At 65.1% G+C, this 55,875-nt stretch carries 57 protein-coding genes and 1 tRNA gene (2 of these 58 cut by a window edge); 40 read left to right on the top strand and 18 right to left on the bottom strand.

Features of this window, described 5'->3' with window-relative positions; translation table 11 throughout:
• The 4 genes from F7D01_RS04085 to folP all read left to right on the top strand — a co-directional run.
• Positions 1–667 carry the 3' portion of an oxidoreductase gene (locus tag F7D01_RS04085; RefSeq protein ID WP_215228958.1) on the top strand. The gene continues 251 nt to the left of window position 1, outside the view, so the window shows 667 of its 918 coding nt (coding positions 252–918); its start codon lies off the left edge, out of view; its stop codon occupies positions 665–667.
• A 203-nt stretch (positions 668–870) separates the two neighbouring features.
• Positions 871–2,013 carry a site-specific DNA-methyltransferase gene (locus F7D01_RS04080; RefSeq protein ID WP_215228957.1) on the top strand — a complete coding sequence of 381 codons (1,143 nt, stop codon included), beginning with the start codon at positions 871–873 and terminating at the stop codon, positions 2,011–2,013.
• 98 nt (positions 2,014–2,111) lie between these two features.
• Complete coding sequence (locus F7D01_RS15475) at positions 2,112–2,258, top strand: type II toxin-antitoxin system RelE/ParE family toxin (protein ID WP_215228956.1); 147 nt, start codon at positions 2,112–2,114, stop codon at positions 2,256–2,258.
• 241 nt (positions 2,259–2,499) lie between these two features.
• Positions 2,500–3,612: a dihydropteroate synthase gene (gene folP, locus F7D01_RS04070; protein ID WP_215228955.1), complete on the top strand. Its 1,113-nt coding sequence runs from the start codon at positions 2,500–2,502 to the stop codon at positions 3,610–3,612.
• On the opposite strand, the gene F7D01_RS04065 is transcribed toward folP, so the two are convergent.
• From F7D01_RS04065 to F7D01_RS04055, 3 genes are all read right to left on the bottom strand, one after another.
• Positions 3,609–4,376, bottom strand: a complete 768-nt coding sequence (locus F7D01_RS04065) for an SDR family NAD(P)-dependent oxidoreductase (protein ID WP_215228954.1) — start codon at positions 4,374–4,376, stop codon at positions 3,609–3,611. The two genes, folP and F7D01_RS04065, sit on opposite strands and share 4 nt — an antisense overlap.
• 22 nt (positions 4,377–4,398) lie before the next feature.
• Positions 4,399–4,914, bottom strand: coding sequence for a hemerythrin domain-containing protein (locus F7D01_RS04060; RefSeq protein WP_215228953.1), 516 nt, complete (start codon positions 4,912–4,914; stop codon positions 4,399–4,401).
• 79 nt (positions 4,915–4,993) lie between these two features.
• Positions 4,994–6,412: a sigma-54 dependent transcriptional regulator gene (locus F7D01_RS04055; RefSeq protein WP_215228952.1), complete on the bottom strand. Its 1,419-nt coding sequence runs from the start codon at positions 6,410–6,412 to the stop codon at positions 4,994–4,996.
• Between the two features lie 184 nt (positions 6,413–6,596).
• Between F7D01_RS04055 and F7D01_RS15140 the strand changes: the two genes are divergently transcribed.
• From F7D01_RS15140 to F7D01_RS04025, 7 genes are all read left to right on the top strand, one after another.
• Positions 6,597–6,716: an aa3-type cytochrome c oxidase subunit IV gene (locus tag F7D01_RS15140; protein WP_251567050.1), complete on the top strand. Its 120-nt coding sequence runs from the start codon at positions 6,597–6,599 to the stop codon at positions 6,714–6,716.
• Positions 6,717–6,721: 5 nt separating this feature from the next.
• Entirely contained in the window at positions 6,722–7,846 is a 1,125-nt protein-coding gene (locus F7D01_RS04050) for an NAD(P) transhydrogenase subunit alpha (RefSeq protein WP_215228951.1), read from the top strand.
• Positions 7,847–7,871: 25 nt separating this feature from the next.
• Positions 7,872–8,156 carry an NAD(P) transhydrogenase subunit alpha gene (locus F7D01_RS04045; RefSeq protein WP_215228950.1) on the top strand — a complete coding sequence of 95 codons (285 nt, stop codon included), beginning with the start codon at positions 7,872–7,874 and terminating at the stop codon, positions 8,154–8,156.
• Positions 8,156–9,664, top strand: a complete 1,509-nt coding sequence (locus F7D01_RS04040) for an NAD(P)(+) transhydrogenase (Re/Si-specific) subunit beta (RefSeq protein WP_215228949.1) — start codon at positions 8,156–8,158, stop codon at positions 9,662–9,664. Before F7D01_RS04045 ends, F7D01_RS04040 begins: the two co-directional genes overlap by 1 nt.
• The gene (locus F7D01_RS04035; protein ID WP_215228948.1) at positions 9,664–9,999 is read left to right on the top strand and encodes a hypothetical protein; all 336 of its coding nucleotides are present in this window, start codon (positions 9,664–9,666) and stop codon (positions 9,997–9,999) included. Before F7D01_RS04040 ends, F7D01_RS04035 begins: the two co-directional genes overlap by 1 nt.
• Positions 10,000–10,111: 112 nt before the next feature.
• Positions 10,112–10,807, top strand: coding sequence for an aspartate/glutamate racemase family protein (locus F7D01_RS04030; RefSeq protein WP_251567048.1), 696 nt, complete (start codon positions 10,112–10,114; stop codon positions 10,805–10,807).
• Positions 10,800–11,981, top strand: coding sequence for a deoxyguanosinetriphosphate triphosphohydrolase (locus F7D01_RS04025; protein WP_215228947.1), 1,182 nt, complete (start codon positions 10,800–10,802; stop codon positions 11,979–11,981). The genes F7D01_RS04030 and F7D01_RS04025 overlap by 8 nt, the downstream gene beginning before the upstream one ends.
• 121 nt (positions 11,982–12,102) lie before the next feature.
• On the opposite strand, the gene F7D01_RS04020 is transcribed toward F7D01_RS04025, so the two are convergent.
• Complete coding sequence (locus tag F7D01_RS04020) at positions 12,103–12,216, bottom strand: entericidin A/B family lipoprotein (RefSeq protein WP_371819706.1); 114 nt, start codon at positions 12,214–12,216, stop codon at positions 12,103–12,105.
• A gap of 82 nt (positions 12,217–12,298) precedes the next feature.
• Positions 12,299–13,198: a DMT family transporter gene (locus tag F7D01_RS04015; protein WP_215228945.1), complete on the bottom strand. Its 900-nt coding sequence runs from the start codon at positions 13,196–13,198 to the stop codon at positions 12,299–12,301.
• A 127-nt stretch (positions 13,199–13,325) separates the two neighbouring features.
• On the opposite strand from F7D01_RS04015, the gene F7D01_RS04010 reads away from it, so the two are divergent.
• Positions 13,326–13,556 (top strand): hypothetical protein, encoded by a 231-nt coding sequence (locus tag F7D01_RS04010; protein WP_215228944.1) that lies wholly within the window; start codon positions 13,326–13,328, stop codon positions 13,554–13,556.
• Positions 13,557–13,572: 16 nt separating this feature from the next.
• Here the strand turns inward: F7D01_RS04010 and F7D01_RS04005 are convergent, their stop codons facing one another.
• Complete coding sequence (locus tag F7D01_RS04005; protein ID WP_215228943.1) at positions 13,573–15,117, bottom strand: CpaF family protein; 1,545 nt, start codon at positions 15,115–15,117, stop codon at positions 13,573–13,575.
• A 199-nt stretch (positions 15,118–15,316) separates the two neighbouring features.
• Here F7D01_RS04005 and F7D01_RS04000 point away from each other — a divergent pair, with 199 nt between their 5' ends.
• The 10 genes from F7D01_RS04000 (at position 15,317) to F7D01_RS03955 (ending at position 24,747) form a co-directional block, all read left to right on the top strand.
• A complete protein-coding gene (locus tag F7D01_RS04000; protein WP_215228942.1) occupies positions 15,317–16,234 on the top strand; it encodes a DMT family transporter in 918 nt (305 codons plus the stop codon).
• Between the two features lie 50 nt (positions 16,235–16,284).
• A complete protein-coding gene (glmS, locus tag F7D01_RS03995; protein ID WP_215228941.1) occupies positions 16,285–18,108 on the top strand; it encodes a glutamine--fructose-6-phosphate transaminase (isomerizing) in 1,824 nt (607 codons plus the stop codon).
• Between the two features lie 229 nt (positions 18,109–18,337).
• Positions 18,338–18,601, top strand: a complete 264-nt coding sequence (locus F7D01_RS03990; protein WP_215228940.1) for a hypothetical protein — start codon at positions 18,338–18,340, stop codon at positions 18,599–18,601.
• Entirely contained in the window at positions 18,598–19,044 is a 447-nt protein-coding gene (locus F7D01_RS03985; protein WP_215228939.1) for an ion channel, read from the top strand. Before F7D01_RS03990 ends, F7D01_RS03985 begins: the two co-directional genes overlap by 4 nt.
• Before the next feature lie 8 nt (positions 19,045–19,052).
• Entirely contained in the window at positions 19,053–19,853 is an 801-nt protein-coding gene (locus F7D01_RS03980; protein ID WP_215228938.1) for a MipA/OmpV family protein, read from the top strand.
• Positions 19,850–20,317 carry a GbsR/MarR family transcriptional regulator gene (locus tag F7D01_RS03975; RefSeq protein ID WP_215228937.1) on the top strand — a complete coding sequence of 156 codons (468 nt, stop codon included), beginning with the start codon at positions 19,850–19,852 and terminating at the stop codon, positions 20,315–20,317. The genes F7D01_RS03980 and F7D01_RS03975 overlap by 4 nt, the downstream gene beginning before the upstream one ends.
• Complete coding sequence (locus F7D01_RS03970; RefSeq protein WP_215228936.1) at positions 20,317–21,954, top strand: mechanosensitive ion channel family protein; 1,638 nt, start codon at positions 20,317–20,319, stop codon at positions 21,952–21,954. The genes F7D01_RS03975 and F7D01_RS03970 overlap by 1 nt, the downstream gene beginning before the upstream one ends.
• Positions 21,875–22,219: a phospholipase D-like domain-containing protein gene (locus tag F7D01_RS03965; protein ID WP_215228935.1), complete on the top strand. Its 345-nt coding sequence runs from the start codon at positions 21,875–21,877 to the stop codon at positions 22,217–22,219. The genes F7D01_RS03970 and F7D01_RS03965 overlap by 80 nt, the downstream gene beginning before the upstream one ends.
• A gap of 219 nt (positions 22,220–22,438) precedes the next feature.
• Positions 22,439–22,858 carry a hypothetical protein gene (locus F7D01_RS03960; protein WP_215228934.1) on the top strand — a complete coding sequence of 140 codons (420 nt, stop codon included), beginning with the start codon at positions 22,439–22,441 and terminating at the stop codon, positions 22,856–22,858.
• Entirely contained in the window at positions 22,837–24,747 is a 1,911-nt protein-coding gene (locus F7D01_RS03955; RefSeq protein ID WP_215228933.1) for a bifunctional diguanylate cyclase/phosphodiesterase, read from the top strand. The genes F7D01_RS03960 and F7D01_RS03955 overlap by 22 nt, the downstream gene beginning before the upstream one ends.
• 21 nt (positions 24,748–24,768) lie before the next feature.
• Here the strand turns inward: F7D01_RS03955 and purQ are convergent, their stop codons facing one another.
• The 6 genes from purQ to wrbA all read right to left on the bottom strand — a co-directional run bounded on the left by purQ (position 24,769) and on the right by wrbA (position 31,718).
• Complete coding sequence (gene purQ, locus F7D01_RS03950; RefSeq protein WP_215228932.1) at positions 24,769–25,440, bottom strand: phosphoribosylformylglycinamidine synthase subunit PurQ; 672 nt, start codon at positions 25,438–25,440, stop codon at positions 24,769–24,771.
• Complete coding sequence (gene purS, locus F7D01_RS03945; RefSeq protein WP_215228931.1) at positions 25,437–25,679, bottom strand: phosphoribosylformylglycinamidine synthase subunit PurS; 243 nt, start codon at positions 25,677–25,679, stop codon at positions 25,437–25,439. The genes purQ and purS overlap by 4 nt, the downstream gene beginning before the upstream one ends.
• Positions 25,680–25,808: 129 nt before the next feature.
• Entirely contained in the window at positions 25,809–28,751 is a 2,943-nt protein-coding gene (locus tag F7D01_RS03940; RefSeq protein ID WP_215228930.1) for a pitrilysin family protein, read from the bottom strand.
• Positions 28,752–28,843: 92 nt separating this feature from the next.
• The gene (purC, locus tag F7D01_RS03935) at positions 28,844–29,653 is read right to left on the bottom strand and encodes a phosphoribosylaminoimidazolesuccinocarboxamide synthase (RefSeq protein ID WP_215228929.1); all 810 of its coding nucleotides are present in this window, start codon (positions 29,651–29,653) and stop codon (positions 28,844–28,846) included.
• A gap of 106 nt (positions 29,654–29,759) precedes the next feature.
• Entirely contained in the window at positions 29,760–31,061 is a 1,302-nt protein-coding gene (locus F7D01_RS03930) for a sodium:proton antiporter (protein ID WP_215228928.1), read from the bottom strand.
• 54 nt (positions 31,062–31,115) lie between these two features.
• Entirely contained in the window at positions 31,116–31,718 is a 603-nt protein-coding gene (gene wrbA, locus F7D01_RS03925; RefSeq protein ID WP_215228927.1) for an NAD(P)H:quinone oxidoreductase, read from the bottom strand.
• Between the two features lie 234 nt (positions 31,719–31,952).
• Here wrbA and F7D01_RS03920 point away from each other — a divergent pair, with 234 nt between their 5' ends.
• The gene (locus tag F7D01_RS03920) at positions 31,953–32,264 is read left to right on the top strand and encodes a hypothetical protein (RefSeq protein WP_215228926.1); all 312 of its coding nucleotides are present in this window, start codon (positions 31,953–31,955) and stop codon (positions 32,262–32,264) included.
• Positions 32,265–32,328: 64 nt separating this feature from the next.
• Here the strand turns inward: F7D01_RS03920 and F7D01_RS03915 are convergent.
• Positions 32,329–32,404, bottom strand: a tRNA-Phe gene (locus tag F7D01_RS03915).
• Positions 32,405–32,584: 180 nt separating this feature from the next.
• Between F7D01_RS03915 and F7D01_RS03910 the strand changes: the two genes are divergently transcribed.
• The 4 genes from F7D01_RS03910 to arsC are packed head-to-tail and all read left to right on the top strand — an operon-like array spanning position 32,585 to position 34,494.
• The gene (locus F7D01_RS03910) at positions 32,585–33,352 is read left to right on the top strand and encodes a class II aldolase/adducin family protein (RefSeq protein ID WP_215228925.1); all 768 of its coding nucleotides are present in this window, start codon (positions 32,585–32,587) and stop codon (positions 33,350–33,352) included.
• Positions 33,307–33,588, top strand: coding sequence for a PF20097 family protein (locus F7D01_RS03905; RefSeq protein ID WP_251567046.1), 282 nt, complete (start codon positions 33,307–33,309; stop codon positions 33,586–33,588). The genes F7D01_RS03910 and F7D01_RS03905 overlap by 46 nt, the downstream gene beginning before the upstream one ends.
• A 10-nt stretch (positions 33,589–33,598) precedes the next feature.
• Positions 33,599–34,153 carry a (2Fe-2S)-binding protein gene (locus F7D01_RS03900; protein WP_215228923.1) on the top strand — a complete coding sequence of 185 codons (555 nt, stop codon included), beginning with the start codon at positions 33,599–33,601 and terminating at the stop codon, positions 34,151–34,153.
• The gene (gene arsC / locus F7D01_RS03895) at positions 34,150–34,494 is read left to right on the top strand and encodes an arsenate reductase (glutaredoxin) (RefSeq protein ID WP_215228922.1); all 345 of its coding nucleotides are present in this window, start codon (positions 34,150–34,152) and stop codon (positions 34,492–34,494) included. Before F7D01_RS03900 ends, arsC begins: the two co-directional genes overlap by 4 nt.
• A gap of 12 nt (positions 34,495–34,506) precedes the next feature.
• Here arsC and F7D01_RS03890 read toward each other — a convergent pair whose 3' ends face one another.
• The gene (locus tag F7D01_RS03890; RefSeq protein ID WP_215228921.1) at positions 34,507–35,661 is read right to left on the bottom strand and encodes an acyl-CoA dehydrogenase family protein; all 1,155 of its coding nucleotides are present in this window, start codon (positions 35,659–35,661) and stop codon (positions 34,507–34,509) included.
• 140 nt (positions 35,662–35,801) lie between these two features.
• Between F7D01_RS03890 and F7D01_RS03885 the strand changes: the two genes are divergently transcribed.
• Positions 35,802–36,272 (top strand): MaoC family dehydratase, encoded by a 471-nt coding sequence (locus tag F7D01_RS03885; RefSeq protein ID WP_215228920.1) that lies wholly within the window; start codon positions 35,802–35,804, stop codon positions 36,270–36,272.
• A 13-nt stretch (positions 36,273–36,285) separates the two neighbouring features.
• Here F7D01_RS03885 and F7D01_RS03880 read toward each other — a convergent pair whose 3' ends face one another.
• Entirely contained in the window at positions 36,286–37,080 is a 795-nt protein-coding gene (locus F7D01_RS03880) for an enoyl-CoA hydratase-related protein (protein ID WP_215228919.1), read from the bottom strand.
• Positions 37,081–37,284: 204 nt separating this feature from the next.
• Between F7D01_RS03880 and F7D01_RS03875 the strand changes: the two genes are divergently transcribed.
• The 9 genes from F7D01_RS03875 to F7D01_RS03835 all read left to right on the top strand — a co-directional run bounded on the left by F7D01_RS03875 (position 37,285) and on the right by F7D01_RS03835 (position 47,574).
• Entirely contained in the window at positions 37,285–39,021 is a 1,737-nt protein-coding gene (locus tag F7D01_RS03875; protein ID WP_371819679.1) for an SLC13 family permease, read from the top strand.
• Between the two features lie 38 nt (positions 39,022–39,059).
• Positions 39,060–39,509 (top strand): Rrf2 family transcriptional regulator, encoded by a 450-nt coding sequence (locus F7D01_RS03870; protein ID WP_215228917.1) that lies wholly within the window; start codon positions 39,060–39,062, stop codon positions 39,507–39,509.
• An 83-nt stretch (positions 39,510–39,592) separates the two neighbouring features.
• Positions 39,593–40,630, top strand: a complete 1,038-nt coding sequence (locus F7D01_RS03865; protein WP_215228916.1) for a sulfate ABC transporter substrate-binding protein — start codon at positions 39,593–39,595, stop codon at positions 40,628–40,630.
• A complete protein-coding gene (gene cysT, locus F7D01_RS03860; RefSeq protein ID WP_215228915.1) occupies positions 40,630–41,544 on the top strand; it encodes a sulfate ABC transporter permease subunit CysT in 915 nt (304 codons plus the stop codon). The genes F7D01_RS03865 and cysT overlap by 1 nt, the downstream gene beginning before the upstream one ends.
• Entirely contained in the window at positions 41,544–42,383 is an 840-nt protein-coding gene (gene cysW / locus F7D01_RS03855; RefSeq protein WP_215229657.1) for a sulfate ABC transporter permease subunit CysW, read from the top strand. Before cysT ends, cysW begins: the two co-directional genes overlap by 1 nt.
• Positions 42,344–43,435 carry a sulfate/molybdate ABC transporter ATP-binding protein gene (locus tag F7D01_RS03850; protein ID WP_215228914.1) on the top strand — a complete coding sequence of 364 codons (1,092 nt, stop codon included), beginning with the start codon at positions 42,344–42,346 and terminating at the stop codon, positions 43,433–43,435. Before cysW ends, F7D01_RS03850 begins: the two co-directional genes overlap by 40 nt.
• Positions 43,436–43,466: 31 nt before the next feature.
• Positions 43,467–44,849 carry an alginate export family protein gene (locus tag F7D01_RS03845; RefSeq protein ID WP_215228913.1) on the top strand — a complete coding sequence of 461 codons (1,383 nt, stop codon included), beginning with the start codon at positions 43,467–43,469 and terminating at the stop codon, positions 44,847–44,849.
• A 102-nt stretch (positions 44,850–44,951) separates the two neighbouring features.
• Positions 44,952–45,734 (top strand): glucose 1-dehydrogenase, encoded by a 783-nt coding sequence (locus F7D01_RS03840; RefSeq protein ID WP_215228912.1) that lies wholly within the window; start codon positions 44,952–44,954, stop codon positions 45,732–45,734.
• Positions 45,735–45,741: 7 nt separating this feature from the next.
• Positions 45,742–47,574, top strand: a complete 1,833-nt coding sequence (locus F7D01_RS03835) for a glycoside hydrolase family 15 protein (RefSeq protein WP_215228911.1) — start codon at positions 45,742–45,744, stop codon at positions 47,572–47,574.
• Positions 47,575–47,625: 51 nt separating this feature from the next.
• Here the strand turns inward: F7D01_RS03835 and F7D01_RS03830 are convergent, their stop codons facing one another.
• Positions 47,626–48,639 (bottom strand): PAS domain-containing protein, encoded by a 1,014-nt coding sequence (locus tag F7D01_RS03830; RefSeq protein WP_215228910.1) that lies wholly within the window; start codon positions 48,637–48,639, stop codon positions 47,626–47,628.
• Positions 48,640–49,017: 378 nt separating this feature from the next.
• On the opposite strand from F7D01_RS03830, the gene F7D01_RS03825 reads away from it, so the two are divergent.
• On the top strand, positions 49,018–51,720 hold the full coding sequence (locus F7D01_RS03825) for a YadA family autotransporter adhesin (RefSeq protein ID WP_215228909.1): 2,703 nt from the start codon (positions 49,018–49,020) through the stop codon (positions 51,718–51,720).
• 58 nt (positions 51,721–51,778) lie between these two features.
• Here the strand turns inward: F7D01_RS03825 and F7D01_RS03820 are convergent, their stop codons facing one another.
• Together F7D01_RS03820 and F7D01_RS03815 are read right to left on the bottom strand one after the other, a co-directional pair.
• On the bottom strand, positions 51,779–52,099 hold the full coding sequence (locus F7D01_RS03820; protein WP_215228908.1) for an Hpt domain-containing protein: 321 nt from the start codon (positions 52,097–52,099) through the stop codon (positions 51,779–51,781).
• Between the two features lie 92 nt (positions 52,100–52,191).
• Positions 52,192–54,387, bottom strand: a complete 2,196-nt coding sequence (locus F7D01_RS03815) for a S8 family peptidase (protein WP_215228907.1) — start codon at positions 54,385–54,387, stop codon at positions 52,192–52,194.
• Between the two features lie 351 nt (positions 54,388–54,738).
• On the opposite strand from F7D01_RS03815, the gene F7D01_RS03810 reads away from it, so the two are divergent.
• On the top strand, positions 54,739–55,353 hold the full coding sequence (locus F7D01_RS03810) for a response regulator transcription factor (protein ID WP_215228906.1): 615 nt from the start codon (positions 54,739–54,741) through the stop codon (positions 55,351–55,353).
• Between the two features lie 507 nt (positions 55,354–55,860).
• Positions 55,861–55,875 carry the 5' end (the start) of a response regulator transcription factor gene (locus F7D01_RS03805; RefSeq protein ID WP_215228905.1) on the top strand. Its footprint extends 711 nt past the window's final position, so 15 of the gene's 726 nt are visible here — the first part of the coding sequence; it begins with the start codon at positions 55,861–55,863; the stop codon falls past the right edge of the window.

Below are 55,875 nucleotides of genomic sequence, written 5' to 3'. Positions count from 1 at the left end.
GCAGACGGTTGGCAAGGAGAGGAAACTCGATCTCCTGATCGCCAATGCCGGCGTAATGATGCCCCCGCTCGGCCACGCGACGGCGGGCACGGAACTGCAATTCGCGGTCAATCACCTCGGCCATTTCGCGCTGATCGGGCATTTGCTCGACAGACTGGCGCAGGACGGCGGGGGGCGCGTGGTGATCCAGTCGAGCATCGCGCACAAGCGCGGGCGGATCGACTTCGACAATCTCGACGCAGCCAAAGGTTACGACCGTCAGCGCTTCTATGCGCAGAGCAAGCTTGCCGACCTGCTGATGGCGTTCGAATTCGACCGGCGGCTGCGCGCGGCGAAGTCGCCGGTCGCGGCGATCGGGTGCCACCCCGGCGTGGCGCAGAGCGAGCTGATGCGCCATCTCGGCGCGGCGACGCTGCTCGGCCCGCTGATGGGCGTGGTTCTCAACAGCGCACGGCAGGGCGCGCTCCCCGCCCTGCAGGCGGCGACCGATCCGCGCGTTACCTCCGGCAGCTATCTCGGCCCCTATGGCTTCATGGAAGTGCGCGGGAACAGCTCGGGTCGTGCGTTCGCGACCGACACCGCGCAAGATCCTCTGCTGGCGGCGCGTTTGTGGGAGACCTCGATCGAGATGACCGGCGTCGATCCCGGCCTAGCCCCCGTCGACTAGGCGAAAGCGCGCTGGTGAGTCCGCACGGCCACACCGCACCATCTTGAGTCCCGCGCGCGGCCACGCACCCCATATCTTGTGGCGGACTCGCTTCGTTCCGCACGTCCCTGCAACGTTTCAAACAACCCGCGCGGCAATTGAGCGGTTGACGTGGAGTCCCGATGGACTCACCCTGTGGATAAGTTTTCACGAGGGGGATCGGAATGGGGGTCGTCGAGACCACGACGAAGCAGCGTGCGCGGGCCAAGGCCAAACCGGTCGCCGCGCCAAGGGAGCTGTTGCCGCTGGGGCAGATCCTGGGCGGCGATTGCGTGGCCGCGATGCGCGGGCTGCCCGATGCCAGCGTCGATCTGGTTTTCGCCGATCCGCCTTACAACCTCCAGCTCGGCGGCGACCTCAACCGGCCCGACGGCAGCCATGTCGACGCGGTGACGGACGAGTGGGACCGCTTCGACAGCTTTACGAGCTATGACGATTTCACCCGCGCCTGGCTGACCGAGGCGAAGCGCGTGCTGAAGCCCGACGGCGCGCTGTGGGTGATCGGCAGCTATCACAACATCTACCGCGTCGGCGCGATCCTGCAGGATCTGGGCTTCTGGATCCTCAACGACATCGTCTGGCGCAAGACCAATCCGATGCCCAATTTCCGCGGCACCCGCTTCACCAATGCGCACGAGACGCTGCTGTGGTGTTCGCAGGGCGAAAAGGCACGCTACCAGTTCAACTACCGCGCGATGAAGACGCTGAACGACGAATTGCAGATGCGCAGCGACTGGCTCTTCCCGATCTGCGCCGGGGCGGAGCGGCTGAAGGAAGGCGGGCACAAGGTCCATCCGACGCAGAAGCCCGAAGCGCTGCTGTATCGCGTGCTGCTGGCGACGACGGAGCGCGGCGACGTGGTGCTCGACCCGTTCTTCGGCACCGGCACCACCGGGGCTGTGGCGAAGCGGCTGGGCCGCGAATGGATCGGGTGCGAGCGGGAGGGCGTCTATCGCGATGCCGCGCTGAAGCGGATCGAGAAGGAACTGCCCCTGGACGAGAGCGCGCTCACTACCATGCAGGCGGGCCGGACCGCGCCCAAGGTCGCCTTCGGCGCACTGGTGGAGGCCGGCATGCTGAAGCCGGGCACGCAGCTGTTCGACAGGAAACGCCGCTGGACCGCCACCGTGCGCGCCGACGGCTCGCTCGAATGCGGCAAACAAAGCGGCTCGATCCACGGCCTCGGCAAGGATTTGCAAGGCGCGCCCAGCTGCAACGGCTGGACCTTCTGGCATTACGAGAACGGCGGCGAGATCAAGCCGATCGACGCCGCGCGACAGCTCTACCTGCTGGCGGCGGAGGAGTGAGGGCCCCGTTTATTCGCATTGCGGAATTGATGGGGGATCGGCTTCTATGCGGGCTGCGGTGTTGTTTGCACCATTAGTATGATAGCTTCTTTTGCACGATGCTCGGACACAGCGCCGAAGAGTTGGCGCTAGGGCTTCGCCCAATACGTCAACAGGCCCATGTGGTGTGCTATACGGCAAACGAGCAGGAGGTGTTCGTCGTGCGCGTTCTGCACCATCGCATGGATTTCGAGCGCCACGTCTGATGGACACACCCCGTCGCTGTCCTACTCGCCATGGCTGCATTAACCTGCCGCGGATGACCGCGCCGCCGCTTCGATATCAACTCGACGACCGATTTTCCTTCGCGAAAACGGAAGTTGACGCTGGCATGGGTCGAATAAGCTGCAAGTATCTGAAAGAAAAAGAAAACCTCCTCGACCGAAGTTTCGCAAAACACCCCTTTCGGTGTTCCATCCTCCCCTCGCGCTGCTACGGGTCTGACGCATGACCGAACGCATCTACATCCGCCCCATCGGCTTCGCGCCCGGCCCGCAGGAAGAGGAGGGCGACGCGATCCGGCTCGCCGGGGGGATGGTCTTCGCCAGCCGGTTCGCCGTGATCCTGCGCCGCGATGGCGAGACGATCGCGCGCTGGCAGGCCTCGCCCGGCACGATGGCGCGGGTGCTGGGCGAACTGCCCGACAGCGTGGGCGCGGCGGCGGAGGCGCAGTGGGCAAACCTGACCCTCGCGCATCCGCCGCTGCAACTGGGCGCGCGTACCGTGCGGCTCGACCAGCCGCAGGTGATGGGCATCCTCAACGTCACGCCCGACAGCTTCTCCGACGGGGGCGAGTTCCTCGAGCGGCCCGAGGTGGGCCGCGCGCACGCAGCAGCGATGGTGGAAGCGGGCGCGGCGATCCTCGATATCGGGGGCGAGAGCACGCGCCCCGGTGCGGACGCTGTGTGGGAGGAGGAGGAAATCCGCCGCACGCTCCCCGCAGTCGAATATTGCGCCGCGATGGGTGCCGCGGTCAGCATCGATACCCGCCGCGCGGGCACGATGGAGGCGGCGCTGCGCGCGGGGGCCGGGCTGGTCAACGACGTCTCGGCGCTACGCTACGATCCGCGCAGCCTGGAACTGGTGGCTGCGACCGGCTGCCCGGTGGCGCTGATGCATCTGCCCGGAGACGGCTCGGGCCTGCACGACAATGACGGCTACGAAAGCGTGGTGTTCGACGTGTTCGACGCGCTGGCGGCGCATCGCGACCGCGCAGTTGCGGCGGGGGTGGAGCGGGCGAACATCGTGCTCGATCCCGGCATCGGCTTCGGCAAGTCGCTGTCGGACAATCTCGCGCTGATCAACGCGCTGCCGCTGTTCCACGCGCTTGGCCAGCCGCTGCTGCTGGGTGCGAGCCGCAAGCGGTTCATCGGCGCGCTGTCGAACGAGGCCCCGGTGGAGCAGCGGCTGGGCGGAAGTATCGCCATGGCGATCGCCGGAATGAACGCGGGCGTGCAATTGCTGCGGGTCCACGACGTCGCCGAGACGGTGCAGGCGCGCAATGTCTGGCGCGGCCTGCGCGATGCGGCGCTGACCGACTTCGCCGGGATGGCGGACTAGAGCGAGTAGCCGCCGTCGCTAACCAGCACCGCGCCGGTGATTGTCGCGGCGGCATCGGACAGGAGGAAGGCGATCTGCTGCGCGATCTCGTCCGCACTGGCGTAGCGGCCCAGCGGCGTCGCCATCCTGGCCAGCGCGTCCATCGCGGCGCGGCGGTCGCCGCCGTGCTCGGCCACGAGGTCGCGGAAGAAAGGGGTGTCGTCCCAGATCGGGGTATCGACCCCGCCGGGCGCGATCGCGTTCACCCGCACGCCGCGCGGCGCGGCCTCCTTCGCGGCGACCCGGGCGAGCTGCATCACTCCGGCCTTGGACGCGCCATAGGCCGCGGTGCCGGGTTCCGCCTTCGCCCCGCTGATCGAGGCGGTAAGGACGATCGCCCCGCCGTCCCGGATCGCGCCGAGGGTCGCCTGCAGGGACAGGAAGGTGCCGTCGAGATTGGTCGACAGCACCCGCCGCCACTCGGCAAAATCGAGCTCCGCGATCGGACCGCCGGACGAAACGCCTGCGTTCAGCACTGCATGGTGGATCGGGCCGTGCGCGGCGGCGGCTTCGGCGAACGGGCCGCTCCAGAACGAGGGGTCCGCCACGTCGCCCGTCAACGGGACGAACTCGCAGGAGAGGTCGGGCCCGCGCATAGCGTGGCCGTCGCAGTCGACCAGGATCAGCCGCGCGGCGCCGCTCGCATCCAGTATGCGAGCGACCGCCGCGCCGATCCCCGAACCCGCCCCGGTGACGAGCGCGGTACGCCCGGCGAAATCGAACACTCCGTCAGCCTCCCGGCCGCGCTCAGGCGGCCTGGTTTTCCTCGATATATTCGTCCGGGTCCTTCTCCTGGCGGTGGTAGGTCCCCGAATGGTCGGCCTCGAAGGCGAGGTATTTCACGCCCAGCTTGCGTCGCTCCTCCGCAGGAACGTGGCGGCGGAAATCGGTCAGCCCCTGGCGCTCCTCCTCGGACAGGTGCGAGCTGTTGTTGCAATTGCACAGGTCGACCTTCTCCCACCATTTGTCGGAGCCGACCTTATGCTTGTCCGCCTCCTCGGCGGCCTCGGCGATGTCGTTGTGATCGCCGATCGCATCCTCGGTGGTCTCCTCGGCGCTGTCGCTGTCGAGCGCGCCGGTGCCGCATTCGAGCAGGCGGGGGTAGAAGAACTTCTCCTCCGCCGCGGCATGCGCTTCGAGATGGTTCTTGAGCCGTTCCCAGATCTTGCCGAGCGATTCGGTGTCGTCGCGCGCCTCGTCGAGCGCGGAGAACCAGCGGCGCTGGCGGTCGTGGTCGGCTAGGATGCAGTCGACGATGTCCATATGGGATGTCCCTGTTGCTGGCGTGGAATTACGCCGAGAGAACGGGGCATGGCGCGGGCGGTTCCGCGCCGGGCGGAAGTCAGGCCGCGTTGTCGATGCCGAGGTCGGAGAGCTTGCGGTAGAGCGTGGAGCGCCCGATGCCGAGCCGCCGCGCGACCTCCGTCATGCGCCCGCGATAATGCCCGATGGCGAGGCGGATGACATCGGCCTCGATCTCCTCCAGCGGGCGCAGATTGCCGTCGTCGGTGTAGAGCATGACGCCCACCGCCTCCGGCTGGGCCGCGCCGTTCTCCGCCACTTCGCCGACCATTCCGGACAGCTGCGGAAAGTCGCCCGCGGTCAGCACCTCGCCATCGCAGAACACCGCGGCGCGGAACAGTACCGCCTGCAGCTGGCGGACATTGCCGGGCCAATCGAAGGCGGCCAGCAGGTTCAGCGCGCTGTCGGCCAGGCTGAGATGGCGCAGGCCCGGCTGTTCGCCGATGCGGGCAAGGAAATGGCGCGCGAGCGCGGGGATGTCCCCCGATCGCTCGCGCAACGGCGGCAGCTCGATCCTGGTGGCCGAAATAGCCTCGAGCAGGTCGCCGTCGAAGTGTCCCGTCTTCACCATGTCGGCCAGCGGCAGATTGCTGGCGGTGAGCAGGCGGATGTCGATGCGGAAGCCGTGCGTCGCGCCGACGGGGCGCACGATGCCCGAATTCAGCGTCGCGGCAAGGCGGGTCTGGAGATCGGGGGGCAGGCGGTCGATCTCGTCCAGCACCAGAGTGCCGCCGTCGCACGATTGCAGCGCGCCGATCTGGCGGTCGAACGCCCCGGCAAAGGCACCCGGTTCGTGCCCAAACAGCGCGGATTCGACCGAATTGCCGGGTATCCCGGCCAGATTGACGAGGCGGAAGGGTGCTTTGGCGCGGGGGCTGGACGCGTGCATGGCGCGCATCAGCATTTCCTTGCCCGTCCCGCTTTCGCCGCCGATCAGGATATGGCCGTGCCCGCGTGCCGCCTTGGCCGCGCGGGCGAGCGCGGTGCGGAAGGCAGGCGCGGTCCCGATCATGGCATCGAAATCGAGGCTGACCGGCATCTTCTCGGTCAGGGGCTGCAGCTCGTCGCGCGGCATCTCCATCCGGGTGGCGCTGATCAGCGCGCGCATCAGCCGTTCGGGGGCGACCGGTTTCACCAGGTAATCCGTTGCGCCGGCGCGCATCGCCTCCACCGCCTGCAGCGGGCTGGCGCTGGCGGTCAGCATCAGGATGGGAAGGGCGGGGCGGCGCTTGTGCAGTTCGGCGATGACCGCGCAGGCCTCGTCGCCCGGAACCCATTGGTCGAGGATGATGGCGGAAAGTTGCATGCCCTCCCGCGTGCCGAGCGTGGCGATGGCGGTCTCGCAATCCTTAACCACCAGCGTGCGCCAACCCTCGCGCGCGGCGAGCGCGGTGACGAGGCGGCTTTGCGCCGGCTCGTCGTCGACCAGCATCAACAGACGTGTATCTTCCTTCGCCATCGTTCGCGCGCGCTTCTCCAGTGCCGCCCCGGCAATCGGGATGGTCGATGTCGGAAGAGCCGTAGCGCGATAGGGTAAAGGCGCGCTTAAGGGCGACGGGCCGGGCGCGCGGCAGGCTTGGCAAGCCGGGGGCATCGCGATAGGGCAGGGCGCTGAAACTTACTTGCAAGGGGATTTGCCGGTCATGGCAGCCAACGACATGAAATCCGCCAGCGCGACCTATTCGCGTTTCATATCGGTCGTGAAGGTCGCGGTGCCCGTCATCGCGATCCTCGTGCTCCTCCTCCTGATCATCATCAGCTGAAGCCGTTGCGGATCGCCGCACTCAGGGAACGCGCCCCGGGCGAAACGCGGGTGGCGCTGACGCCCGAAACGGTCCGCAAGTTCGCGGCGCTGGGTGCCGACGTCGCGGTGGAGACGGGCGCGGGCGAAACCGCCGCGATTTTCGATGCCGCGTATGAAGAGGCGGGCGCGCAGGTTGCCGATGCCGCCGCTATCGTCCGGGACGCCGATATCGTCCTGGGTATTCAGGCGCCCGATCCTGCTCTCCTGTCGGGTGCGAAGGCGGGGGCGATGGTCGCTGCGGTGTTCGATCCCTTCGCCCGGCGCGATCGGGTGGATGCCTATGCCGCCGCGGGATATCAGGCGCTGGCGATGGAATTCATGCCGCGCATTACTCGCGCGCAATCGATGGACGTCCTGTCGAGCCAGTCGAACCTGTCGGGTTACAAGGCAGTGATCGCGGCTGCCGATACCTACGGTCGCGCCTTCCCGATGATGATGACCGCCGCTGGCACGGTGCAGGCGGCACGGGTATTCGTGATGGGCGTCGGTGTCGCCGGGCTGCAGGCGATTGCAACCGCGAAGCGGCTGGGCGCGCAGGTATCCGCCACCGATGTGCGCAGCGCGACCAAGGAACAGATCAAGTCGCTGGGCGCGAAGCCGATCTTCGTCGAAGACGTCGCCGGGATCGAGGGCGAGGGTTCGGGCGGCTACGCCACCGAGATGAGCGAGGAATACCAGCAGGCGCAGGCGAAGCTGGTGTCCGAGCATATCGCGAAGCAGGATATCGTGATCACCACGGCGCTGATCCCCGGCCGCGCGGCGCCGCGCCTGATTACCGATGCGCAGATCGCCAGCATGAAACCCGGCAGCGTCATCTTCGACCTGGCGGTCGCGCAAGGCGGCAATGTCGAGGGCTCACAAGCCGACGAACTGGTGGTGAAACACGGCGTCACGCTGATGGGCTATGCCAACACGCCCACCACGCTGGCGCCCGATGCCTCGGCCCTGTTCGCGCGCAACCTCTATAACTTCCTCTCCGCCTTCTGGGACAAGGACGCAGGGGCGGTCACGCTGGACGAGGAAATCGGTGACGCGGTGCGCCTGACGCAGGGCGGCAAGGTCGTGAACGAGAGGTTGGCGGCGCAGTAACCGGACCCGGGGGAGGGGACCAAGAGTGGACTTCATTTCGATCCTGTCGATTTTCGTGCTTGCCTGCTTCGTGGGCTATTACGTCGTCTGGTCGGTCACGCCTGCCCTTCACACGCCGCTGATGGCGGTGACCAACGCGATTTCGAGCGTCATCATCGTCGGCGCGCTGATCGCCGCTGCGGCGGCGGACGTGCCGGGTGCCAAATGGCTCGGCCTGGCCGCGATCGTGCTCGCCAGCGTCAACATCTTCGGTGGCTTCGCGGTAACCGAGCGGATGCTCGCGATGTACAAGAAGAAGGAGAAGAAGTGATGGGCACTCTTCTCCTCGCAGCGCCTGTCGCCGAGCATGGGCCGGTGAATCCCTGGGTCGCCCTCGCCTATCTCGTTGCGGGCGTCTGCTTCATCCTCGCGCTGCGCGGCCTCTCGAGTCCCGCCACCAGCCGCACCGGCAACCGCTTCGGCATGGCGGGTATGCTGATCGCGGTGGTGACCACTCTGGTGACCCATTTCCCCCGGACGCATGAACAGGCTGCGCCGGACGTCGTGAACATCATGCCCGACTGGGCTTCGATGGGTGAAATCCTCGCCGCCATCGCCATCGGCGCGATCATCGGCCTCGTCACCGCGCGGCGTATCGCGATGACTGCGATGCCGCAGCTGGTCGCGGCGTTCCACAGCCTCGTCGGCCTCGCCGCGGTGCTGGTCGCGGGGGCAGCGTTCCTCAATCCCGGCGCGTTCGGCATTCTCGATGCGACTGGCAGCATTCTTGCCGTCAGCCGGGTGGAGATGATCCTCGGCGCGGCGATCGGAGCCATCACGTTCTCGGGCTCGGTCATCGCCTTCGCGAAGCTCAACGGGAATATGGGCGGCTCGCCGATCCTGCTGCCCGCGCGCCATGTCATCAACCTGGGCACGCTGGCGGCGATCGTCGTCCTGACGGCGCTCTATGCGATGCAGCCGGTCGCCCCGGCGGGCGAGGGGTGGATCTTCTGGATCGTGCTCGCACTCGCCTTCGCCGTGGGCTTCCTGCTGATCATCCCGATCGGCGGGGCGGACATGCCGGTCGTGGTATCGATGCTGAACAGCTATTCGGGCTGGGCCGCGGCGGCGATGGGCTTCACCCTGCACAACACCGCGATGATCATCACCGGCGCGCTGGTCGGCAGCTCGGGCGCGATCCTCAGCTACATCATGTGCCGCGCGATGAACCGCAGCTTCCTGTCGGTAATCGCGGGTGGCTTCGGCGCGGAAACGTCCAGCGCAGGCGACGGGGCCCCGCGCGAACAGCGCCCCTACAAGCAGGGCAGCGCCGCCGATGCCGCCTTCATGCTGGAACAGGCGGAGAAGGTCATCATCATCCCCGGCTACGGCATGGCGGTGGCGCAGGCGCAGCACGCGCTGCGCGAAATGGCCGACGTGCTGAAGGAGAAGGGGGTGGAGGTGAAATACGCCATCCATCCCGTCGCCGGGCGTATGCCGGGGCACATGAACGTGCTGCTGGCCGAGGCCAATGTGCCCTATGACGAGGTGTTCGAGCTGGAGGACATCAATTCCGAATTCGCGCAGGCCGATGTCGCCTTCGTGATCGGGGCGAACGATGTCGTGAACCCGGCGGCGAAGACCGACAAGTCGAGCCCGATCTACGGTATGCCGGTGTTCGATGTCGGCGCGGCGAAGCAGGTGTTCTTCATCAAGCGTTCGATGGGCGGGGTCGGCTATGCCGGGGTCGACAACGACGTGTTCTACATGGATCAGACGATGATGCTGCTGGCCGATGCCAAGAAGATGGTCGAGGAAATCGTGAAGGCGATGGATTGATGCGCCGCGTGGCACCGGCCCTGTGTGCCATCGCCCTGCTGACCGGCGGCTGCGCGCAGCGGATCGCGGAAAGCCGCGTGCGCAGCGCCCTGCTGGATGCCGGGCTGTCGCGGAACAACGCCGATTGCATGGCCGAGCGCATGGTCGACCGCCTGACCATCGACCAGCTCAAGAAGCTGGAAGGCATGAAGGCGCGCAGAGGCGAAAGCGACAAGCCGACCTCGCTGCGCGATTTCGTGAACCGGGTCAGGCGCGTGGGGGATGGGGAGGTCGTCACCGTGACCGCATCCTCCGCCGCGCTGTGCTATACCGGTCTAGCGAACGAGAGGCGCTGACACGCCCCGCCGGGCTGCGGAAACGCGCTCACGCAACCCTGTTCATAGGCGGTGAATCGCGGCTAGGGCAGGCGCACGCCGCACCGGATTGGCCGAACAACGAGGAAATCACTTGCGTAAGCTGGGAATGATCGGCGGGATGAGCTGGATCTCGACCGAAACCTATTATCGCCGCATCAACGAGCGGGTTCGCCGCGAGATCGAGCCGATGGCCTCCGCGCCGCTGTTGATAGAGAGTCTCGACTACCGGCAGCTTTGGGGGCTCCTCGACGAGGGCGACTGGAGCCGCGCGGGCGACATCCTGGAAGAATCGGCGAAACGGCTGGCGGATGCGGGCGCGCAAGGGCTGATCCTGTGCGCCAATTCGATGCACCGTCTCTACGACCGGCTGACTGATGCCGTTTCGATCCCCGTTCTGCACATCGCGGACGCGGTCGGCGCGAAGATGAAAGCGGACGGGGCGACGAAGAATGCGGCGCTGATCGGCACCCGTAACGTCATGACCGAAAGCTTCTATCGCCAGCGCCTGGTCGCGCAGGGCATCGATTTGCTGCCGCCCGATATGAGCTTCGCCGAACAGAGCGACCGGATCATTTACGAACAGCTGATGCAGGGGCGCGCGCCGCGCGATGCGGAACGTTATTACCGCACCGTGATCACACAGCTGGAGCAGGCGGGCGCGAAGGCGATCGTGCTCGCCTGCACCGAGCTGGCGATCGTGGTCGACGTCGATGCGAATGTCCTGCCGATTTACGATTCCGCGCGCATCCACTGCAATGCGGCGGTCGACTGGATGATGGATGGCTGATCGCGTCCCCAGCGCGGGACCGCTGGCCCACCTTGCCGCGCGACCGGAGGCGTCGCAAGGACGCGAATTCGAACAGCCGGGCGATGGAACCCGTGGGCCCCGCAGCGCATTCCAGCGGGACCGGGACCGGATCATCCATTCGATCGCCTTCCGCCGCCTGCGTTCCAAGACGCAGGTCTTCGTCGCACCCGATGGCGATCACTATCGCACCCGGCTGACACACAGCCTGGAAGTGGCGCAGATCGCGCGGGTGATCGCGCGTGCGCTGGGGCTGGACGAGGACCTGACCGAGGCGCTCAGCCTGGCGCACGATATCGGTCACCCCCCCTTCGGGCACGCGGGCGAGGATGCGCTGGACCAGGCGATTGCTGCGCATGGCGGTTTCGACCACAACGCGCAGACGCTGCGCACACTCATGCGGATCGAGAACCCCTATCCCACGCATGATGGCCTCAATCTCAGCTGGGAAGTGCTGGAAGGCCTCGCCAAGCATAACGGCCCGGTCGACGCACCGCACTGGTCGCTCGCCGAGCTCGACCGCGCCTTCCCCATGGACCTCGCGACCTGGCCTTCGCTGGAAGCGCAGGTCGCCGCGGTGGCGGACGACATTGCTTACGACAATCACGACATCGACGATGGGCTGCGCGCCGGGTTCCTGGAGCTGGACGACCTCCTGACGCTCGATTTTGTCCGCGACCAATGGCGCGAGGTGGAGCGGCGTTTCCCGAGCGCGCCCCGCGATCGCCAGTTGCGCGAGCTGGTGCGCGGCCAGATCGGCTGGATGGTCAACGATGTGATCGAGCAGGCGCGCAAGGTGGCGGGAGGGCTCGGCTCGCGCAGCGAGATCGCGAGCGCGGGCCAGGTCGCGGGGTTTTCACCTGCCATGCGGGCGGCTGAGCGTCGGCTCAAGGCCTTTATGTATGCTCGGCTCTATCATCACCCACAGCAAGTGGAGACGGCGGACAAGGCGCGGGTGGTGATCGGACATCTGTTCGATGCCTACTGCGCCACGCCCGCGCTCCTGGGTCCGGGATGGGCTGAGAAGCTTCCTGCCGACGAGCCGCAGCGCAGCCGCCACACCGCCGATTACATCGCTGGAATGACCGATCGCTTCGCGCTCGACCGATGCCGTGAGCTCGATGTCGCGATACCCGATGATCTCAGCAATGTCTGAGAGGATGAAATTGGCGAACCTGCTATAGGCTGATGCCGATGGTCCGCTTCCAGAGCGAAGATAAGAAAACGGCCGGCGCAGTTACCTGCGACCGGCCGTTTTTATAATTGCTCGCGTTGCCTCAGTTGATGGCGTCGTCGCCGGCCTGGCCGACCGATTCGACATCCCGGCCCATTCCCTTGACCGTATTGCAGGCGGTCGCGGTGAGTCCGAGGGCGGCGACACCGATCGCCATCATGATCTTGCGTGTCATGCTATGCTTCCTTTCGTTGCACGGCGGGTTACCACCCTTCCGCCATTGCCATCCAGAACGCCGGTCACCCCGCTCGGTTCCGGCGGCTGAGCCGGTGCTCGCGCCAGGCGACGACGAGCCCGGCTCCGATGATCAGCGGCGCCCCCAGCCACAGTGTGGCCGGGGGCAGGCGACCGAACACCGGCTCGCCATAGAAGACCGCCCAGACGAGCGAGGTGTAGTCGATCACGATGATCGTCGCGGCGGAACCGAAGCGCAGCGACCAGGTCAGGAACAACTGCGCCACCGCGCCCGCCAGCCCCATCGCGATGACGATACCCCAGGTCGTCGGATCGTGCGCCGCGCCGACGAACGGCAGGAACAGCGCCAGCGCCGGCGTGGTGAAGGCGACGAACCAGAACACGATCGACCACGGGCTCTCGGACCGGTTCAGATCCTGGATCAGGAAGGAGATAAGCGCGACGAATGCCCCCGCGATCAGGCCCACCGCCAGCCCCTCTACCGACACACCGCCCCCCAGGTCGGGCAGCATCACGATGCCCACGCCCAGGAATCCGAGCCCGACGGCGGTCCAGCGATAGATACCGATCCGCTCCCGGAACCAGATGAGCGCGATCAGCACCGCGAACAGAGGGGTGGTGAAGCCGAGCACGGTCGCCTCCGCCAGCGGGAGGAGCAGGACCGCGCCATACACGAACGCCATGCTGGTAACGCCCAGGAAGGCGCGGCGCGCATGAGCACCCAGGCGTTCCGTCCGCAGAGTCGCGAGGCGCCCAGTCAGCGCGATCGCACTCCCGAGCACCACCAGCGTGACCGCCTGACGCCAGAACAGCAGTTCGGGCAGAGCGACTCCGCGCGACCCGGCGAGTTTGACAAGCATCGCCATGGTCGCGAGCGACCCCGCCGCGAAGAAACGGATGACCAGCGCCAGAATGGGGCGGGGGGCGGCGACGGAACCATCCATCGCACAGGCCTTAGGGTGGGCGCGCAGTGGCGGCAACGCCCGGCCGCGGCATGCGGCGCAGATAATCTTGCGCGCGCCTTACCGGGCGTTGCGAGTGGAAGCAGCCGCGCCCATATCGCGCGGCACGATGGAATGGTTTCGCGATCTCGTCTTCGCCAGCGACGCGGAAATCATGGCGCTGTGGGGCGGCGGTTTCCTGCTGTTCGCCGTCGTGGCTCTCGTCGCGGAGCGAAGCCGCGTACGGCGTGCACGGATCGACCGGGTGGGCTGGGTGCCGTGGACCGGCCTGTTCCTGCTCTGCGCCGTTATCGGCGGCGGCTTGCTCGCCCTCTCGATGCCATCGGTGCTGAAGGGTTGACGCGGGGTGGGGGCCGCTAGAGGCACGCCTCCAGATAGGCCTGGTCGAAGCCGAACTGGCGTGCCTTTTCCAGCGTGTAGGGACGCAGCCCCGAAGCGCGGAACTCGCCGATGATCTTGCCCTCGTCGGTCTCGTCCAGATATTCGAACTTGAACAGTTCCTGCGTGACGATCACGTCGCCTTCCATCCCGATCACCTCGGTGATGTTGGTCGTGCGACGGCTGCCGTCGCGCAGGCGCTTCACCTGAACGATCAGGTCCACGCTTTCCGCGATCTGGCGGCTGATGGCCTCCTTCGGGATCTTGATGTCGCCCATCAGGATCATGTTCTCCATACGCCCCAGGCACTCGCGCGGGGAGTTCGCGTGAAGCGTACACATGGAGCCGTCGTGGCCCGTGTTCATGGCGGCGAGAAGGTCGAAACATTCCGCGCCGCGAATCTCGCCCAGGATAATCCGGTCGGGCCGCATACGCAGGGCGTTCTTGACGAGGTCGCCGATGGTGATCGCGCCTTGGCCCTCGAGGTTCGGCGGGCGTGTTTCCAGCGGCAGCCAGTGCGGCTGCTGCAGGCGCAATTCGGCCGCGTCCTCGATCGTCAGCACGCGCTCACCCGGATCGATCATCTTCGACAGCGCATTGAGCATGGTGGTCTTACCCGAACCGGTGCCGCCCGAAATGACCACGTTCATCCGGCATGCGCCGGCGATCTTCAGCGCCGTGCACATCTTGTCGTCCATCGAACCGAATTGCTTCAGCATGTCGAGCGTGATCGGCTTCTCGGAGAATTTACGAATCGAGATCGCGGTGCCGCGCAGAGATAGCGGCGGCACGATCACGTTGACGCGGCTGCCGTCCTTCAGCCGGGCATCGGCCAGCGGCGTGGTCTGGTCGACGCGGCGGCCGACCTGGTTCACGATGCGTTGGGCGATCTGGAACAGATGCTGTTCGTCGCGGAAGCGGATCGGGGCGACGATCAGCTTGCCGTTCTTTTCGATGTAGGTCTGTTCCGGTCCGTTGACCATGATGTCGGTCACGTCCGGATCGTGTAGCAGTTCCTCCAGCGGCCCGAAGCCGAGCAGCTCGTCGATCAGGACCTTTTCGAGCGCGAATTGCTCGCGCCGGTTGAGCGTGGCCTTGAGCTCGGCCAGCACCTCCATGATGATCGGTCGGAACTCGTCCGACAGCTCGTCCTTGCTCAGCGTTGCGGCCGCTTCCGGATCGACCCGCTCGAGCAGGCGTGGCAGCACCTCCTCCTTGATCTTGTGGATGCTCGCTTCGAAGCCGCCGACTTCCTGCTTCTCGTGGACCGCGTTGGCCCGGTCGGTCAGCCGAGCGAGGGCATCGGTCTGCTTCTTGGTACCGGATCCGGGGGCGGCCTCGTTGCCGAAGAATTCGCTCTTTTCTTCCTCATCCTCGGGCAGGGGCGGAAACTGCTCCCCCCCCTTTTCGCCGGACTTGGCCGGGTCGGCGCGTTCGCCGCCCTTCATGGGGCGGGCGACACCGAAGGAAGGCCGCGAACCTGTCGCTCCGCCCGGTCCCGTCTTTCGTCCAAATGCGCTCATTCGCCTATCCCAATTTCCGTAGCTCGACCGACCATCTCCCGCAAAGACGATGACGTCCGACGAGCGAAAAAGGTAAATAGGATGGAAACCTTATCTTTTTCCTAACCTCGTTTGCACAGTTAGGCCTGGTGGAAGAGGGGTTGCTTCGCGGGGCTGATACGCCCACCGGCGGCATTTGGTTCTCTACCTCGGGGGTTCGATGCAGACCGACGACCGCGCGGGGCTCGTCTTTGCGCTGGCGGGCTTCGCCTGCCTTTCTTTCGGCGACGCGATCATCAAGACCATGGCCGGGCAATGGTCCTCGCTGGCGGTGGCCGCGCTGCGCTACGCTTTCGGTGCCGTGGGCCTGAGCGCATTGTTGCTGGTTCACGAGGGACCACGCGCCTTCCGCCCGGCCAAGCCGTGGCTGCAGGCCGCGCGCGGTCTTTTCGTCGCGCTGGCGACGCTGTGCTTCTTCTCCGCGGTGTTCGTCATGCCGCTGGCCGAGGCGACAGCGATCGTCTTCGTATCCCCCATCATCACCGCGCTGCTGTCCCGCCCGTTGCTGGGGGAACGGGTGTATCCTTCCACCGTGATCGCTTCTGTAATCGCTTTCGTTGGCGTGCTGATCGTGTTGCGCCCGAATGTCGCGGCGATCGGTGTCGCAGCCTTCCTGCCATTGGGATCGGCCATCTTCATGTCGCTGCTGGTGATCGCCAATCGCGCGTCGAGCGGGCAGGGCAGCGCGCTGTCCATGCAGAGCTTCGTCGCCGGCTTCGCCGCGCCAGTGCTGATCGCCGCCGCGCTTCTCGGGCAGGCGAGCGGGGTCGAGCCTTTGCGCTTCGGCTGGCCCGAATGGGACGTGATCGCCCGTTGCGCGATCGTGGCCGTCACCGCCAGCACCGCGCACTGGCTGATCTATCTTGCCACCATGCGCGCGGGCGCGGCGACCATCGCGCCGATGACCTATGTGCAGTTGCTGGTGGCGAGCGCGCTGGGCTGGTGGTGGTTCGGCGACCGACCCGATATGGTCACCTATGCCGGCGCGCTGGTGATCATCGTGGCGGGTCTGTACCTCTGGTATGCCGGTCGGCAGCGGCAACGCGCGGCGCGCCGCGCCATGACAATTGATTCATAGGGCGCGCTCGCTAGAGGCGGAGCGTCTTTCCACTCGCGGAGTCGAGAAAAATGTGCGGAATCATAGGTATCGTCAGCCAGCGCGCCGTCGCCAATCGGTTGACCGACGGGCTGCGCCGGATGGAATATCGCGGCTATGACAGCGCAGGGTTGTGCACCCTGGACGACGAACAACTGATCCGCCGCCGGGCGCAGGGCAAGCTCGACAATCTGATTGCCGTGCTGGCGCAGGAGCCGGCCCCGGGCGATCTGGGCATTGCCCATACGCGCTGGGCGACGCACGGCGCGCCCACTGCCGCCAACGCGCATCCGCACGCGACGGGCGAGGTGGCGATCGTTCACAATGGTATCATCGAGAACTTCCGGTCGCTGCGCGAGGAATTGCAGGCGGACGGTCGCACGATGGAAAGCGAAACAGATAGCGAGGTCGTCGCCCATCTGATCTCGCGCGAGGTCGAAAGCGGGGCGGCCCCGCGCGAGGCGGTGGAAACCGTTCTGCCACGCCTGCGCGGTGCCTTCGCGCTCGCGATGCTGTTCCGCCAGCATTCCGACATGCTGATCGGCGCGCGGCTCGGCTCTCCACTGGTGGTGGGCTATGGCGAGGGGGAGATGTTCCTCGGTTCCGATGCGCTGGCGCTCGCCCCGCTGACGCAGCGCATCTCCTATCTCGAGGAAGGCGACTGGGTCGTGATTACGCGCGAGGGGGCGCAGATCTACGACCAGAACAACGAACCGGTGGAGCGTGAGATAGTCGCCTCGGGTGCCAGCGCCGCGGCGGTCGAGAAGGGCAATTACCGCCACTACATGCAGAAGGAGATTTTCGAGCAGCCGACCGTAGTGGCGCAGACCCTGTCGAGCTACGTCCGGCAAGCCGATGCCAGCGTGGCGCTGCCGCAGATCGACTTCGACCTCTCCGCCATCCGCCGCATCACCATCGTCGCGTGCGGAACGTCCTATTACGCCGGGCTGGTCGCCAAATACTGGATCGAGCAATTCGCCCGGGTGCCTGTCGACATCGATGTGGCGAGCGAGTTCCGTTATCGCGAGCCAGTGCTGGAGGAAGGCGGGCTCGCCATCTTCATCTCGCAGAGTGGGGAAACGGCGGACACGCTGGCCGCACTGCGCCATTGTCGTGCCGAAGGGCAGACGATCGCGGCGGTGGTCAACGTGCCGACCAGCACCATGGCGCGCGAGGCGGACTTGCTGCTGCCGACGCATGCGGGGCCGGAAATCGGCGTTGCGAGCACCAAGGCGTTTACGTGTCAGCTAGCGGTGCTCGCCGCGCTCGCGGCCCATCTCGCAGTGCGCAAGGGGCGGATGAACCGGGAAGAGGAGCAGGAGATCGTGCGCCATCTGCTGGAGGCACCGGCCGGCCTCAACCGCGCGCTGGATCACGATGAAGACATTGCCGAAATGGCGCCGCTGATCGCACCGGCGCGCGACGTCCTTTATCTCGGGCGCGGGTCGGATTTCCCCATGGCCCTGGAAGGGGCGCTGAAGCTGAAGGAAATCAGCTATATTCATGCGGAAGGCTATGCCAGCGGCGAGATGAAGCACGGTCCGATCGCGCTGATCGACGACAAGGTGCCGGTGATCGTCATTGCCCCGTCGGGCCCGCTGTTCGAGAAGACCGTCTCGAACATGCAGGAAGTGCGGGCGCGTGGGGGCAAGGTGGTGCTGATTTCGGACGCGGACGGCATCGCCGAAGCCGGCGAAGGCTGCCTCGCGACGATCGAGATGCCCCGTGTGCACCCGCTGATCGCGCCGCTGGTCTATGCAGTGCCCGTGCAACTGCTCGCCTATCACGTGGCAGTGGTGAAGGGCACCGACGTGGACCAGCCCCGCAACCTCGCGAAGTCAGTGACGGTAGAGTAGGGCTAGCGGCGGAAACCGTTCCGCGGATGCCGTTATTCGGCATCCTATCGGCCCTTTCGCGGATAAGAACCTGACAAGGCCGGGCTTCTTCAAAACGTTCAGTTGTCACTGAACCTACCATAGGGTAGCGACGAAACGGATGTTCCGCGTGGAGCCCCTTCCGTGCGAGCCAAGCGCGCATCCGATCGCGGTCACGCATAAGTCACGTGCTGCGCTGCCTTGGTCGTATGTGGTCCGCCCAATCTCGAACCACGCGCGCCGGTTCGCCAGACGGTCGGGCGCGTTCGGGGCGTCGCTGCTGGCGGTGCAACATTTCGCCACGAACAGCGGCATCGACTTCAACGTCACCTTCATCGGTCCGGAATTCGATACCGAATCGGAAGAGTTGTTTTCGCAGCAGTATATGAACGATCTCTACGCCTATGGCCCAAGCCGAGGCGTGGAGCGTTCCTGGTTCCCGGGTCTGATGGAAGCTGAGGGCGAAACGCGATGACGATCACCATGCAACTCGTGATCGGTGCCGTGATGGTCGGACTGACGATGGTCGTCCAGGCGGGCTTCGTGGCAGCGGCATTCGCTCTCGATGATCGGATGATCCCGTCACGGTTCCGCAAATCGCGGACGGGAACGACGCTGCTCCTTGCGAGCGCGACGATCTGGATGCTTCTCGCACTCTCGGCGGCGGCGTGGCTCTGGGCCGGTCTGTTCATGACCTTGGGGGCTTTTCAGGAGCTCGAACCGGCTCTGTATTTCGCCACGGTCTCGCTCACCACCCTCGGCTTCGGCGATGTCATCCTGTCGCCCGAGGTGCGGCTACTGTCGGCGATCGTGGCGGCCAACGGCCTCATCATGTTCGGTCTCAGCACCGCCTTCCTGCTCGATTTCGTAGGCGAACTTCGCACAGAGGGGCGGGCAACCGCGTCTCGCACCAAATAGGACTTTCCATGCCCGGACTTAAGCTCTCTCTCGTCTTTTCCGTCGCCATCGCGGCTCTGTCCGCGACGCCGGTGCTTGCTCAGAAAAACAGCGGGGATGAACCGCGACGGACCCGCATAGCACTGGGGCCGCAGATCACGCCGAGCTATCCAGGCTCGGACGATCTTTCCGTCCGGCCGTTCTTCGATATCGCGCGCGCCGCCGGCGACGACGAGTTCGAATTCGAAGCGCCGGACGAGGGCTTCGGCTTCGCGCTTCTGCGTGGCGACAGGTTCTCGGCAGGACCGTCGCTGGGGTTCGAGGGAAAGCGATCGTCCTCCGAGGTGGGCGGCGCTTTTCCGGATGTCGATATTTCGATCGAGCTGGGAGCCTTCGCCCAGTATCAGTTGAGCGACCGCATTCGCCTGCGGGCCGAAGGAAGGCAGGCCGTTACCGGACATGATGGCTTCATCGCCAATCTGGGTGCCGATTACGTCTGGCGCGAGGGCGATCGGCAGCTTTTCTCCATCGGTCCGCGGGTGACCGTGACGGACAGCAGCTACCAGAATGCCTATTTCGGAGTTCGCCCGGCAGACGCAGCGGCGTCGGGTCTGCCGGCCTACGATCCCGATGGCGGCGTTCAGGCGATCGGTGCGACCACCGGCTACATCCGCCAGCTTACGCCGCGCTGGGGTATCTACAGCTACGCCAAATACGATCGGCTCGTAGGCGATCCTGCCGATTCACCCTTGGTCGAGCGGTTCGGCTCGCGGAACCAGTTTTCCGGCGGGGTCGCGCTCACCTATACCTTCGGCCGGAACGTCCCATGACGACCCGCAAGATCACGTTGAGCGAAGCAGAAACGGATTTTATCGAACGCAGGGGCATCAGCGCCGAATCAGACGGCCAGGCGCGCATCACCGGGCGGATATGGGCGCTCCTGATGGTCGTGGCGCGCGACCTGACGTCTACCGAGATAGCAGACACCTTGATGGTGAGCCGCGGCAGCGTCAGCACGAACCTTCGCTTGCTGGAAGGTCTCAAGATCATCGAACGGCGATCGAAGCCGGGAGAACGTGAGACCTACTTCGGTATGTCCGAGCATCCTTACACCTTGCTCATCAAGCAGCTCATCGAACGGTTTGCGGGCTATCGCCGCATGATCGAGGCTGCATCCAGCAGGATGGAACGACCGGAATGCCGGGAAAACGTCGCCAGCCTTGCAAAGTTCTACGAGCTGCAGGAACGCGGCCATCGATATATGCTCGCCGAGCTCGAGAGGTTCGAAAAGTGATGGCCTGCCGCGCCGTCCTTCTCACCGTCGTCAGCTTTATGCTCGCAGTCCTTTCGCTGCCGGCTCACGCGCAGACGCTACCCGTTCCGGAGGCGACTGCCGATACCGTTGCAGTCGAACCCGATCCATTCGGCCGTGAGACGCCCCGTTCGACCGTCACGGCGCTTTTGCAGGCATTGGCCGATGGCGATTATGCGCGCGCGGCGAATTACTTCGTGGAGGGTGGAAGCAGCGCCGACGGTGATGCGCGCGAGGCAAGCGCGTCGGCGGGTGATGAGGCCAGCGCGGCGGCGCTTGCGCGAAAATTCCAAACCGCGCTCGATCGCGGCGGCTCGCTAGCGCCCTTCCTGGCGCTTTCGAACAGTGCCGATGGCCAGCTCGACGACGGATTGCCGCTCGATAGAGAACAGGTCGGCATGTTCGGAGACGGCGAAGAGCAGACAGCGATCGTGCTGGAGAGGATATCGGCGGAGAATGAACCGGCACGGTGGCTGGTTTCCTCCGAGACAACGCAGGCGGTCGATGATTTCATTCCGGACGAGCAAGCAAGCGCAGCGGACCAGACGGACGAGGTCGCGATTGCGGGTGCGCCATGGACCGACTGGCTCTTACTGATCGGCATAGCAGTGATTGCCTTCGCCATATTCCGCGGCGCGGCAGCTCTGCTCCTCCTCCTCTTGCGAAAGGTCATGTCCGATCCGCAGGCAAGCGCCGTTTACCGGTTCTTCCAAGCGGCACTGCCGCCGCTTTCGCTCTATCTCGTCGTCGCCACCTTCTATCTGCTTGCAGCGGATCTGCCGGTCTCGATCATCGCCCGGCAGACTTTCCTGCGTTACGCCGGCATTGTCGCCTGGATCGCTCTGGCGTGGTTCGCCCTGCGGCTGGTCGACGCTATAGCGCGTATTCTGACGGGTCGAATGCGCCGTGCGGAACGCCGACAGGCGGAAGCCGTCGTCACGTTCCTGCGCCGCGGCGCAAAGGTCGCGCTGCTGGCGATCGCGTTCATCGCGGTCCTCGACACGATCGGAATCGATATAACGACCGGCATCGCCGCGCTCGGCATCGGCGGCCTTGCTCTCGCCCTTGGCGCGCAGAAGACCGTCGAGAATCTGGTAGGCTCGGTCACCCTGATCGCGGACCGTCCCATGCAGGTGGGCGATGTGGCGAAGATCGGCGATGTCTTCGGCACGGTCGAAGATATCGGGATGCGCTCGACACTGGTGCGCACCAACAACCGCACGCTGGTCTCGATCCCCAACGGTAACCTGGCGTCCGATCGAATAGAGAATTTCGCTCTGCGGGATCGCTTCCTGTTCAATCAGACGCTGGGTGTCACCTACGATACGGATGCGGACCAGATGGAGCGCCTGCTCGCAGAACTGCGCGCGATACTCGAGGCGGACGAGAACATCATCGATGATGACGCCAGGGTCCGTTTCAATGGCTTCGGAGATAGCGCGCTCCACATCGAGTTCTTCGCCTACTTCCGGACGCGCTCCTACCCGGAATCGCTGGCGATGCAGGAAGCGCTTCTGTTGGCCATCATGCGCAAGCTCGATGAACGCGGCATCGGTATCGCCTTCCCCACCCGGACGGTCCACCTGCAAACCCAGCAGGGGAAATCCGCGATCGCGTGACGGACCGACCCTTCATGCCGAGGCCTTCACCGTCGCTGGCAGTACGGTATTCATCGGCTCGTTCAATTTCGACCCTCGTTCGTTCGCCTTGAACACCGAGCTGGGCATCATGATCGACAGCCCGGAGATAGCCGGGGAGATGCGGAAGGTTTTCGACGATACGATTGCCCTCGACACCTACCGGGTGGTGATTGCCGATGGTGGTCGGCTGGATCGACACGCGCGACGACGATCCGGAAATCGAATTCACAGAGCCCGGCATTAGCTGGTGGTCTCGCTTGTTCGTCCGAGCGCTGTCGTCTTTGCCGCTGGAGCGGCCCCTGTAACCACGGCATGCCGCCGCTAGCTTAGCGGGCGCGCAACCCGGGGTGGATTCGCCGCGTCCAGGCGGGTCTTAACGGGCGACTAACCACTCGCGTTTATTGCGCCACCGGTGAAGGACATCTCCTCGCCTGCGCACCGGCATCTTCGGCCCGATTCGCCGTTGAGGTTGTCGGCCCTGCTCGGCCTGAGCGATCGCGGCGGGCTGGACTGGTCGCGCCTGCGTGCCTTGCAGCATGCACATGCCGCCCGATACTGGCGCATGGGAATGCTGGGCCAGGTCATCGCGGCCGGGGCAGCCTTCGCCATTTCCCACCCCGCGCTGCCCGTGTGGGCGACGGTCGGCTGGCTTTCGCTCCTGGCGGTCGGGCTCGCGCGCTACATCGTTACCAGCCGGACCATGCGGCTGGAGCGGATCGAGCGGATCAGCCGCCACCGCGCTCTTATCCGGGCGATCGGCTCGGCACCGATCGGGTTTGCCTGGGGCGTCTTCGCGCTCGCGCTGGCGGTGTGGGGCACGCAAACCGAATTGCTGATGGCGGGCCCGCTGTGGTCGCCGTCATGGCGACCTCCGCCGCCCTGATGGCGGTCGTCCCGCTCGCGGCGGTGCTGTTCCTGGCGATAGTGGGCGGAGCGAGCGTGGCGGCCATGCTGCTGGACGGGGCTCCGGTGCCCGCCGGAGCGATCGCGGTTCTGACTGTGATACTGGGTATCAACGTATTGCTGCGGGGAGAGAATTTCCTGCGCGTGCGCGATGCGGAGGCCGACCGGGCCGAGAAGGACGAGGTCGTCTCCATGCTGCTGGGAGAGTTCGAGGAAAGCGAGGCGGACTGGCTGTGGCAAATCGACACCGCGCGCCGGGTCTGCGATCCGAGCATGCGCTTCGCAGGCGCGTTGCGGGCCAGCCCCGTCGATATCGAGGGGGAGCCTTTCCTCCGGCTGATCCTGGGCGACGACTGGCAGAACCAGGAGGCGCTGCCCGTGCACCGGCAACTCGCCGAAAAGTTCACCCGGCGCGAATCCTTTTCAAGTCTGGCGGTCCGCGTGGTGCTCGACGGGAACGTGAAGTGGTGGGAACTCTCGGGCATGCCCGCCTATGACGAGCAGGGAAATTTTGCCGGTTTCAGGGGCGTCGGATCGGATGTCACCGAACAGCACGAATCGAACGAGAAGATCGCCTATCTCGCCCGCTACGATACGCTGTCCGGTCTCCCCAACCGGATGATGCTGACCGAGGCGCTGGCCGAAGCGCTGCGGTTCGCGGAAAAGTGGCGGACGCAATGCGCTCTGATGATGATCGATCTCGATCGCTTCAAGGCGGTGAACGATTCGCTGGGCCATCTCGTCGGCGATACGTTGCTGGCGCAGGTTGCCAAGCGACTGAACGATGCGATGGACGACAACACGTTCTGCGGGCGGCTGGGTGGGGACGAGTTCGCCGTGGTCGTGCGCGACGTCTCCAATCCGCGGCTCCTCGCCGAACGCGGGGAATGGCTGATCGAACTGCTGTCGGAGCCGTATTCGGTCGACGAGCATACGCTGCATATCGGGGCCAGTATCGGCTCCGCCACCGGCCCGGCGGACGGCACGACGGTCGAGATGCTGCTGCGCAATGCCGACCTCGCCCTCTATCGGGCGAAGGATGAGAGGGGCGGCGTCTACCGGTGCTACGAACCGACACTGTTCGCCGTGGCGGAGGAACGCCGCCAACTGGAGACTGCGCTTCGCGCGGCGCTTCAGCGGGGCGAGTTCCACCTCCAGTATCAGCCGATCGTCGATGCCCGCAGCGAAACGCTGATGAGCTTCGAGGCGCTGATCCGCTGGCATCCCGAAGGCGGCAGCCCCATTCCCCCGGATCGCTTCATCCGCCTGGCGGAAGAGACGCGGCTGATCGTGCCGATCGGCCGCTGGGTGATGGAGCGTGCCTGCCGTGACGCGACCCGCTGGCCCACGCATGTTCGGCTCAGCGTGAACGTATCGGCCGAGCAATTGCTCGATCCGGATTTTTCGGGAGATGTCGTGCGCGCGCTATCCGCCAGCGGCCTGGACCCGAGCCGACTGGAGATTGAAGTAACCGAAAGCGTCTTCCTGAACGACGCCGACCGTGCCCGCCGGGCGATGGAGGAAGTGATCGCGCTGGGTTGCAAGGTAGCGCTCGACGATTTCGGCACCGGCTATTCGTCGCTGGGCTATCTGCGCAAGCTGCATTTCTCGAACATCAAGATCGATCGCAGCTTCGTGAACGGTGCCGCGCAAGGCAACATCGAAAGCCTGGCCATCATCCGTGCGGTGGTGGCCATGGCGGAATTCCTCGAAATGGCGACCACCGCCGAAGGAGTCGAGCAGGCGGAGGAGGCGGATCTGATCCGCGACCTCGGCTGCACCAAGATGCAAGGTTACCTCTTCGGGCGACCGATGAACGTCAGCGACACGGATTCCCTGTTCCGGATGCGCGATCGCGAACCCGCGTAGCTGCGCCGCTGCCCGAACGATTCAGGCGTTGACTGAGTTGGAAAGCGCCGCCTCGAACAGCGCGCGCCCATCCGTTCCCCCATGCGCCGGGTCGATCGCGCGTTCGGGATGGGGCATCATGCCCAGCACGTTGCCCGCCCCGTTCACGATTCCCGCAATGTCGCGACGCGAGCCATTGGTGGCATCCAGATAGCGGAACACCACTCGACCCTCTCCCTCCAGCCGGTCGAGCGTCTCGTCATCGGCAAAGTAATTGCCGTCGTGGTGGGCCACCGGGATGCGGATTTCGCCTCCTTCGGCATAACCTGCGGAGAACATCGTGCGGGCGTTCTCCACCCGCAGGCGGACGGTACGACAGATGAAGGTCTGGCCGGCATTGCGCATCAGCGCACCGGGCAACAATCCGGCTTCGGTCAGAACCTGGAAGCCGTTGCAGATGCCCAGCACCGGAACGCCACGGTTCGCCTGTTCGATGACCGCGCGCATAATCGGGCTGTTCGCCGCCATCGCGCCGGAGCGCAGATAGTCGCCGTAGGAAAATCCCCCCGGCAGGGCGATCAGGTCGAGCCCGTCGGGCAATTGCGCTTCGCCGTGCCAGATCCGGACCGGAGCGCGGCCCATCACCTGCTCCAGCGCGACCGCCATGTCCCGGTCACAATTGGAACCGGGGAAGGTGACGACGGCGGCTTTCATCGGCGACCCTCGTCGAAAGCGATTTCGTAGTTCTCGATCACGGTATTGGCGAGCAGCCGTTCGCACATCTCGGCGATCGTGGCGCGATCGGTGCCCTCGGCCACTTCGAGCTCTACCGTGCGCCCGATACGTACGTTCTCCACGCCGTCATATCCCAGCCCCTCCAGCGCGTGATGGACCGCGCGGCCCTGCGGGTCGAGCACGCCGGGTTTCAGGCTGACGAAGACGCGAACTTTCACTGGGCGGGACTCCTGCTGGGACGGCGGCGAGCGCCGCGAGAATATCGTGGCCCTCATAGAGCGGCGGGGCGGCGCCGTCCATCGGCACCACCCCGCCATATACCCTGGATACGGGGGCGAACCCGGCCCTTATTCGCCTCGCAGGCTTTCGTGGATCACCGAAATCCGCTTCTCCGCACCCTGCTGGAGGTACTTTTTCGCGGCTGCCTGGATGTCCGCCGCGGTGACGCTGGCATAGCGTTCCTTGCGCGTGCGATAACGCTCCAGCCGCGCGGCTTCGCTCTGCGCATGCGAAGCCACACCGAGCCAGTAACCGTTCTCGCGCAGCGACTTGTCGATCTGCTCCATCACGGGCGCGCGGGCCCGCTGCAGCGTATCGGCGTCGATTGGCGCGTCGCGCAGGGACTTCGTGATCGTATCGACCGCCTTGTAGACCTCGTCGCGCGTGTCCGGCGCGATGACGATCTGCACACCGAGATAGCCGTAGCCCTTGAAGGTGTCGGACATCGTCGAGAAGGCATTCGGCGAATAGCTCGCGCCCAGCTTCTCGCGGATTTCCTCCGTTAGCTCGAGCTGCATGACCTGCGCCAGCATGTTCAGCACCGCTTCTTCCCGCGCGTCGCCGTCGTCGGTGGTCGGCCAGTCGACGATGGCGAGGCCCTGATCCGGTGTGCCCTCGTGATAGAGCGTCACCTCGCTCTTGTCGGCCGGGAAACTGACACCCGCGTAGGACGAGGTCGGTGTGAAGTTCGCCTTGCGCTCGGGCAGCGCGCCGAAAGTCTCGGCGACGTCGGAGATAACCTGCTGGGGATCGAAGTCGCCAACCACCGAGATTTCGATCGGCGCATTCGCCAGGACTTTCGAGAGCGCCGATTTCAGTTCCTGCGTATTGCGGCTCAAGAGGGTCGCCTCGTCCGGAATGCCGAAGCGCTGATCCCCATCGGCGAGGATGCGATCGACATTGGCCGCCGCGACCTGCTGCGGCGTGGATTTCAGCTGGGCCTCGAACAGGGGCACGATACCCTGCCAGCGCGCCTCCATTTCGGGCCGATAGCCGGGATCGGTCAGGTAGGCCGTGCTCAGTTCCATCTGGCGCTCGAAATCCGCCATCTTGGTGCTGCCGCTGATCTGGAAGGCGTCGAGCGACGGGCTGATGCCGGCGGAAACGTCCTTGCCCGCCAGGATGGTCTGCAACTCGTCATAGCTGTGCTTGCCCAGACCGCCCTGCGCATACATCGCGCCCATGTAGATGGGCAGGCCGGGTTCGTCGGCGGGGAGCGACAGGACGCCGCGACCGATATTGACCGTGAAGCGCAGGCGCCCGTCTTCGAAATCGGTCTGCTTGAGGTTCAGCATGACATTGTTGCCGAACCGGATCGTGCGGATGCCCAGATCCTGAATCGTGCTGTCGCTCGCGATATTCCCCGGCGTACCGAAATCGGTGTAGCCGAATTCGGCCACCGCCTTGTCCTCGGGGGCGCTCACGGGCGTGCCCTGCGCCTCGCGATAGACCGACAGGACGTGGTCCGTGCCGCCATCGACCGGTTCCTTGCTGCTCACGAAGATCAGCGGATTGTCGCTCGCATAGCCGCTGGCGAAGGCGGCATTCACCGCATCGACCGTCAGTGTCGGCTTGATCTGCTCGAACGCGGCCAGGAACGCTGCTGGCGTCACGAACAGATCGTCCTCGCCGACCGTGTTGGCGATCGATTCGGCCAGCCCGGCGCTGCGCCGTGTGCCCTGTTGCTCTGCCGCTTGACGGAAGCTCGTTTCAGTATTCGCCAGCTGTTCGTTCAGTTCGGCCTGGGTAAAGCCGTATTCCTTCGCCCGGCGCAGCTCCTGTTCGCCGATGCGCAGCGCATCTTCCCATTGGCCTTCCTTCGCGGTGAGGCTGATGGAAGCGGTGTCGGCGCCCTGCAGGATGGAGCTGATCCCTGCACCGCCCCCGACGATCATAGCATCGGGTTGCTGCGCAATCTTCTGGATCCGGCGCGAAACGATGCTCGCGCCAAGATTTTCGAGCAGTTGCTGGCGCAGCGAGGCAACGCTGGTCGGGCGGAAGGAATAGTCGCTGATCCGGTCGATCGAGACCGCATAGGGCACTGCCGGATCGACAAAGATGTCGGCTTCGGTCTTGCGGTTCGTATCGACCGAGCCGCGGTCGAGCGGAGCACCCGCGGCGACTTCCGGTTTCCAGTCGGCGAAATACTTGCGAATCTCCGGTTCGACCATCTTGGGATCGATGTCGCCGACCACGACCAGGACGGCGTTCTCCGGCTGGTAATACCGCTCGTAGAGCGAGCGGATTTCGGAAGCGGTCGCGTTTTTCAGTACGTCCGCCGTGCCGATCGGCAGGCGCGTGCCGAACGGCGCCCCGGGAAGTTCGAACTGAAGGTTCTGCTTCGCCTGCCGCAGGCCGAAGCTGTCGCGCGTGCGCATTTCCGACAGCACCACGCCGCGCTCGCGGTCGACTGCTTCGGGGGCGATGGTGAGGTTCGACGCGGTCTCGCGGAACAGCATCAGCCCGGTATCGAGCAGGTCCGCATTATTCTGCGGCAGGTCGAGCTTGTACATGGTGGCATCGAAGCCGGTGGAGGCGTTGGTGTCGGCACCGAAGGCCAGGCCCTTGCGCTCCAGCAGCTTGATCATCTCGCCTTCGGGTACGTTCTTCGAACCGTTGAAGGCCATGTGTTCGATGAAGTGGGCGAGCCCCTGTTCCTCGTCCGATTCGGCGATGGAGCCGAAGCCGAAGCGCATCCGCAGGGCGACCGTGTTCTTTGGCGTCTCGTTATGCAGGATGGCGTATTTCATCCCGTTGTCGAGAGTGCCGTAGATGACGTCCTGATCGATCGGGATGTCGTAGATCGGGAAGTTCCACGGCGTCTCGCCGGTGACCGTCTGCTGGCTCGTCGCCGGGGCGGGCGCGGGTGCCGGGGCCTGCTGCGCCTGTGCCGGAGCGGCCTTCTCGGCAACTGCCGCGCCATTGTCCACCGCGGCGTAGGCGGTGGTCGTCAGTGCGAACAGCGGGAGGAGGGCGATGGCCGAGCGACGGCGAAGAGAGGTAAGGCTCACGTGAATTCCTCTGATTTACGGAGTGTTTCTGCGACGAGACGGACCCTACCCCTTGCTCAATGCTTGTAAAGGCTCGCGTCGATCGACCCGGCTCAGCCTTTTGGCTTTGGCTTGCCGCCACCGCGCAGCCGACCGCGATGGGCGCTCATGTCGAGCACTTCGCCGGGGCCGTCGCCCTCTGCCTGCAACAGGCCGAGGCGGCGGGCGACTTCCTGGTACGCTTCTTCCTCGCCGCCCATGTCACGGCGGAAGCGATCCTTATCGAGCTTTTCGCCCGTCTTCATGTCCCACAGTCGGCACCCGTCGGGGCTGATCTCGTCGGCCAGGATCACACGCGCATAATCGCCGTCCCACAGCCGCCCGAACTCCAGCTTGAAGTCCACCAGCCGGATGTCGATCGCGGCGAACATGCCGCACATGAAGTCGTTGATGCGGATCGCCATGCTGGCGATGTCCTGAATTTCCTCGTGCCCCGCCCAGTTGAAGCAGGCGATGTGCTCTTCCGACACCATCGGGTCGCCCAGCGCATCGTCTTTAAAATAGTATTCGATCAGCGTGTGGGGCAGCGGATCGCCTTCGGGAATGCCCAGCCGCTTGCTGATGCTGCCCGCCGCGACGTTGCGCACGACGACCTCCAGCGGGATGATCTCCACCTGCCGGATCAGCTGCTCGCGCATGTTGAGTCGGCGGATGAAGTGGGTGGGGATGCCGATATGCGCGAGGCGGGTGAAGACATGCTCGCTGATGCGATTGTTGATCACCCCCTTGCCGTTGATCGTGCCGCGCTTTTCCGCGTTGTTGGCGGTCGCATCGTCCTTGAAATACTGGATCAGCGTGCCCGGCTCTGGACCTTCGTAGAGGATCTTGGCCTTGCCTTCGTAGATCTGGCGGCGGCGCGACATAGGCTGTTCCTCGGGAATCAGGACAAGGGAGAAGGCCCGGGCGTAGCACCGGGGAAGCGAGGGCGGACCCTATAGATCACACCATCCACGGGGGCAATCCGCCCGCTCAATCCTGCGCCGCGGAGGGAACGACATGGCTCCCTTCCACGGCCGGGCGATGGCGGTTGATCAGCCGGCCCAGCGTGGCGCGCTGGACCAGCACGCTGAACAGCACGGCGGCGAAGGTTGCGGCCAGCAGTAGGTTGCGCGTGGTCCCTTCGGGCAGAGACAGGGCAAGAGCGATGGAGATGCCCCCACGCAGCCCGCCCCACCACAGGATCGTGCCGGTGCCTGCCCCCTCCAGCCGGGTGCCGGGGACGATCTTGGTCGTGACCCCCACGGCGATCGCGCGCGCGAGCAGCGTTATCGCGATCGCCGCGATTCCCACCGCCAGATGGTTGAGCTGCGGCACCAGCGCGATCATCTCTAGCCCGATCAGCAGGAACAGGATCGAGTTCAGCAGCTCGTCGATCAGCTCCCAGAACTTGTGCACGTAGTCGCGCGTCGTATCGCTCATCGCATGGGCGAAACCGTAATTGCCGATCACCAGCCCTGCGACCGCCATCGCGAGGGGGCCGGAAACGTGCAGCATGCTCGCTAGTGCGTAACCGCCCATGACCACGGCCAGGGTGATCAGCACTTCGAGCGAGTATTCGTCCATGCTGGCGAGACCCTTGTAACCGATCCAGCCGATCGCGAGCCCGATCGCAAGTCCGCCACCCGCCTCCACCAGGAACAGATGCGCGCCTTCGCTAAGAGAGAAGTCCGCCCCGGTGACCGCGGCTTCCAGCAGGATGGCGAACACCACGATGCCGACCCCGTCGTTGAACAGGCTCTCGCCCGCCACGGCGCTTTGCAACGTGCCGGGCACGTTGAATTCCTTCAGCACGCCAAGCACCGAGACCGGATCGGTGGGAGAGATCAGCGCGCCGAACACGAAATACCAGATCGGCGACACGGACAGGCCGAGGATATCGCCCACGCCCCACATCGCCAGCCCGACGATGATGGTCGAGAGGATGACGCCCACGGTGGAAAGCAGCAATACGGGAAACCAGGCGCTCTTCAGCTTTTCCAGATCGACATGCAACGCACCCGCGAACAGCAGGAAACTAAGCATCCCCTGCAAGAGCGTCTGGGTGAAATCCATCCGTTCCAGCAGGCCGGCCACCCAATTGTCGAGCGTCACCCAGGGCAGCAGGCTATTGGCCAGCATCAGCCCGAGCGAGGTGACCGCGCCCATGATGGTCAGCCCGATCACATGCGGCAGGCGAAAGACGTGGTAGTTCACATAGCCGAGCACCGCCGCGGCCACCACCAAGATAGCCGCGACGTCGAATGTGCTGAAAAATTCCGGGCTGTGCTCCACGGGTGCGTGCCTAGCGCACCCCGCCGATCTTGGCGAGGGTGCGCCGGGCGTAGGTCAACCGTGCAGCTTCGCCGCGGTCTGCGCGACCCGCTTGCCCAGATAGCGAGCGCCCGACAGGTCGATCTCGCTCGGCTGGCGGCTGCCATCCCCCGCGGCGATCGTAGTCGCGCCATAGGGGCTGCCGCCATGGACCTCGTCCACGCCCATCTGACCGTCGAAGCCGTAGTCGAGGCCGACCACCGTCATGCCCATATGAAGAAGGTTGTTCAGCACCGACCACAGCGTCGTTTCCTGCCCCCCATGCTGGCTGGCGGTGGAAGTGAACGCGGCGCCGACCTTCCCGATCAGCGCGCCTTTCTGCCACAGGCCGCCGGTCTGGTCCCAGAAGCTCGCCATCTGGCTGGTCATGCGACCGTAGCGGGTCGGCGTGCCGACGACGATACCGTCATATTCGGCGAGCTCGTCGGGCCCACCGATGCAGGTATGCCCTTCCATCTTCTGGAAGCCCGCAGCCTCGGCCACCTCCTGGGGTGCGGTTTCGGCGACATGGCGGATTACCGCCTCGCCGCCCGCATCCCGCACGCCTTCGGCCACCGCCTCCGCCATCTGGGCGGTATGTCCGTAGGAAGAATAATAGAGAACGAGAATGCGGGCCATGGAATGCTCCTGTGCAATTGGCGAAAGGGGTTCGTGTAACAAACATCAACCTCGCGCGATGTTTCCTCTTCATACGTGCGACGTTTGCGATCACGGTGATCGACCGCGCGGCGGCCGCGCGATCCATTTGTGCGCCTCCGTTCCGGTGGTAGTCATACAAGGGGGAGCACGTTCGCACTGCTTGCGGGGCGGGCGGGACGTCACGTCTGCAGCCAGGATTGAAGGATACGAACGATGGCCCACGAAACTAGGAAGTCTGCCGGGCTGGCACTGGTCTGCGCCATGACCGGCCTGGCCGGCTGTGCAGCGCCCGATTACACCGTGTCCGAGAGCGGACGTACGGCAACGGCCCGGCAGGCCGAGACGCTCGGGGAAACGATCGACCGGGTGCAGAGGCACGACAGGGGCTGTCTCTCGCCCGCCAATACGAACGCCAGGAACTCGTGCGAAGACCTGCGCAAGCTGGTGCTCCCGCCACCGATGCCCAAGGAGCCACCGGCGCCACCCCCTCCGCCGCCGAAGAATCCGGGCCAGAAGCCGTCCTAGCGCAGCGAGTGCTGGCGCAGATAAACCGCGCTCAGGCGGTGAAGCGGGTGCCATGGGAGAAGAGTGGTGCCCGGGGACGGATTCGAACCGCCGACACTGCGATTTTCAGTCGCATGCTCTACCAACTGAGCTACCCGGGCGCCGCTGCGTAGCGGGGTGGGAACCGGCGCCTGCAAGCGAGTGGGCGCCTATGGCGAAGGCCGTCCGGCTTGGCAAGGGGGATCGCAAGGCTACGGGACGGATTCGTCTGCGCCCCGCTTGTCCCGGGCGTACGACGCTGCGATAGTCGGTCGCAACGGGAAATAAGAGGAGCGGCGACAATGGCCACGCAGATCAAAGACACGAAGATCGACTGTTCGGAGGCCGAATGGCAGGCCCGGCTGGACCTTGCCGCCTGCTATCGCATCTTCGATCACCTCGGCTGGTCCGAATCGATCTACAACCACATCTCTCTCGCGGTGCCGGATCAGGAGGGTGCGTTTCTGATCAATCCCTTCGGTCTGCTGTACGACGAGGTCACCGCATCCAACCTGGTGAAGATCGATGTCGAGGGCAACAATATCGGCGGCTCCCCCTACATGGTGAACAAGGCGGGCTTCACCCAGCACGCCCATTTCCACCGCGAGCTGGGCGAGCGCGCCAACGCGATCTGCCATGTGCATACGACCGAGACGATGGCGGTGTGCAGCCACGAGGGCGGGCTGCTGCCGACCAATTTCTACGCCTGCGGTTTCCAGGGGCAGATCGGCTATCACAATTTCGAGGGCGTCACGGTGCGAAGCGAGGAAGGCGACCGGCTGGTCGACAATCTCGGTGCACACAGCGTGTTGATGCTGCGCAATCACGGACCCGTGGTGATGGGCCGGACGATCCAGCAGATGTTCATGCAGATGTGGGCGCTGCAGCGCGCGTGCGAGATCCAGGTCGCGACGCTTTCCATGGGCAATCCGGTCGTGGTGCAGCAGGATGTGCTCGACGTGCACCAGCGCGACCTTGCGCAGATGAGCTCTCAGGGCGGAGCGGGCCTGTTCGATTTTGAGGCGTGGAAGCGCCGGGTCGACCGGATCGACGACAGCTGGCGGAACTGACGCAAATGGAGGCGGACGGCCATCCCGCGGCGCGCGCCTGCGGCAAGTGCGGCGGACGGATGGAGCGCGGTTTCGCGGCGGAGAACAGCCAGGGTTCGTTCTACCCGGTCAAATGGCATCCCGGTGCACCGGACAAGAGCTGGATAGGAACCTACAAGGTCGACAAGAAGCAGTTGCGCGACGTAATGGCCTATCGCTGCGAACGCTGCGGCAAGATCGAATTCTACGCCGCCTGAGGATCGCACCATGTCGAAGATGACGGTCAACGGGCGACCGGTAGAATACCTCCTCGATCCCGAGACACCGCTGCTGTGGGCATTGCGCGACGCCTCCAACCTGACGGGCACCAAATATGGCTGCGGGGTGGGCGATTGCGGCGCGTGCATGGTGCTGGTCGACGGCGCGGCGCTCAGGAGCTGCCTCATCACCATTGCCGAGGCGGAGGGGCGCGAAGTCACTACGATCGAGGGGCTGAGCCGTGACCGGTCGCATCCGGTGCAACAGGCCCTGGTGGCGGAACAGGCGATCCAGTGCGGGTTCTGCACGCCGGGGATCGCGATCGCCGGGGCGGCGCTGCTGCAGCGCAATTCGAACCCGTCCGAAGCCGAGATCAAGGAAGCGATTCCCAACTTGTGCCGCTGCGGCGTCTATCCGCGGCTGGTACGCGCGATGCAGCGCGCGGGCCGGGTCGCGCGCCGCCGCGAGACGATCAGCGCGGCTCCCGCGCCCGGCATCACATCCGAGGACGCGGCGCAGGCCGTGCCCGCCATGACCACTCCTGCAAAAGAGGAACCGCGATGAAAGCGACCATCTGGCATAACCCTAAATGCGGCACTTCGCGCAACACGCTGGCGATCCTGCAGGACCGCGACGGCGTGGAGGTCGAGGTGATCGAGTATCTGAAGAACCCACCCACCGCCGAAAAGCTCGCCCAGCTCTATCGGAATGCCGGGATCACCCCGAACGAGGGGTTGCGCCTGCGCGGCACCGATGCGCAGGAGCGCGGCCTGCCCGATGCCGACGCGGACGAAGTACTCGCGGCGATGGCGGCCGACCCGATCCTGATCGAGCGGCCGCTGGTCGAAACCGACAAGGGGGTGCGCCTATGCCGCCCCAAGGAGCGGGTCGAGGAAATCCTGTAACCGGAGTAAGGCTCAGACCTTCAGTCCGGCCTCGCGCAGGAGGGTCTTGGCGATGATGGTCTGCTGGATCTGGCTGGTGCCTTCGTAGATGCGCAGCAGGCGCACATCGCGATAGAAGCGCTCCACCTTGTATTCGCGCATGTAGCCCGCGCCGCCATGGACCTGCACCGCGCGGTCGGCGATCCGGCCCAGTGCCTCGGTGGCGAAATACTTGGTTGCAGCGACGTCGCCCGCGGCGCGCTCGCCCTCGTCGAAGCGGCGCGCGATGTCGCGCGCCATGCACCACGCGGCGTAGGCTTCGGTCCGGCTGTCGGCGATCATGCCCTGGACCAGCTGGAACGTGCCGATCTCCTGCCCGAACTGCTTGCGCTGCGCGGCGTAGGTCACGCTTTCCTCGACCAGCCGGTCGGCCATGCCGCACGCGCTCGCCGCGATGTTGATGCGCCCGCGATCGAGCACCTTCATCGCGGTCTTGAAACCGCGGCCCGGCTCTCCGCCGATGATATTCGCGGCCGGGACCAGCGCGTCGTCGAACATGACGTCGCAGGTCTTGGTCCCCTTCTGCCCCATCTTCTTGTCCACCTTGCCCACGGTCAGGCCCGGCGTGTCGGCGGGCACGATGAAGGCGGAAACGCCCTTCGCCCCCGGTGTTTCGGGATCGGTCCGCGCCATCACGGTGAATATCCCGGCGCGCGGCGCGTTGGTGATGTAGCGCTTGGTCCCGTTGAGGCGGTAGTTGTCGCCGTCCTTGATCGCGGTGGTCCTGACCGAGCCTGCATCCGATCCGGCCTCCGGCTCGGTCAGCGCGAAGCTGGAGCTGATCTCGCCGCTTGCCAGCCTGGGTAGCCAGTGGGCCTTCTGCTCCTCGGTGCCGTCGATCAGGATACCCTGGCTGCCGATGCCGACATTGGTACCGAAGACGGAGCGGAATGCGGACGCCGTGCGCCCAAGTTCGAACATTATGCGGATTTCTTCGGACATCGTCAGGCCGAGCCCGCCGAATTCCTCCGGGATCGACAGGCCGAAAAGCCCCATTTCGCGCATTTCGTCGACGATTTCGGCGGGAACCTCGTCCTCTTCCTCGACACGGTCCTCGGCCGGAATCAGCCGTTCGTTGACGAAGCGCCGCACGGTGTCGCGCAGCATCTGAAAGGTATCGTCGTCCATGGCTTTCTCTCCGTTGGCATCTCGCGTTTGGCTGGCGAAATGCCATAACCGCGCTCACCTGCCAAACGCGCTACGTCTTGGCGGGTTGCGCCCGAACGCGTAGGGCCGAAACCGCAGCGGAAATCAAAGGAGAAAGCGGCATGCCGGGGTTGTATTTCGAGGAATTCGAGGAAGGGCAAAGCTTCGACCACGCCTTCTCCCGCACCGTGACCGAACACGACAATATCAGCTTCAGCCTGATGACGCTGAATCCGCAGCCGCTGCATATCGATGCCGATTTCGCCAGCCGGACCGAGTTCGGCAAGCCACTGTTCAACAGCCTCTACACGCTTGGCATCATGATCGGCATGACGGTGTACGACACCACGCTTGGTACCACGGTCGCCAATCTTGGCATGAACGACGTCACTTTCCCCAAACCGGTCTTCGCTGGAGACACGCTGAAAGCGCATACCAAGGTTCTATCCCTGCGGCCGAGCAAGTCCCGCCCGGGGCAGGGGATCGTGGAGTTCGAACATACCGCGACCAACCAGCATGGCGATGTGGTCGCGCGTTGTACCCGTGCGGCGCTGATGATGGGCGGGAAGGGCGAAGGCGCGGCGGGCAGCTAGCCGGGCGGCCCGCTCATTCGCCCCGGAATTCAGGGGCGCGCTTCGCCTGGAAAGCCATGACGCCCTCCGCGAAATCCGCGCTGTTGGCCGCGATCCGCTGCGCATCAGCCTCCTGTTCCAAGGCGTCCGCCAGGTTCATGCTCTGGGAACTGCGGACCATCTGGCGAATCTGCCCGATCGCGATTGTGGGACCGTTGGCGAGGCGGTTGGCGATAGCCTTAGCCTCGTTCAGCACGCTCTCGTCCTCGACGCAGCGATTGATCAGGCCCCATTGTTCGGCCTGCTCGGCGGAGATCCGCTCTCCCAGAAGCATCGCTTCCATGGCGCGCGGAATGCCGATCATGCGCGGGAGCAGCCAGGTCGAGCCCCCATCGGGTACGAGGCCGATATTGACGAAGGCCTGAAGGAAATAGGCTGACCGGGCGGCGATCACGAGATCGCCCAGCAGGGCGAGCGAGCACCCGATGCCCGCAGCTGCCCCGTTCACCGCCGTTACGACCGGTATCTCGAGAGAGGCAAGCGCCAGCATCGCCGGATTGTAATGCTCTTGCAGCGAACGATACGTGGCATCGCCCGGCTTCGTGTTGCCACCCATATCGCGCCCGCCCAGGTCGGCACCGGCGCAGAAACCACGCCCCGCGCCGGTGATGACGAGTGCGCGCGCGCCTTTGCCCGGAATCTCACCCAGAGCACCGCGGAATTCGTCGATCGAAGCGGGCGTGACGGCGTTCATCCGGTCGGGTCGATTGAGCGTCAGCACGGCCAGCGCCCCATCGTATTCGACCCGAATCGTTTCGTAACCGCTCATGGATTTGCTCTCCCGTGCCAAGCTTCGGCCCATTCCATAGGTCCGCAAATGCGCGATTAGCAAATGCGGTGGGATACGTCGCGGCTGGTCAGTTGTTGTTGCAAGATATTCCTATCGCATTGCTTCGCGAAGCTCGAACGATGCTTTGGCCGCGGTTCGATTTCGACTAGGTAGCAGGCGATATCGGCATATCCCTGGTGGGCGATGGGCTTCGAACAAGCGGCAATAGTTGCGATCCTGTGCGGTATGCTCCTCGCCTTCGCATCCGAGCGTTGGCGCGTAGAGACGGTGGCGCTCGTAGGCCTGGCTCTCGGCCTTATCAGCGGCGTGGTGCCTATCGGGTCCGTCTTTCAGGGCTTCTCCAGTCCGGCCGTGATCACCGTGGTGGAAATCCTTCTCGTCGTCTCGGTGCTGACGCGGAGCAGGGTGATCGACGATTTCGCGCGTCGATTGGCGGCGAGCGTCTCATCGGAGAGCGCGCTGCTGGCGGTGCTATGCCTCTCGGCCGCGACGGTGTCCATTTTCATGAACAATATCGGCGCGTTGGCGCTGATGTTTCCCGTGGCGCTTTCGCTCAGCCACCGGTTGGGGGTCGCGCCGGGACGTATCCTCATGGCCCTGTCGTTCTCGACCTTGCTGGGGGGGATGTGCTCGCTGACCGGCACGCCGGCCAACCTCGCCGTGAACCAGTGGCTGATGACGCAAACCGGCCGCGGCATGGGCTATTTCGAATTGGCGAAGGTCGGTTTGCCGCTCGTTCTGGCAGGGGTCCTGTGGCTGGTCCTCGCCTCGCCGCGGCTGTTCGCCCGGTTTGGAAACGACGCCGGACCAGCTGACGGTCCGGGCTTGCAGCAGATCCAACTCGCCCCGCGCATCGTGGCCTCTTCGAGCGCGGTGGCGGGGGAGAGTATCCTCGCGATCGAGCAGCGCGCCGGGATCGTCATCCATGATGTATTGCGCGATGGAAAACACGTTTTCGCGCGTCGCGAAGCGATCCGGGTGCAGGCGGGCGACAACCTGCTGGTCGAAGGAAGTCACGATGAGATCGAGGCGCTGGAAGAACTCGGGCTCTATCGGGCGAGGGTTTTGGAGGCCGACGAGATGGTGATCGATGGCGTGGTGATGCCCGAGAGCCTGATCGTGGGCTCGCGCGTTGAAGACCTGGTGGCGCTTTCGGGGGACGCCGTCGCGGTCGATGGCCTCGTTAGTCGACGCGGGCGTGTCGAGGGGCGGTTCGAGGACCTGCAATTCTCCACCGGCGACGTCGTGAGCCTGTCGGGGCGCAGCGAAGACATTCGCGCCCTCGCGCACGATGCCGGCTTCCTGCTGCTCTCGCCCCGTCGGCCGAGCGAACCGCCCCTGCGCCGGGGATTCGGCGTTGGCCTTTTCGCGGCCGGCGTATTGGCAAGTGCGCTGGGCCTCGTGCCGGTAGAGATCGCGTTCGGCGGTGTGGTTCTTGCCCTGCTCCTCGTCGGAGCGCTCGACCTGCGCCGGGCGCTGACCGAGATAAACTGGCGGATCGTCATCCTGCTCGCCTGCATGATCCCTCTCGGCATCGCGGTCGAGACCACCGGCGCGGCGCGTATTCTGGCGGGAATCCTCGTTTCCGGGCTTCCCAGCGAGCAACCCGCCTTCATCATCGGGACAGTGCTGCTGTGCGGTGTGGCGATGACGCCGTTCATCGACAACGTGTCGACGGCGGTGATCCTCAGCCCCATCGCGGGCGAATTGTCGGTGCGGACCGGTACGCCGCTGGAGCCCCTGCTGATTGCGGTCGCTATCTCGGCGTCGATCGATTTTCTCACCCCGATCGGGCATCACAACAATGCGATCGTGATGGGGGCAGGCGGATACCGGTTCGGTGAATTCGCCAGGCTGGGTGCGCCGTTGACAGCGATCTGTCTGGTCCTGGCGGTCGTTATTCTGACGCTGATGGCCTAGCCGTTGTCATTTCCACAGCGATACGATAGGGAATTGGCATGATCTCGAACAAGGCCCGTTATGCGTTTCGTGCCCTCGTGGCGATCGCGGAAGCGCCCGCCGGCGAGGCGATGGCGAGTGCCGACATCGCGCGCCGCTACGCCATTCCCCACAAGTTCCTGGAGCAGATCCTGCTCGATCTGCGCAAGGCCGGCATTCTGGAGAGCCGTCGCGGCAAGAGCGGGGGCTACACCATGCTGCGCCCCGCGGATACGGTGACGTTCGGGGAAGTGCTGCGCCTGTTCGAGGGGCCATTGGCTCCCCTTCCGTGCCTCTCTCGCCAGGCATACCGCCAGTGCGAAGATTGCGTGGACGAGCGGACCTGCCTCATCCGGCGCGAGTTCGGACGCGCCTACGACGCCAGCCGCGCGGTGCTGGACAACCGCACGATCGGCGACGCGTTGAGCGAAGGCCGGCAACAGGGCGATGAGATAAGGCGGTCCGCATAAACCTAGTTGACCGATAGGGAATAAAGAGAATAGACGTTTGGACGTGTCGCGAAACGTGCGACTCGTCTGGAGCGGCTTTCCCTATGCGATCCTTTCGCCTTGCCACGATCCTTTCCATCGGGGCGGCCATCGCCGCCTGTACGCCTTCTTCCTCCGGGGACGCCGCCGCTGGCGACACCGGAAAGTCGGTCGAACTGCTGAACGTCTCCTACGACCCGACCCGCGAGTTGTACGAAGCGATCAACCCGAAGTTCAAAGATAGCTGGAAGAAGACCACCGGGCAGGAGGTGACGATCAACATGAGCCACGGCGGTTCGGGCAAACAGGCCCGGGCCATCATCGACGGGCTCGATGCCGATGTCGCCACGCTCGCGCTGGCTTACGATATCGACGAGATCGCGGGGCAGTCCGACGCGCTGTCGCCTGGATGGCAATCGCGGTTGCCGCAGAATAGCGCGCCCTACACCTCGACCATCGTGTTTCTGGTCCGGAAGGGCAATCCGAAGGGCATTCGCGACTGGGACGATCTGATAAAGCCGGGTGTCGCCGTCATTACCCCCAATCCGAAGACCAGCGGCGGTGCCCGCTGGAACTTCCTTGCCGCATGGGCCTACGCCGCCAGGAAAAATGGAGGCGAGAAGGGCGCGCAGGAATTCGTTACGCGGCTGTTCAAGAACGTGCCGGTGCTCGACAGCGGGGCGCGGGGTGCGACCACGACCTTCTCCGAACGCGGGATCGGCGACGTGCTGCTCGCGTGGGAGAACGAGGCGTTCCTCGCGCAGAAGGAGCTGGGCAAGGACAAGTTCGAGATCGTCGTCCCGTCGGTCTCCATCCTGGCCGAACCGCCGGTCGCCGTGCTGGACGGCAACGCGAAGCGCCACGGTACCGAAAAGGTGGCGGAAGCCTACCTCAAGTTCCTCTACACCCCGGAGGCGCAGGACATTATCGGCGCGAATTTCTACCGCCCGACCGGCGCGGCGGCGAAAGCGAAATACGCTAGCCAGTTCCCGCAGATCGACCTCGTCACCATCGATGGCGAATTCGGCGGCTGGCAGGCGGCGCAGAAGAAGTTCTTCGCCGACGGCGGCGTGTTCGACCGTATCTTCGAGCAGCGGCGCTGATGGCCTCGCTCGCCGCCCCGCTCCCCGGCCAGGACCTTGCGCGACGGCAGGAGCGGGACGTCGCGCCTGCCCCGAAGCGCGATCGGTCGCGCCGGGCGAGGAAGTCGATCATTCCCGGTTTCCGGCTGACGATGGGCTTTACCATCGGCTGGCTGTCGCTGATCGTGCTGATTCCGGTCTCGCTCATCTTCGTGCGTTCGGCGGGCATGGGCTGGGACGCGTTCGTCGAGGTGGCGTTCTCGCCCCGCGCGGTCGCGGCCTACCGGGTCAGCTTCGGCACCGCGCTGGCCGCGGCGTGTATCAACGGCGTGTTCGGCCTGCTGATCGCCTGGGTGTTCACCCGCTACAGCTTTCCCGGCAAGCGCGTGTTCGACGCGCTGATCGACCTGCCGTTTGCCCTGCCGACGGCGGTCGCGGGCATCGCGCTGACGGCGATCTACGCGAACAATGGCTGGCTCGGCGAACCGCTCGCCCGATACGGCATCGAGGTCGCCTACAATCCTGTGGGCATTACCATCGCGCTGATCTTCATCGGACTGCCGTTCATCGTCCGGTCGGTCGAGCCCGTGCTGGCGGACCTCGGTTCGGACGTGGAGGAAGCGGCGCTCTCGCTGGGCGCAAAGCCGTGGCAGGTGTTCGTGCGCGTCATCTTCCCCGCGATCATGCCGGCCCTGCTGACCGGTTTCGCGCTGGCGCTGGCGCGCGGCGTCGGGGAATACGGTTCGGTCATCTTCATCGCGGGCAACATGCCCTTCAAGTCCGAGATCGCGCCGCTGCTGATCGTCACGCAGCTCGAACAGTACAATATCGACGGGGCGACTGCGATCGCCCTGGTGATGCTGGCCATCTCCTTCTCCATGCTCCTGCTCATCAACATGGTGCAGGCGTGGAGCCGTCAGAGGATGGCCGCATGATGCAGACCGCACCCACCAAGCGCCTGACGCCGACTGCGCTCGGCCTCATCGCCCTCGCGCTCGGCTTCCTATTCGTCTTCCTGCTGCTGCCGCTGCTGGTGGTGTTCGCCGAGGCGCTGTCGAAGGGCGTCCCGCCGCTGCTGGACGCGCTGGCGGAGCCCGATGCGCTCTCCGCGATCAGGCTGACCCTGCTCGTCGCCGCCATCGCCGTGCCGCTGAACGTGGCGTTCGGGATCGCCGCGAGCTGGGCCATCGCCAAATTCGACTTCCCGGGGCGTAGCGTGCTGCTGACCTTCATCGATCTTCCGTTCTCGGTCTCTCCGGTGGTGGCGGGCCTCGTCTATATCCTGCTGTTCGGCGTCCACGGCCTGCTCGGGCCGGTGCTGCGCGAATACGACATCCAGATCATCTTCGCGGTCCCGGGTATCGTGCTGGCGACCGTGTTCGTGACCTTTCCCTTCGTCGCGCGCGAGCTGATCCCGCTGATGCAGGAGCAGGGGCGCGACGACGAGGAAGCGGCGCTGTCGCTGGGCGCGAGCGGTTTCCAGACCTTCCGCATGGTCACGTTGCCCAATATCCGCTGGGGCCTGCTCTACGGTGTGCTGCTGTGCAATGCGCGCGCGATGGGGGAATTCGGCGCGGTGTCCGTCGTCTCCGGCCACCTGCGCGGGCTGACCAACACGATGCCGCTGCATGTCGAGATTCTCTACAACGAATACAACTTCGTCGCCGCCTTCGCGGTGGCTTCTCTGCTTGCCATGCTCGCGCTCGTCACGCTGGTCGTGAAGGCCGGGCTCGAATGGCGGTTTTCCTATCTCGCGAAAGGATCGGGACATTGATCAGGCTTGATTCCGTGACCAAGCGCTTCGGCACGTTCGATGCGCTCAAGGCCATCGATCTGGAGGTGCGCGACGGCGAATTTCTGGCGCTGCTCGGGCCGTCGGGGTCGGGCAAGACGACGCTGTTGCGCCTCATCGCCGGGCTCGCCTTCCCGGATAGCGGACGGGTCTTGTTCGCCGACTGCGACGTGACCGCGATGCCCGTCGCGAAGCGCGAGGTGGGCTTCGTCTTTCAGCACTACGCGCTGTTTAAGCACATGACGGTCGCGGAAAATGTCGGCTTCGGCCTCTCCGTGCGGTCGCGCAGGACCCGGCCCGGCAAGACCGAGATACGCCGCCGCGCGCTCGATCTGCTCGAACTGGTCCAGCTCGGCAAGCTGGGCGACCGCTACCCGGCGCAGCTATCGGGGGGGCAGCGGCAGCGGGTGGCTCTGGCACGGGCGCTGGCCGTCGAACCGCGCGTCCTGTTGCTGGACGAACCCTTCGGCGCGCTCGACGCCAAGGTGCGAAAGGGCCTGCGCCGCTGGCTGCGCCATCTGCACCAGGAAATGGGCCTCACCTCAATCTTCGTGACCCACGATCAGGAGGAGGCGCTCGAACTGGCCGACCGCGTGGTGGTGCTCGACCATGGGCGGATCGAGCAGGTGGGCACGCCGGAAGAAATCTACATGCAACCGGCCACGCCGTTCGTGTCGGACTTCGTCGGCGATACCAACAGCCTGCCGGTGACCCTCGGGGAGGGGATGGCATTCCTCGCGGGCAGGCCGGCGTTCGAATGCCCGCATCTCGCCTTCGCGAAAGGCAAGGGTACCCTGACCTTCCGGCCCCACGACGTGGCGGCGGAAACGCCCGACCGCCCCGGCGTCGTCGCGATCGTCGGCACCGCCTATCGCAAGGGGGGCGTGTGGCGTGTCGAAGCGACGATCGACGGAGTGCAGACGCCGGTGGAGATCGACGTCGATGGCGCGCTGCCGTGCCCGCAACAGGGCGATCGCCTGCGCGTGGCGATCACGCGCGCGCAGATATTCCCCGACCGGGTGCTCGCCGCCTGAGCCCGTAGGACCTTTTCGAAAGGGAACGAACATGACTTACCGGCTCTGCCTGGTGAGCGCCCTTGCGCTCGCCTCGACTCCCGCCCTTGCGCAGAATGCGCCCGCCGCGGACACGGCCTGGACCTTGCAGGATGCGATCGGCGATCCCGACAATCTGGAGGTGTCGGGCAGCGCCCGCGTACGCTACGAGGCCCTGCACAACCAGTTTCGCCCCGCGCTGGACCGGAACGACGATCTCGTCACCCTGCGCTTCACGCTGGCCGCGCGATACGATGCCGGGCCGGTGGAGGTTGGGGCGGAATTGCAGGATTCGCGCGCCTATTTCGGCGATACGGGCAGTTCGGTCGGGACCGGCGAGGTCAATGCGTTCGAGCTGATCCAGGCCTATGTCGCGGCCGATCTGGGGCAGCCGTTCGGCGCGGGCAGCGAAGCCAAGCTGACCGCGGGGCGGTTCACCATGGATCTAGGCTCGCGGCGGCTGGTCGGTCGCAACAATTTCCGCAACGCGACCAACGCCTTCACCGGTGTGCGCTTGGACGCGAAGGGCGCGGGCGGCAAGCTGACCGCATTCGTGACCATGCCGCAGCAACGCCTGCCCAGCGACAAGGCGTCCATTCTCGACAATGAGGTGGAGTGGGATCACGAGGGCACGGACCTGTTGTTCTGGGGTGCCTTCGGCAGCTTTTCCAAGCTCATGGGCGGAGCCGATCTGGAGGCGTATTTCTATGGTCTGGACGAGGACGACCGCCCGGGTGTGGCGACCCGCGACCGGCGGCTCTACACGCCCGGCTTCCGGCTGGTGCGCGCGCCGGCGAAGGGGCAGGCGGATTACGAACTGGAATACGCGCACCAGTTCGGCAGCATCAGCGACAGCACCGCGGTGAACGCGCCGCGGCGCGACGTTTCCGCCAATTTCGCCCATGCGGCGCTCGGCTATCGCTTCGATGCCAAATGGCAGCCGCGCGTCGCCCTGGAATACGACTTTGCCAGCGGTGACGGGTCCGGGCGCGACTACGGTCGCTTCGACAGCCTCTATGGCCCGCGGCGCTCCGATTTCGGCCCGACCGGCATCTACGGCCCCCTGGGGCGAAGCAATATTCACGCGCCGGGGGTCCGCGTGGAAGCCGCGCCAAGCCGCCTGCTCGACGGCTTCGTCTCCTACCGCGCGCTATGGCTCGACAGCGCGAGCGACAGCTTCGCCAATACCGGCGTGCGCGATCCGTCCGGGCGGGCGGGACGGTTCGCGGGGCATCAGGTCGAAGGCCGCGTACGCTACTGGTTCGTGAAGGATTTGCTGAGGCTCGATAGCGGTGCGGCGGTCCTGTTCGACGGCCCGTTCCTGCGCGATGCCGCCAATGCGCCGCGCTCCGGCGATACGCTGTACGGCTATGTCGATCTCACCGCGACCTTCTAGCCCTCGGCGCGGGGCCTGCGAAGGAACGCCCTTCGTGGCGACCGAGTTATCTCCACTGTGCGGCCCGTTCGGGGCGCGTCGATCAATCGCAGTGGAGCCCTCATGGACCTCGATCTCAAAGGCAAACGCGTCCTCGTCACGGGCGGCAATTCCGGGCTGGGCGCGGCGATCGCGATGGCGTTCGCGCAGGAAGGCGCGCGCGTCGCGATCAACTATCTGGTCGATCCCGAACAGACCGAGGCTCTGAAGGAGCGGATCGCCGGGTCGGGCGGGGAAGCGATCGGCCTGAAAGCGGACATCAGCGATCCCGCCGCGGTCGCCGCCATGTTCGCCGCGCTCGACGAGGCGTGGGGCGGCATCGACGTGCTCGTCAACAACGCAGGTATCGATGGCCAGCACGCGCTCGGCTGGGAGATAGAGCCCGATGCCTGGAGCAAGGTGATCGACATCAATCTGAAGGGCACGTTCCTGTGCGCGCGCGAGGCGCTGAAGCGGATGACGGCGCAGAAATCGGGCGTGGTCCTCAACACCTCCAGCGTGCACGAGGTGATCGCCTGGTCCGGCTACAGCGCCTATACCGCCAGCAAGGCGGGCGCGTCGATGATGGCGAAATCGCTGGCGCAGGAGGCGGCGCCGCACGGCGTGCGCGTCCTGTGCATCGCGCCCGGCGCGATCAGGACGCCCATCAACCGGGAGGTATGGGAAGATCCGGAAGGGTATGCCGACCTGTTGGAGAAGATCCCGCTCGGCCGCATCGGCGAACCCGAGGACATCGCGAAGATGGCCGTCTTCCTGGCCTCGGACGCGGCGAGCTACGTCACCGCGACCACGGTCTTCGTCGATGGCGGCATGACCGATTATCCCTCCTTCGCCCATGGCGGATAGGTCGGGCATGACGCAGCGGATCGAGGATTACGGGCTGATCGGCAACATGCTGTCCGCCGCGCTGGTGGGTAAGGACGGATCGATCGACTGGCTCTGCCTGCCCCGCTTCGATTCCGCCGCATGCTTTGCCGCGCTGCTGGGGACGCCCGATAACGGCAGATGGAAGATTGCGCCGGTTGCGAAGGTCCATGCGACCAGCCGGCGCTACCTGCCCGATACCGCGATCCTCGAAACCCGGTTCGAGACCGAGACGGGCGTGGTGACGCTGACCGATTTCATGCCGGTCAACGAAGGGGATCGGCACGTCGATCTGATCCGCATCGTGACCGGCGTGTCCGGGACGGTCGAGATGGACATGGAGTTCACCCTGCGATTCGAGAACGGGCAGGCGATCCCGTGGGTGCGGCGCAAGGATTACGGGCTCAGCGCGATCGCCGGCCCCGATGCCGTCGAACTGCACGCCGATCTCGCGCTCGAAGGGCGCAACATGAAAACATGCGCACGCTTTACGGTGGCGGAGGGTGACAGCGTTCCACTGACGATGTCGTATCATCCCTCCAACCAGCAGCCGCACTTCGTCGCCGATCGGCGCGAGGTGCTGGAGCGTACTGCGATCTGGTGGCGCGAATGGGTCAAGTCCGGCAGTTTCGACGACCAGCCGGATGCCTGGCGAGAGCCGGTGACACGCTCACTCATCACGCTGAAGATGCTGATCTACGCACCGACGGGCGGGATCGTCGCGGCGCCGACAACGTCGCTGCCGGAAGCGATCGGCGGAGAGCGCAACTGGGATTACCGCTATTGCTGGCTGCGGGATTCGGCGCTGACGCTCTATGCGTTGCTCAATTCCGGCTATCGCCAGGAGGCCGAGGACTGGCGGCAATGGTTGCTGCGCGCCGTGGCGGGCGCTCCCGACCAGCTCCAGATCATGTACGGGATCGCCGGCGAGCGCTGGCTGCCCGAATTCGAAGTGCCGTGGCTGGCCGGGTTCGAGAAGAGCGTGCCCGTCCGGATCGGCAACGCTGCCGCAGGGCAGATGCAGATCGACGTCTATGGCGAACTGATCGACACCCTCCACGCCGCGCGCGAGGCCGAACTGCAACCGCAGGACGAGGCCTGGCGGTTGCAGAAGGTGCTGCTCGATCACCTGGAAACCGTCTGGCAGACGCCCGATCGCGGGATCTGGGAAGTGAGGGGGCCCACACACGCCTTCACCCATTCGCGCATGATGGCGTGGGTCGCATTCGACCGCGCGGTTACCAGCGTGGAGCGTTATAAGCTGGAGGGACCTGTCGACCGGTGGCGCAAGCTACGCCAGGAAATCCACGACGACGTATGCGACAACGGGTTCGATGCGGACCTGAACAGCTTCGTGCAGTATTACGGCGGCAAGACCCTCGATGCGAGCCTGTTGCTGATGCCGCAACTGGGTTTCCTCCCCGCCGACGATCCGCGCGTAGCTGGCACGATCGAGGCGATCGAGCGCGAGCTGGTGCACGATGGGCTGGTCGCGCGTTATTCGACCGATGGAACGGACGACGGGGTCGGGGGACGGGAAGGGGCGTTTCTCGCGTGCAGCTTCTGGCTGGCGGATGCCTATGTCCTGGCCGGGCGGCACGAAGATGCGCGCGCGCTTTACGATCGGCTACTCGGCCTGCGCAACGATCTCGGCCTGCTCGCGGAGGAATACGATGTGGTCGCCGGTCGCCTGCTCGGCAACTTCCCACAGGCCTTCTCGCATATCGGCTTGATCAATACCGCGCATAACCTGATGGCTGCGAGCGGTCCCGCCTCTCAACGTGCGGACCAGGTCGCGCCCAAAAGGTCGGTCAAGCTGTGAGGGGCGCAAATTCATCGGTTGCCGCAGGGCGCGAAGACGCCAGCGGTTCGATCAGTGCCAGCCGATGTGCCCGTCCGGCGCGCGATCCGAAGCCAGATTGACGGAGGTCAGCAGGATCACCGCCCCTTCGGCGCCGTAGGCCCCTCGCAGCTGAACGATCGCGGCCAGCAGATCGTCTGTCGTTCCGCGGTTGGTCAGAAACCTTGCGACGACCCTCCGCGAGCCGTGACCGGCCATGGCTTCCTCTAGGTCGGTCTTGAACGCCACCCGCGTTTCGCGGCTGACGAGATCGACCAGCCTCGCACCGCATAATCGCTCTTCCGGAACGCCCAGCAGATCGCAGAAAGGTTGGTCCACACGCTCGATCATTCCGCTGACGCCGACGCGAACGTAACCGATGGCGTTATGAACCGCCATCGCTTCTATCAGCGCGGCCTTTACGTCGGCCAGGCGATGACGCTCCACCTCCTCGGTGATGTCGCGGAACATCAGCACGTTGCATCCGTGCAGCGGGAAGGTCTGCAAGCGCAGCCAGCCATCCTGTCGCAGCGGCGATGGAATGTCCGCCGAGGTCGGTTCGTTCGCCTCGACCGTCCGCATCAGGTTCACCTCGTACAGTGTGCCGCGAAGCTGCGGCAGACACTCGTAGAGGTTGCGCCCCACGCATTGCGGGGCGGATATGCAGCAGGTGGCGGAGGCGACCCGGTTCATGGTCTGGACGACCAAGTGCTTGTCGCAAATGATCACGGCCTCGTCGATCCACTCCGCAAGCTCGAACGGATTGGCTTCCACCTCCGCCGTAGTGGGTGCCTCGGTCATGCTGACGAACTGGTCGATCCCGACCAGCGCATGGGTAACCCGCCCGTGATTAGTTACGAAGACCGGCTTTTTAAGCGCCTCGTCCCGCCATTTGGCAAAACATCTTACGAAATTCGCGGCCGGGACGCCGCACTCCGCCGTATCGCCGGAATCGGCAATCACATGGGTCGGCGCAGGTGCACCGGCGGTCGGCGGCTCGCGAAAAGGCGCGATTTTATTGGTCGGAATGCGGCTCTTGAAACCCATTTCTCTACCCCCGATAGCGCTAACATCGCTTGCATCGCTCGCCCCCCAAGCTCACAAGATTCTAGAATATAAAGTAAAATTCCGTTCGTTAACGTCTGCTTTCGCGGTTTGCTTAATTTCGCATTTTGCGGAATTCGGCGCGAAAATGCGCCCTTTATGCGTTAAGCCGATCGACCTTCGGATGCCCGAAATCGTGCCAAATGCGCCAAGGACTCGCCAGATTTTCAGCTGAAATGCGCGGGATTGGCGCTGTTCGGGCAAGATGATGCATTTTATGTAATTCGAATTCACACGTCCATTACAAGGAGATCAATTCCGCACACATAATCTCAGCGCTCCAGTCAGAATACTGACCAGTACGAACAAATGGAGCGAGACGTGAACCTAAGTAAAAGAACCTATATTCGCATATCCCTGCTGGCGACCGCGTCGGTCGTGATGGCGGGCGGTGCGCCGCCGCGGCTCACCACCTCGGCGAAGGCGCAGGCTCTTCAGCCCGTGGTCGACGTATGTACCGGGATCAGCCTCGACCCGTCGGCGGTCACCGATATCGTCGGCGATGTCGCGGTGCCCACAGCGACCGCGGTGGAGAACCTCTACGGTGCGCTGTTGAACGTCTCCGTCCTCGGCAACCCGATCCTCACTCTCGACGATGTCCAGATCGGTGCTGCGGATACCCTGGAAGGTTACGCAAATGGCGATCCGATCTCGCTGCAGGTGGCGGATACCAGCGGCACGCTGCTCGCCCCCGGTGCAGATTGTAACCTGACGGCGGACGGTTATGCCCTGAACGAAGAAGCTGGCCTCGCCATCGGTGGCAACCAGATCTCCGGATTGGGCGACGGGCAGGCGGCATCGGCCGGTGAGCTCGACGCGATCGCTTTCGGTAACAATGCCAGCACCGCCGTCGGGGCGACCGGGGCCATTGCCCTTGGCACAAATGCCAGCGCGACGGCCGCCAACAGCGTTGCGCTGGGCAACGGCTCGCTCGCCGATCGTGGCGCACTGGTCGGCTACGTCGCACCGGGTCTGCCTGGCACCTACAGCTCGGTCGGATCGGTTTCGGTCGGCGCGCCCGGCAGCCTGCGCCAGATCACCAATGTCGCGCCGGGGACGCAAGCCACGGATGCGGCAACGGTGGGTCAGGTACAGGGCGCGGTCGACGCGCTCCAGGCGGCACTTGGCAATGGCGTCCAATATGATGGCCCGGCGCAGGCCAGCGTGACCCTCGCCGGTGCGCAAGGGACGACGGTCACCAACCTCGCGGATGGCACCGTGAGCGCGGGTTCGACCGATGCGGTCAACGGCTCGCAACTTTTCGCGACCAATCAGCAGGTGGCAGCCAACGCCGACGGGATCGATGGACTGGATGGTCGCGTGACCGCGGCGGAGGGCGACATCGCCGATCTCGATGGACGGGTCACCACGATCGATACGCGGGTGACGCAGAACACGACGGACATCGCAGACCTGCAATCGGCGGTCGACAATGTGCCGATCGGCTATGTCAGCAATGGCGATCCCGCCGTCGCCAGCCCGGTTCCGACCAACCGGGCCGCCTTGATCGGTGCGGACCCTGGCACCGTCACGCTCAGCAATGTGGGGCCGGGCGCTCTCGCCGCAGGTTCTGCCGATGCGGTCAACGGCAGCCAGCTGTTCGCGACCAATCAGCAGGTCGACGCCAATACGGCGGGGATCCAGGCCAATGCCGATGCCATCGCCTCGCTCAGCGACGCGGGCAGCGGGAACGCGCTGGCGGTGCTCTACGACGATGCGACGCGAACCTCGCTGACGCTGGATGGCGCTGGCGGCACGACCGTCGGCAACGTCGCGGATGGCGAGCTGAGCGCCACCTCGGGCGAGGCGGTGAACGGATCGCAGCTGTTTGCCACCAACCAGGCGGTCGCAGCCAACAGCGATGCGATAGACGGCCTCGACGATCGCGTGACGGTCAATGAAGGCGACATCGCCAACCTCGATACTCGCGTGACCACGAACGAGGGGGATATTGCGAACCTGGATGGCCGCGTGACGGTGAACGAGGGGGACATTGCCAGTCTGGATGGGCGCGTGACGGTGAACGAAGGCGATATCGCCAGTCTGGACGGTCGCGTGACGGTGAACGAAGGCGACATCTCTAATCTGGATGGGCGCGTGACCGTAAACGAAGGTGACATAGCTGACCTCGACACGCGGGTCGCCGTTAACGAGGGCGACATCGACAATCTCAACAGCTCGGTGACATCGATAGATGCGCGGGTAACCGACAATACGACCCAGCTCACATCGGTGCAGAACCAGCTCGCCAATGTCCCGCTCGGCTACGTGTCCGACACCGATCCGACCGTCGCCAGCACCACGCCGACGAACACGGCGGCGCTGATCGGGGCGGGCGATGCGCCGGTCAGGATGACCAATGTTGCCGACGGCGCGCTTGCGGCGGGGTCCACGGACGCCGTCAACGGATCGCAGCTCGCTGCGACGAACGACCGGGTGGCGAGCAATCGTACCGATATCGACCAGAACACCGCCAATATCGCAGCGCTGAACAACAATATCGCGGGTAGCACCGTGGTCGCGGTGCAATATTCGGACCCCGACGATCCGGCCATGAGCAATGGCGGCACGGTGACCAACGATGTCGCATTGGTCGGAGCGGACGCGACTGCGCCGGTGGCGCTCCACAACGTCGCTGCTGGAACCCGGGCGAACGACGCGGTGAACCTCGGCCAGGTCCAGAACAGCCTGGCCGCCGCGATGGCCGATTCGCGTGCCTACACCGATCTGCGCTTCGGCGATCTGCAGGCGGGGATCGCGCAGCTCGACTTCGACCTGAAGGAGGCGCGCCGCGATGCGTCGGCAGGCACCGCCAGCGCCATGGCCGTCTCGGGCATTCCGCAGACGATCACCGCCGGACGCTCCATGGTGGGGACGGGCATCGCCCATTACGAAGGCGAGACGGCGTTCGCGCTGGGCATGTCCACCACCTTCAGCGAGGGTCGCGGCGTGGTGAAGGCCGGGGCGACGGTGGATACCCGCGGCAATAGCGGGTTCAGCGCCGGGGCCGGCTTCAGCTTCTGACCGATCTCCCCCCATCGGTCATACTGGGGACTGCGGCGCGCGGCGTCGCAGTCCTTTTTTATGACCGGCGCAGGTCCGCTAAGCCCGATCGCGCCCTTTCGAGCGAGGCGCGAACGGGTTCGCGGCGTCGCGTGAGCGCTTCGTCCAGTTCGGAGGCGAGATCGCCGACCGCCGGTTCGCCGAACAGCGTCGCCGTGCCTGCCAGCATGTGCATCAGCGTCCGCAATTCTTCGAGTGATTCGTAATCCCCGTCCGACGGGTTGTGGCAACACAGCGCCAACTGGCCCAGCGCCTGTTCCTTGAAAGCCGCGTAGTGTGGACGCAGCGAGGCGATGGCATCGCCATTCTCGCCGTCCGTCGGCCGGTCGCTGTCGAGCATGCGTGGTCCCCGCCCGGCCAATCCGGGGTTCGACCTCCCATTATCGTTGGCACTCGTTAACATGTCCAAAGCACGACCACCGCCCTCCTTTGCTAGCGAAAGCGCAAACGCCAGTTGGCAACGACGGTGTTGTCCCGCCCGTCAGGACGGCTTTCCAGCCCCAGACGCATGCTGGAGCGCGGACCCGCTCTTTCGTAGCCGAACATGATGCGCGGGGCGATTTCGCCCGAAAGATCGATCTCGCGCGTGATGAAGCGGAGCGAACGGCTGGTGCGGTCGAAGCCCGACCCGACCGTAACCAGGCCGGTGCCGGATAGCGCCACGAGGGGTTGCGCCAGGCCGATGCGCATCCGCCCGCCCAATACGTCACCGCTGAGATCGATCCCGAATCGGCCCGTGGTGATCGCGGTGGCATCGGTCACCACCGTCTCCGGTCCGAGCGCGAGCCGCGTGCTGCCGATGCTCCCATGCGCCGCCAGCTCCCAGCTGCCGATGGAAATCTCGCTGGACAGCTGGGCGAAGATGGTTCGCGCCCCGTCGCCGAAGCGCAGTGAGCCGGACCCCGTTGGGGTCCCGAACAGCGTACCGCGTTCGGTCAGCATCCCGACCTCGAACACGGTCCGATCCTTGCCGAGCGAGGCGAGAAGCGCCGTTGCCTCGCCTTCGCCCGTCCTGGCCGACCGCACCGAGGCGCCGACCCGAAAGATTCCCAGCGGCCGGCGATAGGCCAGCCCGATCCCACTGCCCGGCATATAGGCATCGAGTGCATCGGGGCTCGCCGCCCGGCCGAACATCGTGGCATCGATATACCGCCCGTTCCGATAATCCGCGGTGACCGTGCCGCCGACGCTTCGCAGGGGAACGGCGATCCGCCCGTCCGTGATCCTGCTACCGATACGGGCCGAAAAATCGGACCGATTCCCGGCGAGGTAGCCGATCTGGACCCCTGCGCCTTCTATCCGAAAGGCGGCGTCACCGGTCTGGGTCATCGCGTCGAACCGGGGCCCCAAAACACCAGCGGACCCGCTCGCCGCGTGCCGCACAAAGCCGGAAAGGTCGGCCTGATAATCGCGCCCGAACGCATCGACAAGCGTGACATCGGAAATCGCGGCCGCCAGCGAACCATCCGCCCCGTCTCCGATCGCGGCAGGCAGGATCAACGAGGCAGAGCCGAGGGAACTGACGGTGGTACCGTTCGACAGGGTCGGATTGATCGGGGAAAGGGCGGCCTCCACGTCGATGAGACCGTGTCCGAAAACCGGATCCACGCCCGCTTCACCGATGTCGCGCGCGGTAGCGAGAATGACATTGCCGGCGTCGACACCCGTCAGATGCGGCCATTTGTGCAGGATGAGTGCGGCCAGCCCGGACACTTGCGGCGCTGCGGCACTGGTCCCCGAAAAGCTGACGATATTGCCCGACACATCGGTGGTGGCGCTTGTGCCCACGCCCGCCACGCACCTGTCCATGGCCGTGCCGCAACGGTTGGAATAGCTGGCCAGTTCGTAACCCGGGCCGTTCGGGTCGAGGGCGACCGCGAACAGCCACCCTTCCGCGTTTTCAGGGGTCAGATCGATCGCGTCGTTGGGGTTCGCACCGCCTGTATTGCCAGCGGCATTGACGACAAGGCCGCCCATCTGCCGATACGCGTTGACGGCATCCTGCATCAGCCTGTTCGAGATATCCGGATTGGCCTTGGCGATCGAACGGTTGACGATCAACACGCCGTTTTCGCCGGCATAGCGCAGCGCTTCGTGGCTGTTGAAGCCGACGGTGGATGTCCCCGTGTCGATATTCTCTACGTCGCTTCGCAACACCACGATGCTGGCACCGGGGGCGATACCCTGGATGCCGTTCCCGTCATTGCGTGCGGCAATGATCGAGGCGACCCGCGTGCCGTGGTCGGAATTGTCGCCGCCGAGGGACTCGTGAGGTGTGAGCACGCCGTCGTCGCGGATGCCTCCGAAATCCTTGCTCAGGTTGGAAATCTGCCCTTCGAGTTCGAAGGTTTCCTCCACCCCCTCGTCCAGAACCCCGACGAGAACGCCGCTGCCGTCCCAACCATTGTCCAGCGCATAGAGAGCGTTGATCAGCTCCGCGGCGAGATAGTTCTCGCGGTATTCGGCGTCATCCTCGGCGGAGCGCATCGCGACGTTGCCGGAGGGGCGAACGCCGGATACGGGCGGCGGCTCGTCCTCGGTCGGCGGCGGGGCCGGGGTTGGCGTCGGAGCGGGTGCGGGTGCGGGTACGGTCGAAAAAGGTGGGGCGGCAATCGGGTCCGAAGCCATGGCTCCGGATGGGGGGGGAGGGGTAGATCCGATGCCGCCCCCAGTGCAGGCACCGAGCGAGAGACATATCGTCGTGCCGAACATGGTCGCCAGGGCACCGCCCCCCTTGCGAAGGGGTGCAATGCGGGGGCGAGCGTCGGAGAAGCGCGCGGCCCTGGCTGCCAGGCGGTTCCTGGCAAATGGTCTTTCTTGACGTACCATGCAGCATCGTTGGCATGGGCGCGGGCCTGGGAAACCTGCGAAACGGCAAATTAAACCCAAGGTATGAAAGAGTTAGCGGCATCTTAACCTTTGGCGGTGTTTGGTGGCGTTGAAGGCTGGGCCGTTATCGGGAGGGACGATGTGGGACGAATGCTGCGCTTCCTCCTGATCGCCGAAGATCATCCGCTTTGCTTTGCCGCCCTGAAGAGCGCCGCGCACGCGCGCGACAGCGCGATCCAGGTCGATGGCTGCGACACGCTGGAAGGTACGATTCACGATCTCGCGCAGCGGGACTACGCCGCGCTCGTGCTCGACCTCGGGCTCAGGGACTCAGAAGGCGTCATTAATTTGAAGCGCGTGCGCGGCCGTTATCCGCGCCTGCCGATCCTGGTGATCAGCGCCACCGACGATTCGACGACCCGGATGCGAGTCCGATCGTTCGGCGCGCAAGGCTTCCTGTCGAAGAAGAGCAGCCTGGAGGAAATGGGCGAGGCCATCCTGCGCGTGATGGCCGCCGAAACATATTTCCCGACCGACGAAGACGCAGCGGGCGACGAAGACGATCTTCTTCACGCCCTCTCGCCGGCGCAGCTGCGAATTATGTCTGAACTGTGCAAAGGGAACTCGAACAACGTGATCGCGCATAATCTCGACCTGTCGGAGGCGACCGTCAAATCGCACCTGAGCTCGATATTCAAATCCCTGCGGGTCTCCAACCGGGCGCAAGCCATCCTGAAATACGGTGAGATGATCGGCCACGGTTAGCCGTGGCGCAAGCGGGCAAGCGCCCGAGCCTTGTTTGAGAAGCCGACAAACCTGGCAAAGCGATCCTGAAACACTTCGTAACAATGCGTCCCCGTTGGCGAAACACTGGCGCATTAGGTGCCCGCGCTCTCGCCCAAGAGGAGTGGTTATGAATATCCTGATCGGCCTGCTGACACTGGGCAGCGCCACGACCGTGCCGGTTCCGCCCGTCGCGCACGCCGCCGTCGCAATGCGCGCTGTCATCCATACAAACACAAGGTTCACGGCTGTGGTCGCAAAAGCGAATCCGCGGACAAGGAGCGGTTGGCGGAGCGCGATACCACCTGTCGCGAGCTCCCCGGCAAGCTGCGTCTGTGCGACACGCGCCCGAAATCCGACAAGCGGACGTCGCAGGAACAGCGCGCGGAGAACGAATCTCCACCCGAAAACGATGGTTAAGTATCGGTCCGCAAATTCCCTTTTCGGTGGCCGCCAACGGTTCTAGATGGTTGGCACTCGAGCGTACCCATGCAGTTCAACGAA

It is taken from the genome of Erythrobacter sp. 3-20A1M, from assembly GCF_018636735.1.
In the GTDB taxonomy this organism is placed as follows: Bacteria; Pseudomonadota; Alphaproteobacteria; order Sphingomonadales; family Sphingomonadaceae; genus Alteriqipengyuania.
This window is presented reverse-complemented; position numbering and strand designations above follow the sequence as displayed.

Excerpts from the sequence above, each read along its gene's own strand:
- F7D01_RS03875 (WP_371819679.1), top strand. The coding sequence starts at position 37,285 with ATGGGCTTCGAACAAGCGGCAATAGTTGCGATCCTGTGCGGTATGCTC.
- F7D01_RS15475 (WP_215228956.1), top strand. The coding sequence starts at position 2,112 with ATGCTCGGACACAGCGCCGAAGAGTTGGCGCTAGGGCTTCGCCCAATA.
- F7D01_RS04025 (WP_215228947.1), top strand. The coding sequence starts at position 10,800 with ATGGCTGATCGCGTCCCCAGCGCGGGACCGCTGGCCCACCTTGCCGCG.
- F7D01_RS04020 (WP_371819706.1), bottom strand. The coding sequence starts at position 12,216 with ATGGCGATCGGTGTCGCCGCCCTCGGACTCACCGCGACCGCCTGCAAT.
- F7D01_RS03890 (WP_215228921.1), bottom strand. The coding sequence starts at position 35,661 with ATGGACGACGATACCTTTCAGATGCTGCGCGACACCGTGCGGCGCTTC.
- F7D01_RS03975 (WP_215228937.1), top strand. The coding sequence starts at position 19,850 with ATGACGACCCGCAAGATCACGTTGAGCGAAGCAGAAACGGATTTTATC.
- F7D01_RS04055 (WP_215228952.1), bottom strand. The coding sequence starts at position 6,412 with ATGGCGAAGGAAGATACACGTCTGTTGATGCTGGTCGACGACGAGCCG.
- F7D01_RS04010 (WP_215228944.1), top strand. The coding sequence starts at position 13,326 with ATGGAATGGTTTCGCGATCTCGTCTTCGCCAGCGACGCGGAAATCATG.
- F7D01_RS03845 (WP_215228913.1), top strand. The coding sequence starts at position 43,467 with ATGACTTACCGGCTCTGCCTGGTGAGCGCCCTTGCGCTCGCCTCGACT.
- arsC (WP_215228922.1), top strand. The coding sequence starts at position 34,150 with ATGAAAGCGACCATCTGGCATAACCCTAAATGCGGCACTTCGCGCAAC.
- F7D01_RS03970 (WP_215228936.1), top strand. The coding sequence starts at position 20,317 with ATGGCCTGCCGCGCCGTCCTTCTCACCGTCGTCAGCTTTATGCTCGCA.
- F7D01_RS03880 (WP_215228919.1), bottom strand. The coding sequence starts at position 37,080 with ATGAGCGGTTACGAAACGATTCGGGTCGAATACGATGGGGCGCTGGCC.
- F7D01_RS03815 (WP_215228907.1), bottom strand. The coding sequence starts at position 54,387 with ATGGCTTCGGACCCGATTGCCGCCCCACCTTTTTCGACCGTACCCGCA.
- F7D01_RS03885 (WP_215228920.1), top strand. The coding sequence starts at position 35,802 with ATGCCGGGGTTGTATTTCGAGGAATTCGAGGAAGGGCAAAGCTTCGAC.
- glmS (WP_215228941.1), top strand. The coding sequence starts at position 16,285 with ATGTGCGGAATCATAGGTATCGTCAGCCAGCGCGCCGTCGCCAATCGG.
- F7D01_RS03810 (WP_215228906.1), top strand. The coding sequence starts at position 54,739 with ATGCTGCGCTTCCTCCTGATCGCCGAAGATCATCCGCTTTGCTTTGCC.
- F7D01_RS03870 (WP_215228917.1), top strand. The coding sequence starts at position 39,060 with ATGATCTCGAACAAGGCCCGTTATGCGTTTCGTGCCCTCGTGGCGATC.
- F7D01_RS04005 (WP_215228943.1), bottom strand. The coding sequence starts at position 15,117 with ATGAGCGCATTTGGACGAAAGACGGGACCGGGCGGAGCGACAGGTTCG.
- cysT (WP_215228915.1), top strand. The coding sequence starts at position 40,630 with ATGGCCTCGCTCGCCGCCCCGCTCCCCGGCCAGGACCTTGCGCGACGG.
- F7D01_RS03900 (WP_215228923.1), top strand. The coding sequence starts at position 33,599 with ATGTCGAAGATGACGGTCAACGGGCGACCGGTAGAATACCTCCTCGAT.
- F7D01_RS03920 (WP_215228926.1), top strand. The coding sequence starts at position 31,953 with ATGGCCCACGAAACTAGGAAGTCTGCCGGGCTGGCACTGGTCTGCGCC.
- F7D01_RS03835 (WP_215228911.1), top strand. The coding sequence starts at position 45,742 with ATGACGCAGCGGATCGAGGATTACGGGCTGATCGGCAACATGCTGTCC.
- F7D01_RS03865 (WP_215228916.1), top strand. The coding sequence starts at position 39,593 with ATGCGATCCTTTCGCCTTGCCACGATCCTTTCCATCGGGGCGGCCATC.
- purQ (WP_215228932.1), bottom strand. The coding sequence starts at position 25,440 with ATGAAAGCCGCCGTCGTCACCTTCCCCGGTTCCAATTGTGACCGGGAC.
- F7D01_RS03985 (WP_215228939.1), top strand. The coding sequence starts at position 18,598 with ATGACGATCACCATGCAACTCGTGATCGGTGCCGTGATGGTCGGACTG.
- F7D01_RS04080 (WP_215228957.1), top strand. The coding sequence starts at position 871 with ATGGGGGTCGTCGAGACCACGACGAAGCAGCGTGCGCGGGCCAAGGCC.
- F7D01_RS03955 (WP_215228933.1), top strand. The coding sequence starts at position 22,837 with ATGGCGACCTCCGCCGCCCTGATGGCGGTCGTCCCGCTCGCGGCGGTG.
- F7D01_RS15140 (WP_251567050.1), top strand. The coding sequence starts at position 6,597 with ATGGCAGCCAACGACATGAAATCCGCCAGCGCGACCTATTCGCGTTTC.
- F7D01_RS03965 (WP_215228935.1), top strand. The coding sequence starts at position 21,875 with ATGAACGCGGCATCGGTATCGCCTTCCCCACCCGGACGGTCCACCTGC.
- F7D01_RS04060 (WP_215228953.1), bottom strand. The coding sequence starts at position 4,914 with ATGGACATCGTCGACTGCATCCTAGCCGACCACGACCGCCAGCGCCGC.
- F7D01_RS03820 (WP_215228908.1), bottom strand. The coding sequence starts at position 52,099 with ATGCTCGACAGCGACCGGCCGACGGACGGCGAGAATGGCGATGCCATC.
- F7D01_RS04035 (WP_215228948.1), top strand. The coding sequence starts at position 9,664 with ATGCGCCGCGTGGCACCGGCCCTGTGTGCCATCGCCCTGCTGACCGGC.
- F7D01_RS03830 (WP_215228910.1), bottom strand. The coding sequence starts at position 48,639 with ATGGGTTTCAAGAGCCGCATTCCGACCAATAAAATCGCGCCTTTTCGC.
- F7D01_RS03850 (WP_215228914.1), top strand. The coding sequence starts at position 42,344 with ATGGCGGTTTTCCTATCTCGCGAAAGGATCGGGACATTGATCAGGCTT.
- F7D01_RS04015 (WP_215228945.1), bottom strand. The coding sequence starts at position 13,198 with ATGGATGGTTCCGTCGCCGCCCCCCGCCCCATTCTGGCGCTGGTCATC.
- cysW (WP_215229657.1), top strand. The coding sequence starts at position 41,544 with ATGCAGACCGCACCCACCAAGCGCCTGACGCCGACTGCGCTCGGCCTC.
- F7D01_RS03840 (WP_215228912.1), top strand. The coding sequence starts at position 44,952 with ATGGACCTCGATCTCAAAGGCAAACGCGTCCTCGTCACGGGCGGCAAT.
- folP (WP_215228955.1), top strand. The coding sequence starts at position 2,500 with ATGACCGAACGCATCTACATCCGCCCCATCGGCTTCGCGCCCGGCCCG.
- purC (WP_215228929.1), bottom strand. The coding sequence starts at position 29,653 with ATGTCGCGCCGCCGCCAGATCTACGAAGGCAAGGCCAAGATCCTCTAC.
- F7D01_RS03980 (WP_215228938.1), top strand. The coding sequence starts at position 19,053 with ATGCCCGGACTTAAGCTCTCTCTCGTCTTTTCCGTCGCCATCGCGGCT.
- F7D01_RS04000 (WP_215228942.1), top strand. The coding sequence starts at position 15,317 with ATGCAGACCGACGACCGCGCGGGGCTCGTCTTTGCGCTGGCGGGCTTC.
- F7D01_RS03910 (WP_215228925.1), top strand. The coding sequence starts at position 32,585 with ATGGCCACGCAGATCAAAGACACGAAGATCGACTGTTCGGAGGCCGAA.
- wrbA (WP_215228927.1), bottom strand. The coding sequence starts at position 31,718 with ATGGCCCGCATTCTCGTTCTCTATTATTCTTCCTACGGACATACCGCC.
- F7D01_RS04040 (WP_215228949.1), top strand. The coding sequence starts at position 8,156 with ATGGGCACTCTTCTCCTCGCAGCGCCTGTCGCCGAGCATGGGCCGGTG.